Annotated in this window: 49 protein-coding genes and 3 pseudogenes (1 of these 52 only partly in view); 37 read left to right on the forward strand and 15 right to left on the reverse strand. The window is 72.2% G+C overall.

What is annotated here, in order from left to right:
* Positions 1-112, reverse strand: the 5' portion of a protein-coding gene (locus tag ACFWBB_RS11405; protein ID WP_385269558.1) for a LacI family DNA-binding transcriptional regulator. 905 nt of this gene lie to the left of the window's left edge; the window shows 112 of its 1,017 coding nt (coding positions 1-112); the start codon lies at positions 110-112; its stop codon lies beyond the left edge, outside the window.
* 120 nt (positions 113-232) lie between these two features.
* Between ACFWBB_RS11405 and ACFWBB_RS11410 the strand changes: the two genes are divergently transcribed.
* From ACFWBB_RS11410 to ACFWBB_RS11465, 12 genes and pseudogenes are all read left to right on the forward strand, one after another.
* The gene (locus tag ACFWBB_RS11410; protein ID WP_385269560.1) at positions 233-1,492 is read left to right on the forward strand and encodes an MFS transporter; all 1,260 of its coding nucleotides are present in this window, start codon (positions 233-235) and stop codon (positions 1,490-1,492) included.
* A gap of 9 nt (positions 1,493-1,501) precedes the next feature.
* Positions 1,502-2,863, forward strand: a complete 1,362-nt coding sequence (gene pafA, locus ACFWBB_RS11415; protein ID WP_385269562.1) for a Pup--protein ligase — start codon at positions 1,502-1,504, stop codon at positions 2,861-2,863.
* Positions 2,864-3,000: 137 nt separating this feature from the next.
* Positions 3,001-4,005 carry an FKBP-type peptidyl-prolyl cis-trans isomerase gene (locus ACFWBB_RS11420; RefSeq protein WP_385269564.1) on the forward strand — a complete coding sequence of 335 codons (1,005 nt, stop codon included), beginning with the start codon at positions 3,001-3,003 and terminating at the stop codon, positions 4,003-4,005.
* 65 nt (positions 4,006-4,070) lie between these two features.
* On the forward strand, positions 4,071-4,442 hold the full coding sequence (locus tag ACFWBB_RS11425) for an FKBP-type peptidyl-prolyl cis-trans isomerase (protein WP_385269566.1): 372 nt from the start codon (positions 4,071-4,073) through the stop codon (positions 4,440-4,442).
* Positions 4,443-4,572: 130 nt separating this feature from the next.
* Entirely contained in the window at positions 4,573-5,550 is a 978-nt protein-coding gene (locus ACFWBB_RS11430) for a helix-turn-helix transcriptional regulator (RefSeq protein WP_385269568.1), read from the forward strand.
* An 18-nt stretch (positions 5,551-5,568) separates the two neighbouring features.
* Positions 5,569-6,648: a helix-turn-helix transcriptional regulator gene (locus ACFWBB_RS11435; protein WP_385269570.1), complete on the forward strand. Its 1,080-nt coding sequence runs from the start codon at positions 5,569-5,571 to the stop codon at positions 6,646-6,648.
* Positions 6,645-6,935: a hypothetical protein gene (locus ACFWBB_RS11440; RefSeq protein WP_385269572.1), complete on the forward strand. Its 291-nt coding sequence runs from the start codon at positions 6,645-6,647 to the stop codon at positions 6,933-6,935. Before ACFWBB_RS11435 ends, ACFWBB_RS11440 begins: the two co-directional genes overlap by 4 nt.
* Before the next feature lie 19 nt (positions 6,936-6,954).
* On the forward strand, positions 6,955-7,149 hold the full coding sequence (locus ACFWBB_RS11445; protein WP_385269574.1) for a hypothetical protein: 195 nt from the start codon (positions 6,955-6,957) through the stop codon (positions 7,147-7,149).
* 283 nt (positions 7,150-7,432) lie between these two features.
* Positions 7,433-7,720 carry a Sec-independent protein translocase subunit TatA gene (gene tatA / locus ACFWBB_RS11450; RefSeq protein ID WP_385269576.1) on the forward strand — a complete coding sequence of 96 codons (288 nt, stop codon included), beginning with the start codon at positions 7,433-7,435 and terminating at the stop codon, positions 7,718-7,720.
* 48 nt (positions 7,721-7,768) lie between these two features.
* The gene (tatC, locus tag ACFWBB_RS11455; protein WP_385269578.1) at positions 7,769-8,728 is read left to right on the forward strand and encodes a twin-arginine translocase subunit TatC; all 960 of its coding nucleotides are present in this window, start codon (positions 7,769-7,771) and stop codon (positions 8,726-8,728) included.
* Between the two features lie 31 nt (positions 8,729-8,759).
* A pseudogene (locus tag ACFWBB_RS11460) lies at positions 8,760-8,998 on the forward strand (sphingosine kinase); the annotation flags it as partial.
* Positions 8,999-9,154: 156 nt separating this feature from the next.
* Positions 9,155-12,013, forward strand: a complete 2,859-nt coding sequence (locus ACFWBB_RS11465; RefSeq protein ID WP_385269580.1) for a DEAD/DEAH box helicase — start codon at positions 9,155-9,157, stop codon at positions 12,011-12,013.
* Between the two features lie 92 nt (positions 12,014-12,105).
* Here ACFWBB_RS11465 and atzF read toward each other — a convergent pair whose 3' ends face one another.
* The 4 genes from atzF to ACFWBB_RS11485 are packed head-to-tail and all read right to left on the reverse strand — an operon-like array spanning position 12,106 to position 18,824.
* Entirely contained in the window at positions 12,106-13,761 is a 1,656-nt protein-coding gene (atzF, locus tag ACFWBB_RS11470) for an allophanate hydrolase (protein ID WP_385269582.1), read from the reverse strand.
* 55 nt (positions 13,762-13,816) lie between these two features.
* On the reverse strand, positions 13,817-17,344 hold the full coding sequence (locus ACFWBB_RS11475; RefSeq protein WP_385269584.1) for a 5-oxoprolinase/urea amidolyase family protein: 3,528 nt from the start codon (positions 17,342-17,344) through the stop codon (positions 13,817-13,819).
* Positions 17,341-18,000, reverse strand: a complete 660-nt coding sequence (locus tag ACFWBB_RS11480) for an urea amidolyase associated protein UAAP2 (RefSeq protein WP_385269586.1) — start codon at positions 17,998-18,000, stop codon at positions 17,341-17,343. The genes ACFWBB_RS11475 and ACFWBB_RS11480 overlap by 4 nt, the downstream gene beginning before the upstream one ends.
* The gene (locus ACFWBB_RS11485; protein WP_385269588.1) at positions 17,997-18,824 is read right to left on the reverse strand and encodes an urea amidolyase associated protein UAAP1; all 828 of its coding nucleotides are present in this window, start codon (positions 18,822-18,824) and stop codon (positions 17,997-17,999) included. Before ACFWBB_RS11485 ends, ACFWBB_RS11480 begins: the two co-directional genes overlap by 4 nt.
* A gap of 170 nt (positions 18,825-18,994) precedes the next feature.
* On the opposite strand from ACFWBB_RS11485, the gene ACFWBB_RS11490 reads away from it, so the two are divergent.
* From ACFWBB_RS11490 to ACFWBB_RS11515, 6 genes are all read left to right on the forward strand, one after another.
* A complete protein-coding gene (locus tag ACFWBB_RS11490; protein WP_385269590.1) occupies positions 18,995-19,621 on the forward strand; it encodes a TetR/AcrR family transcriptional regulator in 627 nt (208 codons plus the stop codon).
* A gap of 302 nt (positions 19,622-19,923) precedes the next feature.
* Entirely contained in the window at positions 19,924-21,552 is a 1,629-nt protein-coding gene (locus ACFWBB_RS11495) for a sensor histidine kinase (RefSeq protein WP_385269592.1), read from the forward strand.
* Positions 21,549-21,956, forward strand: a complete 408-nt coding sequence (locus ACFWBB_RS11500) for a roadblock/LC7 domain-containing protein (RefSeq protein WP_020128346.1) — start codon at positions 21,549-21,551, stop codon at positions 21,954-21,956. The genes ACFWBB_RS11495 and ACFWBB_RS11500 overlap by 4 nt, the downstream gene beginning before the upstream one ends.
* A complete protein-coding gene (locus ACFWBB_RS11505) occupies positions 21,953-22,375 on the forward strand; it encodes a DUF742 domain-containing protein (RefSeq protein WP_385269594.1) in 423 nt (140 codons plus the stop codon). The genes ACFWBB_RS11500 and ACFWBB_RS11505 overlap by 4 nt, the downstream gene beginning before the upstream one ends.
* A complete protein-coding gene (locus ACFWBB_RS11510) occupies positions 22,356-22,976 on the forward strand; it encodes an ATP/GTP-binding protein (RefSeq protein ID WP_385269596.1) in 621 nt (206 codons plus the stop codon). Before ACFWBB_RS11505 ends, ACFWBB_RS11510 begins: the two co-directional genes overlap by 20 nt.
* A 54-nt stretch (positions 22,977-23,030) precedes the next feature.
* A complete protein-coding gene (locus ACFWBB_RS11515) occupies positions 23,031-24,548 on the forward strand; it encodes a cytochrome P450 (protein WP_385269599.1) in 1,518 nt (505 codons plus the stop codon).
* On the opposite strand, the gene ACFWBB_RS11520 is transcribed toward ACFWBB_RS11515, so the two are convergent.
* A complete protein-coding gene (locus ACFWBB_RS11520) occupies positions 24,542-25,513 on the reverse strand; it encodes an RluA family pseudouridine synthase (RefSeq protein WP_385269601.1) in 972 nt (323 codons plus the stop codon). The genes ACFWBB_RS11515 and ACFWBB_RS11520 overlap by 7 nt on opposite strands.
* A 68-nt stretch (positions 25,514-25,581) precedes the next feature.
* On the opposite strand from ACFWBB_RS11520, the gene ACFWBB_RS11525 reads away from it, so the two are divergent.
* A complete protein-coding gene (locus ACFWBB_RS11525) occupies positions 25,582-26,163 on the forward strand; it encodes a GNAT family N-acetyltransferase (protein WP_385269603.1) in 582 nt (193 codons plus the stop codon).
* A gap of 43 nt (positions 26,164-26,206) precedes the next feature.
* On the opposite strand, the gene ACFWBB_RS11530 is transcribed toward ACFWBB_RS11525, so the two are convergent.
* The 3 genes from ACFWBB_RS11530 to ACFWBB_RS11540 all read right to left on the reverse strand — a co-directional run bounded on the left by ACFWBB_RS11530 (position 26,207) and on the right by ACFWBB_RS11540 (position 30,061).
* Entirely contained in the window at positions 26,207-27,763 is a 1,557-nt protein-coding gene (locus ACFWBB_RS11530) for an amino acid permease (RefSeq protein ID WP_385269605.1), read from the reverse strand.
* A 339-nt stretch (positions 27,764-28,102) separates the two neighbouring features.
* The gene (locus ACFWBB_RS11535; protein WP_385269607.1) at positions 28,103-28,948 is read right to left on the reverse strand and encodes a siderophore-interacting protein; all 846 of its coding nucleotides are present in this window, start codon (positions 28,946-28,948) and stop codon (positions 28,103-28,105) included.
* A gap of 174 nt (positions 28,949-29,122) precedes the next feature.
* A complete protein-coding gene (locus ACFWBB_RS11540) occupies positions 29,123-30,061 on the reverse strand; it encodes a 5'-3' exonuclease H3TH domain-containing protein (protein ID WP_385269649.1) in 939 nt (312 codons plus the stop codon).
* Positions 30,062-30,281: 220 nt separating this feature from the next.
* Between ACFWBB_RS11540 and ACFWBB_RS11545 the strand changes: the two are divergent.
* The 4 genes and pseudogenes from ACFWBB_RS11545 to ACFWBB_RS11560 all read left to right on the forward strand — a co-directional run.
* Positions 30,282-30,440 (forward strand): annotated as a pseudogene (locus tag ACFWBB_RS11545) (glycine/betaine ABC transporter ATP-binding protein); the annotation flags it as partial.
* Between the two features lie 2 nt (positions 30,441-30,442).
* Positions 30,443-30,949 (forward strand): annotated as a pseudogene (locus tag ACFWBB_RS11550) (glycine betaine ABC transporter substrate-binding protein); the annotation flags it as partial.
* Between the two features lie 525 nt (positions 30,950-31,474).
* Positions 31,475-32,059, forward strand: a complete 585-nt coding sequence (locus tag ACFWBB_RS11555; protein ID WP_385269609.1) for a helix-turn-helix domain-containing protein — start codon at positions 31,475-31,477, stop codon at positions 32,057-32,059.
* The gene (locus ACFWBB_RS11560) at positions 32,059-32,778 is read left to right on the forward strand and encodes a helical backbone metal receptor (RefSeq protein WP_385269611.1); all 720 of its coding nucleotides are present in this window, start codon (positions 32,059-32,061) and stop codon (positions 32,776-32,778) included. The genes ACFWBB_RS11555 and ACFWBB_RS11560 overlap by 1 nt, the downstream gene beginning before the upstream one ends.
* On the opposite strand, the gene ACFWBB_RS11565 is transcribed toward ACFWBB_RS11560, so the two are convergent.
* Positions 32,690-33,856: a TDT family transporter gene (locus ACFWBB_RS11565; protein WP_385269613.1), complete on the reverse strand. Its 1,167-nt coding sequence runs from the start codon at positions 33,854-33,856 to the stop codon at positions 32,690-32,692. The genes ACFWBB_RS11560 and ACFWBB_RS11565 overlap by 89 nt on opposite strands.
* Before the next feature lie 70 nt (positions 33,857-33,926).
* Here ACFWBB_RS11565 and ACFWBB_RS11570 point away from each other — a divergent pair, with 70 nt between their 5' ends.
* Positions 33,927-34,856 carry a LysR family transcriptional regulator gene (locus ACFWBB_RS11570; RefSeq protein WP_385269615.1) on the forward strand — a complete coding sequence of 310 codons (930 nt, stop codon included), beginning with the start codon at positions 33,927-33,929 and terminating at the stop codon, positions 34,854-34,856.
* A gap of 83 nt (positions 34,857-34,939) precedes the next feature.
* Here ACFWBB_RS11570 and ACFWBB_RS11575 read toward each other — a convergent pair whose 3' ends face one another.
* Together ACFWBB_RS11575 and ACFWBB_RS11580 are read right to left on the reverse strand one after the other, a co-directional pair.
* Positions 34,940-35,665: a gamma-glutamyl-gamma-aminobutyrate hydrolase family protein gene (locus ACFWBB_RS11575; protein ID WP_385269617.1), complete on the reverse strand. Its 726-nt coding sequence runs from the start codon at positions 35,663-35,665 to the stop codon at positions 34,940-34,942.
* 40 nt (positions 35,666-35,705) lie between these two features.
* A complete protein-coding gene (locus ACFWBB_RS11580) occupies positions 35,706-36,440 on the reverse strand; it encodes a FadR/GntR family transcriptional regulator (protein WP_385269619.1) in 735 nt (244 codons plus the stop codon).
* Positions 36,441-36,545: 105 nt separating this feature from the next.
* On the opposite strand from ACFWBB_RS11580, the gene ACFWBB_RS11585 reads away from it, so the two are divergent.
* Genes ACFWBB_RS11585 through ACFWBB_RS11595 form a run of 3 tightly spaced genes read left to right on the forward strand, consistent with a single transcriptional unit; the run spans position 36,546 to position 40,164 of the window.
* Complete coding sequence (locus ACFWBB_RS11585; RefSeq protein WP_385269621.1) at positions 36,546-37,928, forward strand: glutamine synthetase family protein; 1,383 nt, start codon at positions 36,546-36,548, stop codon at positions 37,926-37,928.
* A gap of 53 nt (positions 37,929-37,981) precedes the next feature.
* Positions 37,982-39,376: an aldehyde dehydrogenase family protein gene (locus ACFWBB_RS11590; protein WP_385269623.1), complete on the forward strand. Its 1,395-nt coding sequence runs from the start codon at positions 37,982-37,984 to the stop codon at positions 39,374-39,376.
* Positions 39,373-40,164 carry a 3-oxoacyl-ACP reductase gene (locus tag ACFWBB_RS11595; protein ID WP_351762399.1) on the forward strand — a complete coding sequence of 264 codons (792 nt, stop codon included), beginning with the start codon at positions 39,373-39,375 and terminating at the stop codon, positions 40,162-40,164. Before ACFWBB_RS11590 ends, ACFWBB_RS11595 begins: the two co-directional genes overlap by 4 nt.
* A gap of 33 nt (positions 40,165-40,197) precedes the next feature.
* Here the strand turns inward: ACFWBB_RS11595 and ACFWBB_RS11600 are convergent, their stop codons facing one another.
* Positions 40,198-41,400 (reverse strand): amino acid deaminase/aldolase, encoded by a 1,203-nt coding sequence (locus ACFWBB_RS11600; RefSeq protein WP_385269625.1) that lies wholly within the window; start codon positions 41,398-41,400, stop codon positions 40,198-40,200.
* Between the two features lie 736 nt (positions 41,401-42,136).
* On the opposite strand from ACFWBB_RS11600, the gene ACFWBB_RS11605 reads away from it, so the two are divergent.
* Entirely contained in the window at positions 42,137-43,801 is a 1,665-nt protein-coding gene (locus ACFWBB_RS11605; RefSeq protein WP_385269627.1) for a hypothetical protein, read from the forward strand.
* The gene (gene mycP / locus ACFWBB_RS11610) at positions 43,798-45,009 is read left to right on the forward strand and encodes a type VII secretion-associated serine protease mycosin (protein ID WP_385269629.1); all 1,212 of its coding nucleotides are present in this window, start codon (positions 43,798-43,800) and stop codon (positions 45,007-45,009) included. The genes ACFWBB_RS11605 and mycP overlap by 4 nt, the downstream gene beginning before the upstream one ends.
* Before the next feature lie 34 nt (positions 45,010-45,043).
* Here mycP and ACFWBB_RS11615 read toward each other — a convergent pair whose 3' ends face one another.
* The gene (locus ACFWBB_RS11615; RefSeq protein WP_385269631.1) at positions 45,044-46,072 is read right to left on the reverse strand and encodes a serine hydrolase; all 1,029 of its coding nucleotides are present in this window, start codon (positions 46,070-46,072) and stop codon (positions 45,044-45,046) included.
* A 151-nt stretch (positions 46,073-46,223) separates the two neighbouring features.
* On the opposite strand from ACFWBB_RS11615, the gene ACFWBB_RS11620 reads away from it, so the two are divergent.
* The gene (locus ACFWBB_RS11620; protein ID WP_385269633.1) at positions 46,224-46,955 is read left to right on the forward strand and encodes an SseB family protein; all 732 of its coding nucleotides are present in this window, start codon (positions 46,224-46,226) and stop codon (positions 46,953-46,955) included.
* Positions 46,956-46,989: 34 nt separating this feature from the next.
* Here the strand turns inward: ACFWBB_RS11620 and ACFWBB_RS11625 are convergent, their stop codons facing one another.
* Positions 46,990-47,367, reverse strand: a complete 378-nt coding sequence (locus ACFWBB_RS11625) for a DUF1844 domain-containing protein (protein ID WP_385269635.1) — start codon at positions 47,365-47,367, stop codon at positions 46,990-46,992.
* Positions 47,368-47,740: 373 nt separating this feature from the next.
* Between ACFWBB_RS11625 and infC the strand changes: the two genes are divergently transcribed.
* The 7 genes from infC (at position 47,741) to pheT (ending at position 55,339) form a co-directional block, all read left to right on the forward strand.
* Positions 47,741-48,490, forward strand: a complete 750-nt coding sequence (gene infC / locus ACFWBB_RS11630; protein ID WP_385269651.1) for a translation initiation factor IF-3 — start codon at positions 47,741-47,743, stop codon at positions 48,488-48,490.
* Between the two features lie 107 nt (positions 48,491-48,597).
* Complete coding sequence (gene rpmI / locus ACFWBB_RS11635; RefSeq protein ID WP_006607578.1) at positions 48,598-48,792, forward strand: 50S ribosomal protein L35; 195 nt, start codon at positions 48,598-48,600, stop codon at positions 48,790-48,792.
* A gap of 96 nt (positions 48,793-48,888) precedes the next feature.
* Complete coding sequence (gene rplT, locus ACFWBB_RS11640; RefSeq protein ID WP_319094073.1) at positions 48,889-49,272, forward strand: 50S ribosomal protein L20; 384 nt, start codon at positions 48,889-48,891, stop codon at positions 49,270-49,272.
* Between the two features lie 227 nt (positions 49,273-49,499).
* A complete protein-coding gene (locus ACFWBB_RS11645; RefSeq protein WP_385269638.1) occupies positions 49,500-50,360 on the forward strand; it encodes a TrmH family RNA methyltransferase in 861 nt (286 codons plus the stop codon).
* A gap of 53 nt (positions 50,361-50,413) precedes the next feature.
* Positions 50,414-51,553 (forward strand): ATP-binding protein, encoded by a 1,140-nt coding sequence (locus ACFWBB_RS11650; RefSeq protein WP_385269640.1) that lies wholly within the window; start codon positions 50,414-50,416, stop codon positions 51,551-51,553.
* A 151-nt stretch (positions 51,554-51,704) separates the two neighbouring features.
* Positions 51,705-52,826: a phenylalanine--tRNA ligase subunit alpha gene (gene pheS / locus ACFWBB_RS11655; protein ID WP_356254873.1), complete on the forward strand. Its 1,122-nt coding sequence runs from the start codon at positions 51,705-51,707 to the stop codon at positions 52,824-52,826.
* On the forward strand, positions 52,826-55,339 hold the full coding sequence (gene pheT, locus ACFWBB_RS11660; protein WP_385269643.1) for a phenylalanine--tRNA ligase subunit beta: 2,514 nt from the start codon (positions 52,826-52,828) through the stop codon (positions 55,337-55,339). Before pheS ends, pheT begins: the two co-directional genes overlap by 1 nt.
* Positions 55,340-55,365: the final 26 nt, after the last annotated feature.

Raw genomic sequence — 55,365 nt, forward strand, 5'->3', positions numbered from 1 at the left:
CGGAGACGCGGCCGCGCCATTTGTCGCCGAGGACGAGGGAGACGGCGGCCTGGGAGACCCCGGCGGCCTGGGCGACGTCCCGGCTCGTCGGGCGCGTGCTGGCTCGTGCCACCGTGGGCCTGCTCCTTCGTCTGGACTGGCGAACAGCGCACATGGTACGTATGACAAGAGACGTTATACGTAAAACCTCGGGGTGGCTCACTGCCTCGGGCGAGCCGACGGAGGCGGGACATTGGCCGCGGGGTACCTGGAGATCCTCAGGGCGAGGCACGCCGCCCGGCTGCTCACCGGCACGCTCGTCGGACGGTTGCCCAACGCCACGGCCGCCATCGCGATCGTGCTGTTCGTCCGCGCGCAGGGCGGCACGTACAGCCTCGCGGGCGCGCTGGCCGCCGTGTACGGCGTCGCCAACGCCGTCGGACAGCCCCTGCTGGGGCGGCTGGTCGACGCGCACGGGCAGCCGCGGGTGCAGTTGCCGGCGGCGCTCGCCTCGGCGCTCGCCATGGCGGCCTTCGCCTTCGTGGGCACGGATCCGCTGCCGCTCGCGTATGTCGCCGTGTCGGCCGCCGGGCTCTTCACGCCGCCCCTGGAAGGAGGCCTGCGGGCGCTGTGGCCCGCGGTGCTGCGGCGCGAGGACCAGGTGCACACGGCGTACGCGATGGACGCGGTGGCGCAGGAGGTGATGTTCACCGTCGGGCCGCTGCTGGTGACGCTGTGCGTGTCGGTGTGGTCGGAGCAGGGGGCCCTGCTGGTGCTGAACGTGGTCGGGGTGCTGGGCGCGCTGTCGGTGGTCGTGTCGCCGCCCTCGCGCGCGTGGCGCTCGGCCCCGCGCGAGGCGCACTGGCTGGGCGCGCTGCGGTCGCCCGGCCTGCTGGCGCTCCTCGGGGCGTTCCTGTTCGTCGGTGTCGCGCTCGGTTCCATCACGGTGGCGTCCGTCCCGTATGCCGACGACCACGGCGGTGACGCGGTGTACGGCTGGCTGATGGCGGCGCTGGGGCTCGGCGCGCTGGCCGGTGGTCTGGCGTACGGGGCGCGGCGGTGGGCGGGGACGCCGGAGCGGCGACTGCGGGGCCTGGTGATGCTTCTGGCGGTGTGTTACCTGCCGCTGATGCTGATGCCGGGCGCCGTGGCCATGGTGGCGCTGACGGCGCTCGCGGGCGTGTTCCTGGCGCCCGCCCTCGCGTGCGCGTTCGTCATCGTGGACCGGCACGCGCCGCGTGGGACGGTGACGGAGGCGTTCTCCTGGCTGGTGACGACCTTCACGGTCGGGGCGTCGGTCGGAACGGGCCTGGCGGGTCCGGTCGTGGAGGCCGGCGGCGCGCTGTGGGGGTTCGCGGTGCCGGCATTCGCGGGCGCCGTGTCGGTGGTGGTTTTGCTGGCCACGGGGCGGGTAATGGCGGTTCCCGCCGGAAGCGGGGTCGTTGCGACTTCATCGGAAAATGATCCGAACCGTGCTGCCGAACCCCGTTTCAGTTCAGGTGATCGGGCGTAATGTTCACTCATGGACCGCCGCATTTTCGGGCTGGAGAACGAGTACGGCGTCACATGTACGTTCAGGGGACAGCGTCGGCTGTCTCCCGACGAGGTGGCGCGGTACCTCTTCCGCCGTGTCGTGTCATGGGGCCGAAGCAGCAATGTCTTTCTGCGAAACGGCGCCCGCCTCTATCTCGACGTGGGATCGCATCCGGAATACGCGACACCGGAATGTGACAACGTGACCGAGTTGGTCACCCACGACAAGGCCGGCGAGCGCATTCTCGAAGGACTCCTGGTGGACGCGGAACGACGCCTGCACGAGGAAGGAATCGCGGGCGACGTCTACCTCTTCAAGAACAACACGGACTCGGCGGGCAACTCCTACGGTTGCCACGAGAACTACCTGGTGGCCCGGCACGGGGAGTTCTCCCGGCTCGCGGACATCCTGATCCCGTTCCTGGTGACCCGCCAGCTGCTGTGCGGCGCGGGCAAGGTGCTGCAGACGCCCCGTGGAGCGGTCTACTGCGTCAGTCAGCGGGCCGAGCACATCTGGGAGGGCGTCTCCTCCGCGACGACCCGCTCGCGGCCCATCATCAACACGCGCGACGAGCCGCACGCGGACGCCGAGCGTTACCGCCGGCTGCATGTCATCGTCGGCGACTCGAACATGTCCGAGACGACCATGCTGCTGAAGGTCGGCGCGACCGACCTGGTGCTGCGCATGATCGAGGCGGGCACGGTGATGCGGGATCTGACGCTGGAGAACCCGATCCGGGCGATCCGCGAGGTCAGTCACGACATCACGGGCCGGCGCAAGGTGCGTCTGGCCAGCGGCCGTGAGGCCTCCGCGCTGGAGGTGCAGCGGGAGTACTACGAGAAGGCCGTGGACTTCGTCGAGCGCCGGGGTGTCCGCACCGGCAACGTCGATCAGGTCCTGGAACTGTGGGGTCGCACGCTGGACGCGATCGAGGCGGAGGACCTCGACCGGATCGGCACCGAGATCGACTGGGTGATGAAGTACAAGCTCATCGAGCGGTACCGGGCCAAGCACAACATGACCATGTCCCACCCGAGGGTCGCGCAGATAGACCTCGCATACCACGACATCCACCGTCGTCGTGGTCTGTACTACCTGCTGGAGCGCAAGGGGCAAGCGGCGCGGATCTGCAACGACTTGAAGATCTTCGAGGGCAAGTCGGTGCCGCCGCAGACCACCAGGGCGCGGTTGCGCGGCGACTTCATCCGCCGTGCGCAGGAGCAGCGCAGGGACTTCACGGTGGACTGGGTGCACCTGAAGCTCAACGACCAGGCGCAGCGCACCGTGTTGTGCAAGGACCCGTTCCGTTCGGTGGACGACCGGGTGGAGAAGCTGATCGCAGGCATGTGAGCCAGGCGTTCCGCGCGTGCCTCGCGCGCGGAACGGAACGCAACACGGGCACCGTACGTTTCCCGTACGGTGCCCGTCTCACGTCGTAGAGTTGCGCGCACGCCATCAGAAGATCGACCGATTACGAGGCTTTCATCGTGCGCCGACGCTCACTCATCCTTGCCGCCGTACCCGCGGGACTGGTCACTCTCGCCGCGTGCGGCGACGACAAGTCCGACACGAGCAAGGCGAAAGACGGCGCGTCGCCCTCCGCGGGGGCCACGTCCGCGGCTCCGCCGCCGAAGATCGTCGACGGTCCGCTGCCGGCCATCACGGCGGGGGTGAAGTTCGACGAGAAGCCGACGATCGCCAAGGGCACCGGTGAGCCCTCGGACCAGCTGGCGGTGAAGACGGTGATCGCGGGCAGCGGCCGGACCGTCGCGGAGAAGGACTACATCCAGGCCAACTGTCTCGGCCAGATCTGGGACAGCGGGAAGGTCCTCCTCAACACCTACGACACCAAGAAGCCGCTGTTCACCCAGCTCGCGCAGGGCGGCACCATCGATGGCTGGCGCTACGCGCTGACGGGCAAGAAGGTCGGCAGCCGGGTGCTGTTCTCCGTGCCCCCGACCTGGGCCTTCGGCAAGGACGGCGACGCGCAGACGGGCATCAAGGGCACCGACACGCTGGTGTTCGTGTTCGACATCCAGGACACGTTCAACGCGAAGAGTTCGGCCAAGGGCAAGGACGTGCCGCAGGACGACGCCGCGGTGCCGAAGGTCGGTACGAACACCGACGGCAAGGCACCCTCGATCGAGATCCCCAAGAGGAAGGCGCCGACCAAACTGGTCAGCAACTACGTGATCGAAGGAGACGGCGCCGCGCTCGCGGCGGACGACACGGTGCTGGTGCAGTACAAGGGCGTCATCTGGGACACGGGCAAGGAGTTCGACTCGACGTACGGCCGCGGTGCGCTGACGTCGTTCTCGCTCCAGCAGGTGGTGAAGGGCTGGGCGCAGGGTCTGACCGGCAAGAAGGTGGGCAGCCGCGTCGTCATCGTCGTTCCGCCGTCGCTGGGTTACGGCGACAACCCGCCGAGCGGCAGCGGCATCAAGAAGGACTCCACGATGGTGTTCACGGTGGACATCCTCGCAAAGGCATGAGGCCGCCCAAGGTGTAAGACTGTCCGTGTTGTTGCCTTTCCGTGAGACATGCAGGAGCCAGTGACGTGAGCATTGACAAGCCCGAGATCGACTTCCCCGAGGGCCAGCCCCCGGCAGACCTCGAGATCAAGGACATCTGGGAGGGCGACGGCGAGGTTGCGCAGGCCGGCCACACCGTCAGCGTCCACTACGTCGGTGTCGCCTTCAGCACCGGTGAGGAGTTCGACGCCAGCTGGAACCGCGGGACGCCGTTCCGCTTCCCGCTCGGCGGCGGACGGGTCATCAAGGGCTGGGACCAGGGCGTGCAGGGCATGAAGGTCGGCGGCCGTCGCCAGCTGACCATCCCGGCGCACCTCGCCTACGGCAACCAGAGCCCGACCCCGGCGATCAAGCCCGGCGAGACGCTGATCTTCGTGGTGGACCTGCTCGGGGTCTGACCGTCGTACGACCAGCGTTGATCATCTGGGGCCCATGCCTGCCCGGGCATGGGCCCTCGGCTTTTGTCCGGGGACCACGGAGCGGTACGGTCGTCGATCGTAAGCACCATAGGGGAGGCGAAGGGCGTCGATGGCCATTGCCAAGGCCGAGCGACTGATGAACCTGGCGCTGTGTCTGCTGGGGACGCGGCGGCCGCTCAGCAAGCGCGAGCTGCGCGACTCCATCGAGGCGTACGTCGAGACCTTCCGGTCCGGGAACGGGACGGCGGCGTCGGACGACTCCTTCAACCGGATGTTCGAGCGGGACAAGGACGATCTGCGCGAGCTCGGCCTGGTCATCGAGACCGTGGAGAGCCTGGACGGCGAGATCGGTTACCTCGCCCGCAGGGACAGCAACCGGCTGCCTGCCATCACCCTCGACGCCGAGGAGGCCGCGGCGCTCGGCCTGGCCGCCAAGGTGTGGCAGCAGGCCCGGCTGGCGGGGGCCGCGAGCGGCGCCCTGCAGAAGCTGCGCGCGGCGGGCCTCCCCGAGGACGTCGACCCGTACGAGGCACACGGCGCCCTGGAGCCCCGGATCCCGGTGCACGAGGCCGCGTTCGAGCCGCTGATGCTGGCCTGCCGCGACCGCCGGCCCGTCATGTTCGACTACCGCAAGGCCACCGCCGCGCACCCGGAGCCCCGCCATGTCGAGCCGTGGGCGCTGGAGTGCTGGCGCGGTCACTGGTACCTGGCGGGCTTCGACCGCGACCGGGGCGCCGAGCGCGTCTTCCGGCTGTCGCGGATCACCGGCAGGGTGCGCTCGCGCGGGACGAGTTTCACCGTACCGGTCCCCGATGTCGTCACGGTCCGTGAGACGGTCGCCAGCTGGGCGGGGGAGACCGCCGATCGCAGCGCGCTGATCCGGCTGCGGACGGGTTCCGGGTACCCCTTGCGGGCGAAGGCCACCTCGGTGCGGGAACTCGGGGACGGCTGGGACGAGTTGGAGATTCCGTACGGGCACGGGCTGGACGCCTGGCTGGTGGAGTTCGGGCCGGACGTGGTGGTCCTGGACCCCGCCGAGCTGCGTGCGGACGTCGTGGACCGGCTACGGGCCGTGGCGAAGGGCTGAGGGGGAGCGAGCAACACAGTGGCAGGCAAACCGGTCAGGCCGGCGAACGCGATCGACCAGACCCGGCGGATGCTCTCCCTGGTGACGTATCTCAGGGAGCGCCCGGGCGCACGGATCGAGGACGTGGCGCGCGCCTTCGGGATCACCGAGGACGAACTGGTCTCGGACCTCGACGTGCTGCCCATGTGCGGCACCAGCTTCCGTGGCGGGGACCTCCTCGACATCGACACCGACGGTGAGCGCATCTGGTGGCACAACCCGGCCGCCCTCGGCGCGGAGGCCGCCGAGCCGCTACGGCTGGCCGCCGACGAGGCGACCGCGCTGCTGGTGGCGGCCCGGGCGGTGTCCACGCTGCCCGGCCTGCGCGAGGGCGACCGGCAGGCGCTGCTGCGGGCGACGGCCAAGGTGGAGGCCGCGGCGGGGGAGGCGGCGGGCGCGAGCGCGCGGCTGTCGGTGACGTTCGAGTCGGAGGGCGGGGTCTTCGCCGACGTCGACCGGGCGATCTCCGAGCGGCGCCGGCTGTGGATCCGCTACTACTCGCCGGCCCGGGACGAGGTGACCGAGCGCGAGATCGACCCCATCCGTCTGGTCAGCGTCGGACACACGTACGTGGAGGCGTGGTGTCGCCGGTCGGAGGCTCGCCGTACCTTCCGGCTGGACCGGGTCGCCGAGATCAGGATCCTGGACGAGCCGTCCGCACCGCCCGAGATCGAGCTGCGGGACCTGTCGGAGGGGCTGGTGCAGCCGGCCGCCGAGGACCCGGAGGTCGTCGTCGAGGTCGGCCCGGGCGGCCGCTGGGTCGCCGAGTACTACCCGCACGACAGCGCCGATGAGCTTCCCGACGGCGGGCTGCGTATTACTCTGCGCACGCCCGAACCCGCCTCGCTCAGGCGTCTGGCGCTGAGGCTCGGCCGCGACGGCCGGATCGTCTCGCCGCCGGAGCTCGCCGACAGCGCCCGCCGGGCCGCCGGTGAGGCGCTGGCCGCGTACGACGGGATCGAGGCGCAGGGCGCGGCCGACGGGCCGCACGCGGTCGACGGCGAGCGGCCGGGGCCGCGGGACGAGGATCAGTACGACGGGCGGGAGCAGGGGCTTTGAGCGAGTCGACGGCGTCTGGTGTGCGGGCCGTCTCGGTGGCCTCCGCGTTCGCGGGCATGCGGAGCGTGGGCCCGGTGCGGTTCAGGGCCGGCTGCCCCGACTGCCGGGGCGCCTTCGAGCTGGCCGCGAGTGCCCTGCGCCTGGCGATCGGCGCGTCCAGCCGCACCACCTTCTACTCCTTCACCTGCCCCGACTGCGGTGCGGCCGTGCGCAAGCCGGCCGGTGAGCAGATCGTCGAACTCCTCACCGGCGGCGGGGTCAGGACCCTGCGGCTGCACACCCCTTAGGACGGTCTAGGCTCGCCCCATGTTCTGGCCGATGTTCGCGGTTGCCATGGGTTTTGCGGGTCTCGCCGTCCTCGCGGTGTTCGCCGTGCGGGTCTTCACGGAGGCGCGGCGTCTGGGCCGGCAGGTCACGGAGTCCGCGCGCCGTATCGACCGGGCGGCCCAGGATCTGGAGCGGGCCGCCGTGAGCGCGGCCCGCGCTGTGGACCCTCTGTGACGACTGCTGTGGTGACCCTCGCGGACCGCTGTGGCCGTCCTGTGAGTCCTGAGGGCAATGCGCTTTGGGCCACTTCGCCCTCCCGTCGCGGCGGGAGGGGCAGGTACGCTGCTGGTCGCGGCTCGGAGAACGAGGCCCGGACCGCTGACCGGGAGTACGCACAGGGATTGCCTCACGTTTACCCCTGAGCGTTACGATCGCTGTCAACACGATCGTTCGGACAGGCGTCCGACCGATCGGACGGCAACCCGCCCCCGCAGCCTCGGTGAGAAGGTAAAGACTTATGTTCGGAAGGCTCGGCGCCCCCGAGATCATTCTCATCCTCGTGGTCGTCATCCTGCTGTTCGGCGCCAAGAAGCTTCCCGACATGGCGCGCTCGCTCGGCAAGTCGGCTCGCATCCTCAAGAGCGAGGCGAAGGCGATGAAGGAAGAGGGCAGCAGCACGGCCACCCCGGCCGGTCCGCCCAACGACGGCGAGCAGCCCCCGGTTCAGCGCACCATCCAGGCCGCCCCCGGCGACGTGACCAGCTCGCGTCCGGTCAGCGAGCCGACGGACACGACCAAGCGCTGACGCGGGGCCGGTGACCTCCGGCCCGCCCGCACGAGATGGGAACGTGGGTTGCTGAAGCCTGCCCGCAAACAGGAGAAGGACCCCGAGGGGCGGATGCCCCTCGCGGATCACCTTCGCGAGCTCCGCAACCGGCTCGCCAAGGCGATGCTGGCCATCGTCCTCGTGACGGTCGTGGCCGCCTTCTTCTACAACGACATCATCAACTTCCTCACCAAGCCGATCCTCGACTCGGTCGGCTGCGGGAAGACTTTCGAGGAGATCGCGGGCCAGCTCAGGTCGGGCGACTCCACCAACAAGTGCGCGAGCATCACGATCAACGGCCTGCTCGCGCCCTTCACGCTGGCCCTCCAGGTCTCCCTGATGGCCGGAGTCGTGTTCGCCTCGCCGGTGTGGCTCTACCAGCTGTGGGCCTTCATCGCCCCCGGTCTGCACAATCACGAGCGCAAGTACGCGTACGCGTTCGTCGGCATGGGCGCCCCGCTGTTCATGGGCGGCGGCTACTTCGCCTACCGGGTGCTGCCGACCACCGCGAAGGTGCTGATCGACTTCACCCCCGGCGGCGTCAGCAACCTGCTGCCACTGGACGACCTGCTCCAGCTGGTCACGCGCATGGTCGTCGTCTTCGGCCTCTCGTTCGAGCTGCCGCTGCTGCTGATCTTCCTCAACCTCACGGGAATGGTCACCGGCAAGCGCATGCTCGGCTGGTGGCGAGGCATGATCATCGGCATCACGGTGTTCGCCGCCGTGGCCACGCCCAGCACCGACCCCATCTCGATGCTGGCGCTCGCCGGACCGATCTGGATCCTGTACTTCGGCGCGACCGCCTTCTCCCTGCTCAACGACCGACGCAGGCGCCGCCGCGACGCCCTGGGCCCGGCCGACGACGAGGCCTCCGAGCTGGACCTCAGCCCCGAGGACATCGGCGAGGTCGAGTCGGTGAGCGCGAGCCGCGCACTGCCGGAGCAGGCGAGCACGGACCGGGTCAACGGTTATGACGACGTGACCTGACGAACCTCGAAGAGCTCGAGCGGCCATCCCCCTGACCAGCGAGATCACTCTCTTCGCCAATCCCGCGGCGGGCCGCGGCCGGGGCGCTCACGCAGCGCGGCCGGCCGCCTCCGCGTTGCGGGCGGTCGGTCGAACGGCGCGCACTGTCCTCGGGTCGGACGCCGAGGACGCCTTTGCACGCGCGCGTGCCGCCGCGCCGCAGAAAGCGGCACCGGCGCCCTGACCGCCGTCGTTACCGGCAACGACTTCCCCAGAGCGCCGGGTCTTCCCGGAGGTGCGGATACGCGGACGGGGAGCGGCCCATGAAGGTGCCGCTCACCGGGCGGTGCGTACCGGGTGCGGTGCGGGTCTTCAGGCCCCTCGAGCCGCCTGCCCGTGCGCCCGTGAGCTGGGCGTACGAAGGTTTGGAGGCACCGGATCCGGATAATGATCGTCCTGTTGTCAGTGCGGCCCGGTACGCTCGAAAGCACGATGACAGAGGATCTCTCACCGGCCGAGCGGTACGCGGCAGCACGTAAGCGCGCCGTCGAGCAGGCCACCGCGCTCGCGTCCTTCCGCGAGATGTACGACTTCGGTCTCGACCCCTTCCAGATCGAGGCCTGCCAGGCGCTCGAGGCGGGCAAGGGCGTCCTGGTGGCCGCCCCGACCGGCTCGGGGAAGACGATCGTGGGTGAGTTCGCCGTCCATCTCGCCCTCCAGCAGGGCAAGAAGTGCTTCTACACGACCCCCATCAAGGCGCTGTCGAACCAGAAGTTCTCCGATCTGTGCCGGCGCTACGGCAGCGACAAGGTCGGCCTGCTCACCGGCGACAACAGCGTCAACTCCGACGCCCCGGTGGTCGTGATGACCACCGAGGTGCTGCGGAACATGCTGTACGCCGGTTCGCAGACCCTCCTCGGCCTCGGGTACGTGGTGATGGACGAGGTGCACTACCTCTCCGACCGCTTCCGGGGCGCCGTGTGGGAGGAGGTGATCATCCATCTCCCCGAGTCGGTCACCCTGGTCTCGCTGTCGGCGACCGTGTCCAACGCGGAGGAGTTCGGCGACTGGCTGGACACCGTGCGCGGGGACACCGAGGTGATCGTCTCCGAGCACCGGCCCGTGCCGCTGTTCCAGCACGTGCTCGCCGGGCGGCGGATGTACGACCTGTTCGAGGAGGGTGAGGGCCAGCGCAGGGCCGTCAACCCCGACCTCGCCCGGCTGGCCCGCATGGAGGCGACCCGGCCCTCGTACCAGGACCGCAGACGTGGCCGCAACATGCGTGAGGCCGACCGTGAGCGGGAGCGCAGGCAGCGCTCGCGGGTGTGGACTCCGGGGCGGCCCGAGGTCATCGAGCGTCTCGACGCGGCGGGGCTGCTGCCCGCCATCACGTTCATCTTCAGCCGTGCCGCCTGTGAGGCCGCCGTCCAGCAGTGCCTGTACGCCGGGCTGCGGCTGAACGACGAGGACGCACGCGCCGAGGTCCGCGCCCTGGTCGAGGAGCGCACCGCCGCCATTCCCCACGAGGACCTGCACGTCCTCGGCTACTACGAGTGGCTGGAGGGCCTGGAGCGCGGCATCGCCGCCCACCACGCGGGCATGCTGCCGACCTTCAAGGAGGTCGTCGAGGAGCTGTTCGTGCGCGGCCTGGTCAAGGCCGTCTTCGCGACCGAGACGCTCGCCCTCGGCATCAACATGCCCGCCCGCTCGGTGGTGCTGGAGAAGCTCGTCAAGTGGAACGGCGAGCAGCACGCCGACATCACACCCGGCGAGTACACACAGCTCACCGGGCGCGCGGGCCGACGGGGCATCGACGTCGAGGGGCACGCTGTCGTGCTGTGGCAGCGCGCGATGAGCCCCGAGCACCTGGCCGGGCTCGCGGGCACCCGCACCTACCCGCTGCGCTCCAGTTTCAAGCCGTCGTACAACATGGCGGTCAACCTGGTCGAGCAGTTCGGGCGGCACCGCTCGCGCGAGCTGCTGGAGACCTCGTTCGCACAGTTCCAGGCCGACCGGTCGGTGGTCGGGATCTCCCGGCAGGTGCAGCGCAACGAGGAGGGTCTCGAGGGTTACAAGACCTCCATGACCTGCCACCTCGGTGACTTCGACGAGTACGCACGGCTGCGCCGCGACCTCAAGGACCGTGAGACGGAACTGGCCAGGCAGGGGGCGAACCAGCGCCGCACCGAGGCCGCCGTGGCGCTGGAGAAGCTCAAGCCGGGGGATGTCATCCACGTGCCCACCGGCAAGTACGCCGGGCTGGCGCTGGTGCTCGATCCGGGTCTGCCCGCCGGCCGGGCCAACGGCCACCGGGGCTTCGACCACCAGGACGGGCCGCGCCCGCTGGTCCTCACCGCCGAGCGGCAGGTCAAGCGGCTGGCCTCGATGGACTTCCCGGTGCCGGTCGAGGCACTGGACCGGATGCGGATCCCGAAGTCCTTCAACCCGCGCTCGCCGCAGTCCCGCCGCGATCTCGCCTCCGCGCTGCGCACCAAGGCCGGGCACATCCCGCCGGAGCGGGCCCGCAAGCAGCGCTCCCAGGCCGCCGACGACCGTGAGATCGCCCGGCTGCGCACCGAGATCCGCGCGCACCCCTGTCACGGCTGCTCCGACCGGGAGGACCACGCCCGCTGGGCCGAGCGCTACCACCGGCTGCTGCGGGACACCTCGCAGCTGGAGCGCCGGATCGAGGGACGCACCAACACGATCGCCCGTACGTTCGACCGGATCGTGGCGCTGCTGACCGAACTCGACTATCTGCGGGGCAACGAGGTCACCGAGCACGGCAAGCGGCTCGCCCGGCTCTACGGCGAGCTCGACCTGCTCGCCAGCGAATGCCTGCGCGCCGGTGTGTGGGAGGGGCTGGCCCCCGCCGAACTGGCCGCCTGTGTGTCGGCGTTGGTCTACGAGTCGCGGGCCGGGGACGACGCCATGGCGCCGAAGCTGCCCTCGGGGAAGGCGAAGGCCGCGCTCAGTGAGATGGTCCGTATCTGGGGCCGGCTGGACGCCCTGGAAGAGGACTTCCGGATCAGTCAGACCGAGGGCGTGGGGCAGCGCGAGCCCGATCTCGGCTTCGCCTGGTCGGCCTATATGTGGGCCTCGGGCAAGGGCCTCGACGAGGTGCTGCGCGAGGCGGAGATGCCCGCCGGTGACTTCGTGCGCTGGTGCAAGCAGGTCATCGACGTGCTGGGGCAGATCTCCGCGGCGGCTCCCGGCTCCGCCGGGGGTTCGACGGTGGCGAAGAACGCCCGCAAGGCGGTCGACGAGCTGCTGCGGGGGGTTGTCGCCTATTCGTCGGTGGGGTGACGCCGTCCGCCGGGGCGCGGATCGTGCGTGGCTGGTCGCGCCACGGGGCGGGGCCGCACATCGGTGCGGCCCGCGTCTTCCAGCAGCTCGACTCAGCGCTTGTCGAGATACGCCCGCCAGCCTCCGTACGCGGTGATGTCCTCCGCGTCGGTGAGGGCGGACGGCTCGCAGAGGAAGCCGGGGACCTGGCTGCCGTCGGCGAGTTCCACACTGCCGAGGGCCATCGGGCGGGGGAGCGCGGCGAGCAGGCGGCCCGCGCCCTCCGCCGGGAGGCGCCAGATCTCCACCTCGATCGCGGCGCCCCCCTCGCCCACATGCTCCAGACCCGGCTTGGGCGGGGCGGTGCGAAGGGCGTGCAGGCGGTAGACCGGGGCGGTCGTGGTCGTACGGTCCAGCACCGCGCCCAGCGACAGCAGTTGGGGGTTCAGGGGCTGGCCGGTCAGATGGGCGCCCACCACGGCGACGTATGCCCGGGGTCGCAGCAGGCTCGCGATCCGCGCCAGCCGCTCGTCCGTGAAGGGCGGGCCGGCCAGCATCACGCCGAAGGGGAGGCCGTTCACCTCGCCGGCCGGGACGGCCGCCGCCGCCAGGTCGAAGAGGTTCGTCGAGTTGGTGAAGCGGCCCAGGCGGGCGTTGGCGCCCAGCGGGTCCGCGGCGACCTCGGCGAGGGTGGGGTGACCGGGTGTGGTGGGCAGCAACAGGGCGTCCGAGTCGGCCAGTTCCGCGAGGGCGCGGGTGCGCAGGACCGCCAGGCGTTCGGCGTCCGAGTAGAGCCGGTGGGCCGGGATGTCCCGGGCCCGGGTGATGATGCCCGCCACCGTCGGGTCCAGGCCCTCGCCGCCCTCCGCGATCAACTTGTCGACAAAGGTGCCCACGGCGGTGTAGCGCTCGGCGACGAACGCGCCCTCGTAGAGCATCGCGGCGGCCTCGGTGAACGGCGTGAGGTCGATGCCGTGGATCTCGGCGCCGGCCGCCTCCAGCTGCCGCACCGCCGCCTCGTACGCCTCCGCCCAGCCCCGGTCCAGCTCGCCCAGCTGGTCGAGGGGCGGGACCGCGACGCGCCAGGGGCCGGGTTTCCGGGCCGGGATCGCGGGAAGATCGCGGCCGGCCGGTGACGCCATGTGGGCCAGGGCCTGTTCGGCCTCGGGAAGCGTGCGGGCGAACACCGTCACGCAGTCGATCGAGGCGCAGGCCGGGACGACGCCCTCCGTGGGGACCAGCCCCCGGGTGGGCTTCAGACCGACGATGCCGTTGAAGGCGGCCGGGACCCGCCCCGAACCGGCCGTGTCCGTGCCCAGGGCGAGGTCGGCGATGCCGAGGGCCACCGCGACGGCCGAACCGGAGCTCGAGCCGCCGCTCACCCGCGCGGGGTCCACGGCGCTCCGGACCGCACCGTGCGGGGAGCGGGTGCCCACCAGGCCGGTCGCGAACTGGTCCAGGTTCGTGGTGCCGAGCACCAGCGCGCCGGCCGCGCGGAGGCGGGCGACGGCCGGGGAGTCGGCGGCGGGCTCGTAGGCGTACGCCGGGCAGCCCGCGGTGGTGGGCAGTCCGGCCACGTCGATGTTTCCCTTGACGGCGAGCAGCCGGCCGGCGAGCGGGAGGCGTTCGCCCCGCGCCAGCCGCTCGTCGAGCGTGCGGGCCTCCGCCTCGACGTCCGCGCGCGGCCGCAGGTCGATCCAGATCTCCGGGCGGTCCGCGGCCTCGATACGGGCGTAGGCGGCACGGACGCGGGACACGGTCGTGGACATGGGTGCTCCTGGCATGGGGTCGGCTCGGTGTATGAGGTTGGCTCGGTGCATGGGGTCAGCTCGCGGCCGGGGCGAGGACGAGCAGTGCCGTGCCCGCCTCGACCTGGTCGCCGGGTCGGGCCAGGACCCGTGAAACCACGCCGTCGACCGGCGCGTGCACCCTGGACTCCATCTTCATCGCCTCCAGGGCGAGCAGTGGCTGCCCCGCCGTCACCTCGTCCCCGGGCGACACGTTCAACTGCCACACGGAGGCCGCGAACTCGGCCTCGACCAGCCGGCCGCCGGGCGGCACCGCCACCTCGGCCGGCGGCGCGGCCGGCGCGGTGGCGGCCGCCGCCCGGGTGAACTCGCCCGCCGCCTCCCAGGCGTCCCGCTCCGCCGCGAACGCGGTCTGCTGACGGGACCTGAACTCCGCTATGGGTTGGGCGTGTTCGGCGAGGAAGGCCTGGTGACCGGCGAGCGAGAAGGTGCCCTCCTCGATGCGCGGCACGAAACGGCCCGAGGCGATGTCCGCCCGCAGCTCCAGGAGTTCGTCCGCGTCGACCGGATACCAGCGGATCCGGTCGAAGAACCGCAGCAGCCAGGGCGAGCCGGGTTCGAACGCGCCGCGCTGCTGCCAGGGCGACCACACCTGGGTCGTCCGGCCCACGAACTGGTACCCGCCGGGTCCCTCCATGCCGTAGACGCAGAGGTACGCCCCGCCGATGCCCACCGAGTTCTCGGCCGTCCAGGTGCGCGCGGGGTTGTACTTCGTCGTCACCAGACGGTGGCGCGGGTCCAGGGGGGTGGCGACCGGGGCGCCGAGGTAGACGTCTCCCAGGCCCAGGACCAGGTACTCCGCGGCGAACACCGTGTCGTAGACGTCGGCCACGGTGTCCAGGCCGTTGATCCGGCGGATGAACTCGATGTTCCAGGGGCACCAGGGGGCGTCGTCGCGGACGCCCGCCATGTAGCGGGCGATGGCCTCGCGGGTCGCCGGGTCGTCCCAGGACAGCGGTAGATGCACGGTGCGGGAGGGCACGACCAGTTCGTCCGTGGGCGGCAGAGCCGCGGTCATCTCCCGCACGAGCGCGAGGAGTTCGTGCTGCGGGAGACGGTTGGGGTCCGTCTGGATCTGGAGCGAGCGGATGCCCGGGGTGAGGTCGGTGACGCCCGCCAGGTCCGCCGCGGCCACCGCCTCCATCAGCGCGTGGACCCGCATGCGCAGCGCCAGGTCCAGCTGGAGCGGACCGAACTCGACCAGCAGGTTGTCGTCGCCGCTGCGCCGGTAGGTCACGTCGGCGTCGCGGGCCAGCACGCCCCCGTCGACGATCCCGGGGCGCGGCGCGCCGTCCACGCCCACCGGCGCGAAGCGGACCGTGTCGCCCGGGCGCAGCTGGCCCAGCTTCCAGCGCTCGGAGCTGAGGACCGTCGCCGGGCACACGAACCCGCCGAGCGAGGGGCCGTCGGGGCCGAGCAGCACCGGCATGTCGCCCGTGTAGTCGACGGCGCCGACGGAGTAGGGCGTGTCGTGGATGTTGGACGGGTGCAGCCCCGCCTCGCCGCCGTCGGTGCGTGCCCAGCGCGGCTTGGGACCGACCAGACGCACACCGGTGCGGGCCGAGTTGAAGTGGACCTTCCAGTCGGCGGCGTAGAAGCCGTGGATGTCGTCCTCGGTGAAGAACTCCGGTGCCGCGTGCGGGCCTTCGGCCGCGCCGATGTGCCAGACCGGGGCGAACTCCGGGCGGTCGAACTCCGGACGGTCCGGGACGGGCGCGGCGGCGCCCTCCGCGATCGTCCCGCCGTGCAGGACGTCCCCCGGCCGCAGCGCCCGTCCGCCGTGGCCGCCGAACCGGCCCAGCGTGAACGTGCTCGCGCTGCCGAGGAACGCGGGGACGTCCAGGCCGCCCGCGAACAGGACGTACGTGCGCAGACCGTGCTCGCCGGGCGCGCCGATCTCCAGCAGCGCTCCGGCCGGCACGGTCACCGGCTCCCACTGCGGCACCGCCGTACCGTCGACGGTGACCGGCGCGGGCGCGCCTGTCACACACACCGTCGTGGCGTGGGTGAAGCGCAGGGCAGGGCCCTGGAGGGTGCACTCCAGCCCCGCGGTGCCCTCGGGGTTGCCGAGCGCCCGGTTGCCGAGGCGGAACGAGCGGTCGTCCATCGGCCCGGAAGGCGGCACGCCGACCTGCCAGTGGCCGGTGCGGCCGGGCCAGTCCTGCACGGTGGTGAGCGTGCCGCCGGAGACGACCTCGACGCGGGGGGTCGGGTCGGTGACGCCGGCGAGGGTCGCCGTCGAATGGGTCGCCGTCACGAAGCGGGAGTCCGCCAGCGCGGCCCGGACCAGCCCGAGGTTCGTCTCGATGCCGTCGACGCGGGTGCGGGCCAGTGCCTCGTCGAGGCGGCGCAGCGCGTGCTCCCGGTCCGGGCCGTACGCGATCACCTTCGCGAGCATCGGGTCGTACGACGTCGTGACCTCGGTGCCGGTCTCCACCCAGCCGTCGACCCGCACCCCGTCCGGGAACTCCACCCGCGTCAACAGGCCCGCGCTGGGGCGGTGTTCGCGGCTCGGGTCCTCCGCGTAGAGACGGGCCTCCACGGCGTGGCCGCGCGGCCGCCCCGGGTCGCGTACGACGTCCCGCTCGCCGCGTGCCAGGCGCAGCATCCAGGCGACGAGATCGACGCCGTAGATCTCCTCGGTGACCGGATGCTCCACCTGGAGGCGGGTGTTGACCTCCAGGAAGCAGGCCTCCTCGCGGGCGGCGTCGTAGACGAACTCGACGGTCCCGGCGGAGCGGTAGCCGACGGAGGCGCACAAGTCATGTGCGCTGAGCGCGAGTTGCTTGCGAATGTGCGCGGGCAGGCCGGGGGCCGGGGCCTCCTCCACGACCTTCTGGTTGCGGCGCTGGAGAGAGCAGTCGCGGTCGCCGAAGGTGACGACCCGGCCCGCGCCGTCGCCGAAGACCTGCACCTCGACATGGCGGGCGTGCTCCACGAGCCGTTCCAGGAAGACGCCTGCGGAGGAGAAGGAGGCGGCGGCGACGCGCTGGACTCGCTCCCAGGAGTCGGTCAGTTCGGCGGCCGAACGGCAGGCCGACATGCCGATCCCGCCGCCACCGCCGGTGGCCTTGAGCATGACCGGGTAACCGATACGCCGGGCCTCCTCCAGCGCCTCGGGCAGATCCGCCAGGAGTCCCGAGCCGGGGGCCAGTGGCACCCCCGCCGCCTCCGCCGCCGCCCGGGCCGTGTGCTTGGCGCCGAACAGCTCGAGCTGCTCCGGGGTCGGACCGACGAAGACGATCCCCGCGTCGGCGCAGCGGCGCGCGAAGGCCGCGTCCTCGGAGAGGAAGCCGTAACCCGGGTGGATCGCGCCGGCGCCGGTGTCCTTGGCCGCCTTCAGCACCAGGTCGGCGTCGAGGTACGACTCCTTCGCCGGGGCCGGGCCGAGCCGTACGGCTTCGTCGGCGAGCCGGACGTGGGGCGCCGAGCGGTCGGGGTCGGAGTGGACCGCGACCGTGCGCAGGCCCATGGCGCGCGCCGTGCGGATGACCCGGACGGCTATCTCGCCCCGGTTGGCGATCAGCAGCTTGTCGAAGGTCATACCGCGTCCCCGTCCCGTGCCTCGGCCGTGTCGTCCGTGTCGTTCATGTCGTCCGTGGCGGATCCGGTGATCGTCATCTCCACCGCCGTCGGCTCGAAGCCGTTGCAGGGGTTGTTGATCTGGGGGCAGTTGGAGACCAGGACGAGGACGTCGCGTTCCGCGCGCAGGGTGAGCGAGAGGCCCGGCGCGGAGAGGCCGTCGACGATGCCGAGGGTGCCGTCCTTCTCGACCGGCACGTTCATGTACCAGTTGATGTTGGAGACCAGGTCCCGCTTGCCGAGGCCGTGCCGGGCGCCCTCGGCGAGGAAGTTGTCCACACACGCGTGCTGCGCGAAGGTGTGGTGGCCGTATCGCAGGGTGTTGGACTCCTTGGAGCAGGCGCCGCCGACGGTGTCGTGGCGGCCCACGGCGTCAGCGGTCACCGTCATCAGCGGAGTGTGCTCGTTGGACATCAGCACACTGCCCGTGGTGAGGAAGATGCCGCCCTGGGCGTGGATGGTGTCGGGCGCGCTGTAGCGCACGGACGTGTCGTGGGCGTCGTACACGAGGAAGTCGACGGCCTGGTTCCCGTGCAGGTCGGTGATGGTCAGCGTCTCGCCCTCGCGGACGACCGAGGACCAGGCGGCGCGCGCCGCGACCACTGAACTGGTGCTCATGCGAGCCCCCTCGCGGTGAGGAATTCGACGGTGTTGAGGAAGGCGCGGCGGCCCTCGGGGGTGGCGTCCCACAGCGGGTCGCCCGGCCGGGTGGGCGCCGCCCGCCAGGCGAGGACCTCCAGCGGGGTACTGACGTACCGCGGCCGGTCGTCGGCCGGGTGCGGCACGTTGGCGATCAGCACGGTCACGTCCTGTTCGGCGCGCAGGGTGACGCTGCCGCCCGGGCCCGCCGATCCGGTGAAGTCCAGGATGCCGTCGTCCCGCACCTCCACCCCCTGGAAGAAGGAGAGCGAGGGCGGCAGGTCGCGGGGCTCCAGGCCGTTCTTGGCGGCGGCCAGCTTGAACAGCTCCCGGCCGGCCGGGGAGGCGGACTGCGGGCTGCCCGCGCCGTAGCGCTCGGTGTTGCGTACGAGGGTGGAGGTGCCGCACAGGGCGTCGTGCCGGCCGGAGGTGTCGGCGACGACCGAGGCCAGCACGCGGCCCTGGTCGGACAGGAGCAGCACCCCCTCGCCCAGGTAGGCGTTCCACTGGACCTTGACCGTGTCGGCGACGTTCAGCCGCTCCCAGGGCCGGCCGTCCACGTGGAGGAGCAGATGGGCGCAGGCGTCACCGTGCGGGTCGGTCAGGCGCAGCTCGGTGCCGCGCGCGAGGACCCGGTGGGTGTAGTTGCCGCCCGCGACCGTCTCGGCCCACACCAGATGGCCCGCCTCGCAGGGCGGGTTCGGCCAGTCCCGGGCCGGGACGACCGGCATGGCCTCGGCCCGGGCGCCCTCCTGCGCCCGGGCATGGGCGCGTGCTCCGTACGTGGTCGCTGTCGCCGCCATTGCGGACCTCCGCAGCTCGGTACCGCCCCTGTCGCGGTATTTCTGTCGCCCGACAGAAATTAGGTCCGGGCCGGGTCGCCGCCGTTGCCCCCGGGTTGCGGACCGGTTACCGACACCTCACCGGACCGCCGCAAGATCGCCGGCGGGGGCCGTGTGCGAGGATCGAACGCATGGGGACGAGCAGCGGACGCCGAGTGGGCCGCCCACGGGCCGCGCAGCGCCCGGACAGCGGACTCACGCCGCGCGCCGAACTTCTCGTGGCCGCTGCGGAGTTGTTCACCGCGCGGGGCTATGCCGCCACCACGACCCGGGCCGTCGCCGAACGCGCGGGGATGCGCCAGGCCTCCATGTACCACTACGTCTCCGGCAAGGAGGAGCTGCTCGCCGCGCTGCTGGAGTCGACGGTCACGCCCTCGCTGACCTGCGCCCGTGAGCTGCTCGCGGACGACTCACGGACGGCCGAGGACCGGCTCCGGGAGCTGTGCCGCACGGACGTCGAGCTGCTGTGCGGCGGTTCGCACAACCTCGGCGGCCTCTACCTGCTGCCCGAGGTGCGCACCGAGCGGTTCGCCGGCTTCCATGCCGTGCGCGCCGAACTCAAGGACGCCTACCGCCAGTTGATCGCCGCCACGGCGGCGGGCGGCGCGCTCACGAAGAGCGGGCTGGATCTGCGCACCGACCTCGTCTTCGGCCTCATCGAGGGCGTCATCCTCGTTCACCGCTCGGATCCCGACCGCTCCGTCTCGGAGTTCGCCCGCGCCACCGCCGACGCGGCGCTGCGTATCGCGGGGAACTGAGCGCCGCCTCACGCCACTTGCGGGTGCTCGTCGGCGCGTGCGGCTGCTCGTCTCATCCGTCCCGGTGAAGTGTTTCGCACACCCGTCCACCGTTACGCACAGTGTTCGAGCGAATGCCCAGCGTGCAAATGCCCTGAGGTTACTCCACGTACGGAAGTGGTTTCAGGCGGTCGCCGAATATGACACGGCGATGATCCGGTCGGACTAAGCTCGCCCGCGGCGCACCGAGTTGAGGCGTATTCGTGCGCTTGTTCCCCAAAATTCCCGAAGATGCCGACAGATCCCCTACAGAGGGTGCCCACATGGTGAGTGTTCAGTCCCCACCCGGTCGCCGAGAACTTCCCTACGCGCGCGTGCTGTTGCTGCCGGCGATACTGATGGCCGCGGCGACCGGAGCCGCCGTCGCCCTGGTGGCGACGCAGGCCCGGCTCGCCGTCGGCGTCTGCGGAGCCGTCGCCACCCTTCTGGTGATCGCGGCGGGAGCCGAATCGGTGCGCCGTGGGCGGCGCCTGCGGGAGCTGCGCGCGGAGCGGGACCAGCGCGTCGCGTACCTGGAACGGCGCGTGGCCGGCCACGCGGAGGAGAACCGCCGCCTCGCCGAGGAGTTCGTGCCCGACGCGGTGGCGTGGCTGCGCGCCGGAAATTCCCCCAGGGAGGTGATGCGCGACCTCAGCGAGGGTGATCCCGACTTCCGCGAACTCGACGACGCACAGCGCGCCGTGATCAGGAAGATCCTCGACATCGTCGACCACGAGGAATCCCTGCGCGACTCCGCCCAGCGCTCCTTCGTCAGCATCGCCCGCCGGGTCCAGGCAATCGTCCACCAACAGGCCGCCGAACTGCGGGAGATGGAGGAGGACCACGGCCGCAACCCCGAGGTCTTCGACGACCTGCTGCGCATCGACCACGGCACCGCGCTGATCGGCCGCCTCGCCGACTCCATCGGCGTGCTCGGCGGCGGCCGGCCCAGCCGCAACTGGCCCCAGCCGGTCCCGTTGTACAGCGTGCTGCGCGGCGCGATGTCCCGGATCCTGGAGTACCGCCGGATCCAGCTGGACTCCATCGCCAAGGTGAACATCCGCGGCCTCTCCGTCGAGCCGCTCATCCACGCGCTCGCGGAACTCCTCGACAACGCCACCCGCTACTCGCCCCCGCAGAGCAAGGTGCACGTCAACGCCGTCGAGGTGCAGACCGGGATCGCCATCGAGATCGAGGACGCCGGGGTCAGCCTCAGCGAAGAGGCCCGTGCCAAGGCCGAACGCATGCTGGAACTGGCCATGGCGGGCGTCGACATCCAGGACGTCGGCGGCACCCCGCGCCTGGGCCTCGCGGTCGTCGGCCGGTTGTGCACGTCGTTCAACCTCCAGGTCTCGCTGCGCACCTCGGCCTACGGCGGCGTCCGGGCCGTCCTCATCGTGCCGAGCGAGATGCAGACCTCCGATCCGGCCCCCGGCTTCGCGCACGGCATCGGCGCCACCGCCGTACCGCAGATCGACCTGAGCACGATCGGCGAGGGGCCCAAGCGCCCGCCCAAGAAGCGCCGCCCCACCAACGCGCGCATCCCGGCCGGGATCTCCCTGACCGACGACGAGGTGCCCGAGGTCACCGAGTGGACCGATCAGGGCCTGCCGCAGCGCCGCAGCAAGACCACCATCCCGATCACCCAGCGCTACGCCGAGGCGTACGCCGCCCAGGAGGCCGAGCGCCTGGGCAAGCCCGACCCGTTCGCGCAGCGCCGGCCGGAGCCCGAGCCCGAGCCCCAGAAGAAGCGGGAGCCCGGCCTGGCGTTCGAGGCCTTCTGGGAGGGCCTGGTCAAAGCGGCCCCGCCCGGCGTGCACCCCACCGACTTCACCCGCAATCCCACCGCATACCTGCACCTGCTCGAAGACAAGGCCAAGACCGAGGCCGACGATGAAGGGGACCTCACGTGATCCAGCAGCGCCAAAACTTCGACTGGCTGCTCAAGGAGCTCTACGACGGGGTTCCGGGCATCGAGATGATCGTGGTCCTCTCGGCCGACGGACTGCGCATCGCCCGCTACGCAGGAGACCCCGACGCGGCCGACCGGGTCGCCGCCGCCTGCGCGGGCCTCCAGAGCCTGGCCGCCGCTGTCGGCCAGGAGATCCACTCCAGCACCGGTGAGATGGACATGGTCGTCATCGACCTGAGCGGCGGCTACTTCTACATGATGTCGGCCGGCGCCAACGCCTACCTCGCCGTCCTCGCCGACGTGCGCTGCGAGGCCAGTCGGATGAGCGGCATGATGCGTGACCTCGTGGTCCGCATCGGCGCCCATCTCACCAGTCCGCCCCGGCGCAACGGGCACAGCGTATGACGCCTCCGCAACGCCGTCGGCGACAACCCCTGCCGCAGCCGCCCCCACCGCCCCCGAAGGAGGACCAGGAGGGGAAGGAGGGGAAGGAGGGGGAGGGCAAGAACCCGGAGCGGCTGTACATCATCACCGGCGCGGACGGTGAACGCGCGCCCGTCGACCTCGTCACGTTGGTCGTGGCGCGTGCCGAACCGCCCTCGTCGGCCACCCCGGAACAGACGGCGGTGCTGCGGATGTGCGCCGCCCCGCTGTCGGTGGCCGAGATCTCGGCCTATCTGGGCCTGCCGTTCAGCGTGGTGACGGTCCTGCTCACCGAGATGCTGGCGGCCGAGCTCGTCCAGGCGCGCGCCCCCATCGTCCGGCAGCAGCTCCCCGACCGTTCCCTTCTCGAAGCGGTGATGCATGGACTTCAACGGCTCTGACACGGTCCCCGGCCCACGGGCCGAGGACCGTCTGCCGCACACCACCACGGCCGCGGCGAAGATCGTCATCGTGGGCGGCTTCGGCGTCGGCAAGACCACCATGGTCGGCTCCGTCAGCGAGATCAGGCCGCTGACCACCGAGGAGACCATGACCCAGGCGGGCATCGGAGTCGACGACAACTACGGCTCCGAGACCAAGACCGCCACCACCGTGGCCATGGACTTCGGCCGGATCCGCATCACCGAGCAGGTCGTGCTCTACCTCTTCGGCACGCCCGGCCAGGAACGCTTCTGGTTCCTGTGGAACGGCCTGTTCGAGGGCGCGCTCGGCGCGGTCGTCCTGGTCGACACCCGCCGCCTCGAGGTCAGCTTCGAGGTCATGGGCCGGCTCGAGGAGGGCGGCGTGCCCTTCGTCGTCGCCGTCAACACCTTCCCGGACGGGCCCCGTTACCCCATGGACGACCTGCGGGCCGCCCTCGACCTGCCGCCCGAGATCCCGATCGTGGAGTGCGACGTCCGCCGCCGCGCCTCCAGCCGCGACGTCCTGATGACCCTGATGCGCTTCCTGCACACCCTGGCCCTCACCCGCAGCCTCACCTGACCCGCACGGCACCACCACCGACACCGGACCCAGCAGAGTTTCGGAGCGACCCCTGTGACTCCCGAACACCCCACCCCGACCGGTCCGCGCGACCTCGCCCTCGACGCGCCGCCCGGCTGCCCCGCACACGTCCGTGGCCCCGGCGGACTCGCCCGCCTCTACGGCCCCGGCGCGGAGGACCTGAACGAACTGTACGAGCGGCTGCGCGAGGAACACGGTCCCGTGGCGCCGGTCCTGCTCCACGACGACCTGCCGATGTGGATGGTCCTCGGACACGCCGAGAACCTGCGCATGGTGCGCACGCCCTCGCATTTCACCAAGGACAGCCGCATCTGGTCGCAGCTGCTGGACGGCAGGGTCAGGCCCGACCACCCGCTCATGCCGCACATCGCCTGGCAGCCCATCTGCGCCCACGCCGAGGGCGACGAGCACAAACGGCTGCGGGGCGCGGTCACCGCGGCCATGGCGACCATCGACGACCGCAGCGTGCGCCGCTACATCAACCGCTCCAGCCAGCGCCTGGTCAACCGCTTCTGCGAGGAGGGCAGGGCCGACCTGGTCGGCGACTTCGCCGAGCACCTCCCGATGGCCGTGATGTGCCATGTCCTCGGGATGCCCGACGAGTACAACGACAAGATGGTGCACGCCGCCCGCGACGCGCTCAAGGGCAGCGAGACCGCGGTCGCCAGCCACGAATACGTGGTGGGGGCGCTCGGCCGGCTCACCACCCGCCGCCGTGCCAAGCCCGAGGAAGACTTCACCAGTCACCTCATCAGCCACCCGGCGGGACTCACCGACGACGAGGTCAGGGAGCATCTGCGCCTCGTGCTCTTCGCCGCCTACGAGGCCACCGTCAACCTGCTCTCCAACGCGCTGCGCATGGTCCTCACCGACCCGCGCTTCCTCGCCCAGCTCAACGGCGGCCAGATGACGGTGGCGGAGGCGGTCGAGCAGTCCCTGTGGGACGAGCCCCCGTTCAGCACCATCTTCGGCTACTTCGCCAAGCAGGACACGGAGCTGGGCGGTCAGCGCATCCGCCGGGGCGACGGTCTCTTCTTCGCGCCCGCGCCCGGCAACGTGGACCCCCGGGTGCGCCCCGACCTGTCCGCCCACATGCAGGGCAACCGCTCCCACCTCGCCTTCGGCAGCGGCCCGCACGAGTGCCCCGGCCAGGACATCGGCCGCGCCATCGCCGATGTCGGCGTCGACGCGCTGCTGATGCGGCTGCCGGACGTGCAACTCGACTGCGACGAGGACGAGTTGCGGTGGACGATGTCGATCGCCTCGCGGCACCTGGTGGAGCTGCCGGTCCGGTTCGAGCCCAAGGACCAGCAGGACGTCAAGCACAAGCCGAGCCATGCCCCGGTCCCGCCGCAGCGTCCGACGCGCCCGGTGAGCACGCGGCCGCGGTCCGCGCCGGCGCCCGCCCCCGCCCCCGCACCCGCCCCCGCGCCCGCCCCCGAGCGGGTGGCCGCGCCGGCGTCGGCGCCGCAGCCCGCCCCGGAGCCGGCGGGACCGGCCCGCAGGCCGAACGCCTGGCGGCGCTTCCTGGCCTGGTGGCGCGGCTACTGAGCGGCGCCCGCTGACGGAGAGGCCGCCCAGCCGTCGTACGACGTCCAGGCCTCGAGCACCCGGCCACTGCGCAGCCGGTGCTCCGTCCCCGTGACCGGATCGGTGAACTCGAGCTCCCGCGCCAGCAGTTGCAGCGGGCGCCGGAAGTCGCCGGCCGGCACGGGGGCGGTCACCTCGGGGTAGAGCGGATCGCCGAGGATGGGCACGCCGAGGGTGTTCATGTGGACGCGCAGCTGATGGGTCTGGCCGGTGGCGGGCAGCAGCCGGTACCGGCCGAGTCCCGGCGCGCGGTGCTCGACGAGCTCGACGCGGCTGACGGCGTTCGGCTCGCCCGCCACCTCGTAGGCGGCCAGGACCCCGCGTTCCTTGACGATCCGGCTGCGTACGGTCCGGGGCAGGACGAGCTCCGGGTCGTACGGCGCGACGGCCTCGTACACCTTGCGCACCTGCCGGTCGCGGAACAGCGACTGGTACGCGCCGCGCTCCTCGGGGCGCACGGTGAACAGCACGAGCCCGGCGGTGAGCCGGTCCAGCCGGTGCGCGGCGCCGAGCGCGGGGATGTCCAGCTCCCGCCGCAGCCGGGCCAGCGCGCTCTCGGTGACATGGCTGCCGCGCGGGGTGGTGGCCATGAAGTGCGGCTTGTCGACGACGACGAGGTGCTCGTCGCGGTGGACGATCTCCAGCGGGAACGGCACGGGCACCTCGGGCGGCAGCTCGCGGTGGTACCAGACGAACATCCCCGGCACATAGGCCGCGTCCGGCGTCACCGCCCGCCCGTCGGCGCCGACGATCTGCCCGGCCGCCAGCATCCCGTCCACGACCCCGGCACGTGCCGCGCCGAGCCGCTCCACCAGGTGCTCGCGCACGGTGGCCCAGGTGACCTCGCCGGGCAGCCGTACCCGGACCGGGTCGATCCCGTCGCGCTGCGGCAGCGGGGAGGGCGGGGGAGGCGTACGGCGTCTCATCGTGGCCAAGCCTACGGGGACCGGAAAACCCGTTGGCCGGACCGGGGTCCGTTGGCAGGATGCGAATCATGCCCTTCACCGCCGACGTCGTCCTGCCCGCCGGAACCCTCTCAGGGGTACCGCAGCCCGTGCTGCGCACCGGTGACGGGCTGCTCCTGCGCCCGTGGCGGGCCGAGGACGCCCCCGCCGTGTACGCAGCCTTCCAGGACCCCGCCATGCACCAGTGGCACATAAGGTCCGCCGACTCCGAGGCGGAGGTCGCCGGCTGGATCGAGGAGTGGCGCACGAGCTGGGCGGAGGAGCGCAACGCCCAGTGGGCCGTCGCCGACACGGACACCGGTGAACTGCTCGGGCGGGTGGCGCTGCGCGGCATCCTGCTCGCCGAGGGCGTGGCCGAGGTCGCCTACTGGACGACCAGGGCGGCCCGTGGCCGGGGAGTCGCACCCCGGGCCACGACCGCCCTGACCCGCTGGGCCTTCGACGAGATCGGCTTCCACCGCCTGGAGCTGATGCACGCCACCGCCAACGAGGCCTCCTGCCGGGTCGCCGCCAAGGCCGGCTTCACCCTGGAGGGCACCCGGCGCAGCGCCGCCCTCCATCAGGACGGCTGGCACGACATGCACCTCCACGCCCGCTTACAGACCGACTGACCGAGTCCCGTCCACCGCCCGGCGGTTCGGCGCCGCTGCGGCGCTACGCGGTTGCCGTTTCCGGTAGGGCCGTTGCCGGGGCCGGTGCTCGCCTGCGGTACGCGCGGAAGGTCACGCCGGTCGCGAGGGTCGCGGCGAGGAACAGGACGGTGAACCACCGGAAGTACCAGTGGCCGCCCGCCGGGTCGTACACCGCCGCGCGCGGCCAGGCCAGGTTGACCGTCATCAGCAGGCCGTAGAGGAGGGCGAGGGCGTTCACCGGGACGCCCCAGCGGCCCAGGGAGAACAGGCGGGCGCCCGTCTCGTCCGTGCCGGCCGAGGAGAACCCGCCGCGCAGCCGGCGCATCAGCAGCGGTCCGGTGACCATCGCGTACGCCAGGTAGAGCATCACGATGCAGGTGGTGCCGATGGCCAGGAAGGCGTCCGGCGACGCGAAGTTCAGCAGCAGCAGGGCGGCGGCGAGGACGCCGACGACCAGCGCGGGGGCGCTCGGCATGCCGGTGCGCGGGTTCACGCGCGCGAGGCGGCCGGAGAACGGCAGTTGTCCGTCGCGGGCCATGGAGAACAGCATGCGGCAGGCCGCCGTCTGGATGGCGAGCGTGGCCACCGCGATCGCGACCACCACGTCCGCCAGCAGCACCTTGCCGACCCCGTCGCCGAGGCTGCTGGTGAGGACGTAGCTGAGTCCGTCGACCCCGAGGCGTCCGTCGGTCAGGCTGGGCGCGGTCAGTAGTCCGCCCAGCACGATCAGCCCGCCGAGCAGACCGGCCGCGCCGAGCGCGGTGAGGATCGTGCGGGGCGCGGTGCGCCGCGGGTGGTGGGTCTCCTCGCTCATCTCGCCCGCGCTGTCGAAGCCGATCATCACGTACGCGGCCGTGAACGAGCCGACGAGCAGCGCGCCGAACAGGCCGTTCCGCGCGGCTCCTTCGGTGTGGAAGGTGATGCCCGGGGTGCGCTCGGAGTGGGTGAGCAGCAGGACGACGATGAGGACCGCGCCGATGATCTCGGCGGTCACGCCGACCCGGTTGATCACCGACATCACGCGGTTGTCCAGGACGTTCACGAATGTCGTCAGCGCCAGCAGGATCAGGCCGAGCAGCGCCGCGTTGGCCGCGCCGTCCGGTGAGGTGGGCGCCGGGTCGGTACCGACCATCTGGAAGCCCGACCAGATCGCCGGCAGCACCGTCTGCAGCGCCAGCGCGGCCGCGGCGACCACGACGATCTGCCCGATCACCATGATCCAGCCGGCGAACCAGCCGAACGAGGGCGTCGAGAGCCGCGAGGACCACTGGTAGACGGCGCCCGAGATCGGGTAGCGCGCCGCCAGCTCCGCGAAGCACGCGGCGACCAGCAACTGGCCGACCAGCACGGCCGGCCAGGCCCAGAAGAACACCGGGCCGCCGAAGGCGTATCCGAAGGCGAAGAACTGGAAGACGGTCGTCAGGACGGAGATGAAGGAGAACCCGGCGGCGAACGAGGCGTACCGGCCGAGGGTGCGGTGCAGCTCCTGGCGGTAGCCGAACTCGGCGAGGGAGCCGTCACCCGCGTCGGGGGCGTGCGGCGGGTCGGGGCGTACGTCGGAGGAGGTCGTTGTCGTCACGGCGAAACCTGCCTTGGTCCCAGGGTGAACGTAATTCCTGTCGGGCGACAGAAATTAGGGACGGGCTGTTTCGTACGCGTCACGCCGCCGTGTCCGGGGCGGGCCCAAGTCCTCACGTCACCGCGGTCCGCGATCCATCGCGTTGTATCGCGTCTCGCGGCAGGGGTTCACGAGGGGTCTGGGATTTTGATCGCCGTGAAGGCTGCCGAGGGCTCCTGAAGGCGTCGGAGAGCGCCGGTCGGAGGGTGACAGAGGCCGCATGGCGGCGCCCGGGGGCGTGCGAGAGCGTCTGTGTCTGTGGGGGCGGCCCGCTCCAGGAGTGCGGGCCGCCCCGCCGGGTCACACGGCCGGTGCCGCGCCTTCCTGCTCCGCCTCCACGCGCGCGTTCCAGTCCCGCTTCGAGGCCTGCCAGCCGTCCTCGTTGTGGCCGAGCCGCCAGTAGCCGGAGATCGACAGGTCCTCGCGCGGGATCCGCAGCTCGACGCGCAGGAGTTTGCGCAGCTCCTTCACGCAGGCGGCCTCGCCGTGCACGAACGCGTGCGGACGGCCCTCGGGGAACTCCAGCGCACGTACGGTCTCGACGAGCTTCTCGCCGACGGGCCGGTCGCCGCGGTGCAGCCAGACGACCTCCACCTCGGAGTCGAACTTCTGCTCCTCCTCGGGGCCCGCCACCTCGATGAAGGCGTGGACGACACTGCCGGCGGGCAGCGACTCCAGGGCGGTCGCGATGGCGGGCAGGGCGCTCTCGTCGCCGGCCAGCAGGTGCCAGTCGGCGGCCGTGTCGGGCGTGTAGGCGCCGCCGGGACCCATGAAGCGGACGGTCTCGCCCGGCTGGACGCGGGCCGCCCACGGCCCGGCCAGGCCCTCGTCGCCGTGGATCACGAAGTCCAGGGTCAGCTCGCGGAGTTCGGCGTCCCAGTTGCGCACGGTGTACGTCCGGGTCACGGGCCACTGCTCACGGGGGAACTCGGCGCGGATGCGTTCCAGGTCGAAGGGGTCCGGGTAGGTCACGCCCTCGGGGCCGAAGAGCAGTTTGACGTAGTGGTCGGTGCAGGTGCCCGCCGTGAACTCGGCCAGACCCTCCCCGCCGAGTACGACACGCTGCATGTGGGGGGTGAGCCGTTCGGTGCGGACGACCTGCGCGGAGTGGGGCTTCCGCGGCTTCCGTGCCGGACGTTCTGCCATGACGGCCTCCCATGTGTAATGGTTAGGTTAGCCTAAGTTAGCATCTCCCCCCAGTGATGCCCTCCCCCTCCAGGAGATCGGCCGACCCTCTTACCGAGATCTCATCCGGATCCCGGCGGGAGGATGCCTCCCGCCGGGATCCGGCGAAGTCGTTCCCCCGCGCGAGGAAATTGATCACGCGGGCGGTGCGCCCAGCGTCGTCAGCAGCCGCTGCAGTGAACCACCGAGTCCCCAGCGGTGCGCCAGTGCCTCCAGTGTCGCTCCGTCCCGCGGCGCCCGGGGCAGCACGGTGTCCACGTCCGGCAGCGGCACGTCGCCGGCGACCTTGACCACCGTCGGCGCCACGGCGAGGTAGGGCCGGGCCTCGTCCAGTCGCCGCCGCTGCGAAGGGGTCAGTTTCGCCTTCGGGTCATCGACCGCCGCCACGATCCCGGCCAGGTCGCCGAACTCGGCCAGCAGCTTGGCCGCGGTCTTCTCCCCGATGCCCGGCACGCCCGGCAGGCCGTCGCTCGGGTCGCCGCGCAGCGTCGCCAGATCGGCGTACCCCCGCCCGTCGACGCCGTACTTCTCGCGCAGCCATGCCTCGTCCGTCAGCTGCAGCGTGCCGACGCCCTTCAGGGGGTACAGCACCCGAACCCCGCGCGCGTCGTCCACCAGCTGGTAGAGGTCGCGGTCGCCGGTGACGATGTCGACCGGGCCCCTCGCCCGCCCGGTGAACGTGCCGATCACGTCGTCCGCCTCGTACTCGGCGACGCCCACGCGCGCGATGCCGAGCGCGTCCAGGACCGCTTCGATGACCGGCACCTGCGGCGAGAGCGTGTCCGGCACCTCCTCCTCGTCCGGTCCGCTCGCACGCGCCTCGGCGACGCGGTGCGCCTTGTAGGAGGGGATCAGGTCGACCCGCCACCGGGGGCGCCAGTCGGCGTCCATGCAGGCGACCAGCTCGTCCGGCCGGTGGTCCTTCACCAGCCGGTCGATGAAGTCCAGCAGCCCGCGCACGGCGTTCACCGGCGTGCCGTCCGGCGCCCTCACGGAGTCCGGGACGCCGAAGTAGGCGCGGAAGTAGAGCGAGGCGGTGTCGAGGAGCATCAGTCGTCCGGTCACGCCTCGCATCATGCCGCACGCGTGCCGGGGTGACCGGCGTGTGTTCACTCCCGTGGCACTCGTGAACCTCCTGTGAATCCTCCTGTGAACTGGACCACTCCTACGTTGCCCCCATCGGTCCAGGGCAGGGGCCGCCTCGGAGCCGGGCCGGTTGCGCTTTCAACCGTTTGCTGTTGCGAGTGCCGCTGTTGCCGAGTGCTCCGATTCCTGTTCCCGACGAGAGGTACGCGTGTCCTCCAGGCTTGAGGCCGAGCATCTGTACAAGGTGTTCGGCAGTCGACCGCAGCAGGCAGTCGAGCGGCTCCGGGAGGGAGCCGAATGGGAGGAGTTGCCTGCCGACGGCACCACGGCCGCCGTCATCGACGCGTCCTTCGCCGTGCAACCGGGCGACTGGAGGAACGCGGCTTCCAGGTCGACACCACCCAGTACGCCGCCGGCCCCCTCTACACCGGCGTCGCCACCGGGCAGATCGACTTCCAGACCGACGCCTGGCTGCCCACCACCCACGGCGAGTACTGGAAGAAGTACGGCGACCGGCTCGACGACCTGGGCTCCTGGTACGGCCCCACCTCCCTGGAACTCGCCGTCCCCTCGTACGTGAAGGACGTCGGCTCCCTGGCGGATCTGAAGAGCCACGCCGCCGAGTTCGACGGCAAGATCACCGGCATCGAGCCAAGCGCCGGGATGATGGGCCTGCTCAAGGACAAGGTCCTGGGTCAGTACGGCCTCGACGGCTCCTACACCGTCGTCGACGGCTCCACCCCGGCGATGCTCGCCGAACTCAAGCGCGCCTACGCCGCCAAGAAGCCGGTCGTCGTCACGCTCTGGTCGCCGCACTGGGCGTACAGCGACTACGACCTGAAGAAGCTCGAGGACCCCAAGGGCGCCTGGGCGAGAAGTGGGTACCGGTGGCCGATCCTGGGCAGAAGAGCCGGGCGGCCCGGTGACCTGACAGCACCGGGACCGCCCTACGCGGGGCGGGCACCGACGTACGGCCCTCCGGGGCCTGCGACGGGGCCCGCCCTTCGTGTGCCGTCCGTGCTTTCGTGGCCGCTTCTCCCCGGCCACGAACGCCCCCCACTTCCCGGTCCGCACCCGCCTTCGCACGGCAAGGATCCGGCCAAGTACGGAGAGCTATGCCCATCCCCTGGCCGTGGTCCCGGGCGGCCGGGGACGAGCGGGAACATGCGCGGCCGTTCGCGCATTGAACGGGAAAGCCGGAAGACGGAGGCGTGCCCGGCGTGTCCGGGGGCCGATCGGCTGGCGCGAACTGTGGGGTCCGGCATCACACCGTGTGTCCTCGATGTGACGGGCGCATGAAACGGTTTGCCGAACATGCGTAGGGTGCAGACAACTCCTCGGAGGAAGCAGCGGAACAGCGGGACTTGACGGCATCGACGAGCGAAGGAGGGAGCCGGAGCGATGGGCGACCACAAAGAACAGCCCCTGCGGGTGGGCGCGGCCGTGCGGCGCCGACGCCGTTCCCTTGAGCTCACCCTCGCCGTCGTGGCCGAGCGCAGCGGTCTGTCGGTGCCGTTCCTGAGCCAGATCGAGAACGACCGCGCGCGGCCCAGCACCAGCTCCCTGGAGAAGGTGGCCGACGCCCTGCGCACCACGGCCGTCGAGCTTCTCGCGGCCGCCGACCCGGCGTGCAGCGTGGACGTCGTGCGCGCCGAGGTGACCGAGCCGGCCCCGGGTCCGGAGCCGCGCTCCCGTTCCCTGGTGCGCGGCCACCACCAGATGCACGCCTCGGAGTTCACCGGCGACCACGACGCGGGCCGTGAGTTCCAGTACCGCAACGACCAGTTGATGTACGTGGCCGACGGCGCCGTGGAGATCGAGGCGGAGGGCCGCGCCTACCGCCTCGGCCGCGGCGACACCCTGTACCTCACCGGCGGGGTCCGCCACCGCTGGCGGGCGACCGTGCCGGACACCCGGGTGGTCGTCGTCGCCGTGGCGGAGCACATCGAGGCGGTGCGGGACCGGGACCGGGGCCGGAAGCGGTAGTGCGGATCGTCTCGCTGGTGCCCTCGCTCACGGAAGCCGTGGCTTCCTCCGTGCCCGGCGCCCTGGTCGGCGCCACCGACTGGTGCAGCCACCCGGCGGACCTCGACGTCGTCCGCGTCGGCGGAACCAAGAACCCCCGGGTCGACCGGATCGTGGGCCTCGCCCCCGATCTGGTGATCGCCAACGAGGAGGAGAACCGGGAACCGGACCTGGCCGCCCTGCGCGCGGCCGGCCTCGACGTCCTGGTGACCGTGGTCCGGGACGTCCCGCAGGCCTTCCGGGAGCTGGCACGGGTGCTACGGGCCTGCGGGGCAGCGTCGCGACCGGGGTGGCTGGCGGAGGCGGAGGAGGCGTGGGCGGTGCCACGGCCGCCCGGGGGCCGCCGGACGGCTGTCGTACCGGTCTGGCGCCGGCCGTGGACGGTGCTGGGCCGCGACACCTTCGCCGGGGACGTGCTGGCCCGTCTGGGCGTCGACCAGCTGTACGCCGGGCACGCCGAACGCTATCCGCGGATCCCCGTCGGGGAACTGCTCGCCGCCGCACCGGACCTGGTCGTGCTGCCGGACGAGCCCTACCGCTTCACCGCCGACGACGGCCCGGAGGCCTTCCCCGGTCTGCCCCGCGCGCTCGTCAGCGGACGGCATCTGACGTGGTACGGCCCGTCGCTCGCCGAGGCGCCGAAGGTGCTGGGCGAGGCGCTGCGAGCAGCTCACCGCTGAGCAGCCCGAGGACGGTGTGCGTGGCGGCGACGGCCCACGCGGCGACGAGGACGGCGTACAGCGCGCAGGCGAGCACGTCGTAGACGACCAGCCCGGTGTGCCGGGCCAGCGCCGCCGCTCCGGTCACACAGGTGCCGACCGGGAAGGTGAACGCCCACCAGGTCATCGCGAAGCCCATCCCGTGCCGCCCGGCCCGCACCACGTGCGCCGTGGCCAGACACAGCCAGAGCAGCGCGAACCCCATGACGGGCACCCCGTACAGCACGGCGAGCACGGCGAAGCCCCGGCTGTCCGGGCCGGACAGTACCCCCGGAGCGACCTCCGCGAACTTCCCGACGGCGGTGGTGGACTGGCCGAGCGGACCCAGGACCAGGAACAGGGTCGGGGTGAGGGCGAGAGGCAGCGGCCCACCGGTCACCAGCCGCGCGAACACGACCGGCAGCATGACGAACGTGGCGAGCAGGCTCAGCCCGAACAGCGCGAAGCACACCAGGAGCAGGGTCTGCCGGGGCTGCCCGGCAGGCAGATACGGCACCAGCAGCGGCCCGAGCGCCGCGGACACCATGGGTGCGACCAGCGGCAGCAGCCACACGGGCGTGGCCTGGGACGCCGTCACCCGATGGCGTACGGCCATCAGGTACGGGACGGCGACGGCGGCCGTCAGGGCGACGGCCGTCCCGACGGTGAACAGCACGGCGTCGAGGACGACGGCGGTCCGGGTGCCCAGCAGGTCCCGGCCGACGGTGAGGGCGCCACCCCCGACGGCGAGCAGCGCCATCGCCAGGCAGCCGTAGAAGGGTGCCGCCGCCGGGTCCAGCAGATGGGCGCGGGCCCGGTCGCGGTGATGGCGCCAGTGCAGGGCGCGGGCGCCGAGCAGGATCAGCAGGAGGACGAGGGCGAGGACCCAGCAGGCGGTGAGGAGCGGCCGCAGCCCCGGCGGGCGGACGGGGAGCGCGGCTCCCGCCGTGGCGAGGATCGCGGTGCCCATGACCGTGGCGTACCAGTTGGGTCCGAGGTGACGGACGGCGCCGGCGCGCTCACGGGGAAGGGCGTACAGGGGCTGGGCGGCGGTGACCATGGCTCCACGGTCGCGTGACCACTCGCCCACGACCAGGGAGGATGGCTCTATGGGGGCATAAGCTGGGCTTATGGGGAGTGTCGAGGAGCAGCCCGCGGACACCGCGACGGGTTCGATCGCGCACCGCGTCCCGGACCTGGGCGCGCTGGAGCTGCTGCTCGCGGTGGCCCGGTTGGGCAGCCTGGGCGCGGCCGCGCGGGAGCTCGGCATCACGCAGCCGGCCGCGAGCAGCCGGATCCGTTCCATGGAACGCCAGCTGGGCGTGGCCCTGGTGGACCGTTCGCCGCGCGGCTCCCGGCTCACCGACGCCGGTGCGCTGGTGACGGACTGGGCGGGGCGGATCGTCGAGGCGGCGCGGGCGTTCGACGCGGGGGCGCAGGCGCTGCGGGTCCGCCGTGACTCACGGCTGCGGGTGGCGGCGAGCATGACGATCGCCGAGTATCTGCTCCCCGGCTGGCTGCTCGCGCTGCGCGCCGGGCGGCCGGACACGGCGGTGTCGCTGCTCGCGGGCAATTCGACGGCCGTCGCCGAACGGCTGCTCGCCGGGGAGGCGGACCTCGGCTTCGTGGAGGGGCTGACGGTGCCGCCCGGGCTGGACTCCGCCGTGATAGCCCACGACCACCTGATCGTCGTCGTCGCACCCGGCCACCCGTGGGCTCGTCGGCGGCGGCCAGTGCCCGCGTCCGAGCTGGCCTCCACGCCGCTGATCCTGCGGGAGAAGGGCTCGGGGACCCGGCAGGTCCTCGACACCGCACTGGGCGGGCTGGCCCGGCCGCTCATCGAGCTGTCCTCGACGACGGCGGTCAAGGCGGCGGTGGTCAGCGGGGCCGGGCCCGCGGTGCTGAGTGAGCTGGCGGTCGGTGAGGAGCTGGGGTCGCGGCGGTTGGTCGAGGTGCCGGTGGAGGGGGTTGCGCTGGCGCGTGATCTGCGGGCGGTGTGGCCCACGGGGCATCGGCCCGCGGGGCCGGCGCGGGAGCTGCTTTCGCTTACGCGGGGGTAGGTATTCCGCCCCGCCGCCCCTACCCTTCCCGACCCTGGGGGCGGTGCCCCCAGACCCCCCCTTCGGCCTGAACGGCCTCGTCCTCAAACTCCCCCAGAGGGGGCACCCCCGGACGGGCTGGGTTGCGCCGCGCTTACCAAGGCGTGCATGACCCGTGCGTCCTCGTCCATCTCCGGGTGCCACTGGACGCCCAGCACCCAGTTCGCCGACGGCAGTTCGACCGCCTCCACCGTGCCGTCCGTCGCGTACGCCGACGGGATCAGGCCTGTGCCGAGACGGTCCACCGCCTGGTGGTGGTAGGCCGGTACGGAGGTCTCCTCCCCGACTGCCGCGGCGTACCGCGTGCCGGGGACCGGTTTGACCGGGTGCCGGCCGAAGGCGCCGACGACCTCGGCGTGCCCGTCGATGTGCTGGGTCAGGGTGCCGCCGAGCGCGACGTTCAGCAGTTGCATGCCCCGGCAGATGCCCAGCAGCGGAACGTCCGCCGCCAGCGCCGCCTCGATCAGGGCCAGCTCCCAGGTGTCGCGTTCCCGGGCCGGCGGCCCGGTGCGGGGGTCCGGCTCGGCGCCGTAGCGGACCGGCTCGACGTCGGGGCCGCCCGCGATCACCAGGCCGTCGAGGCGGGCCACGGTCGCCGCCGCGTGCTCGGGGGCGTCCGGCGGGAGCATCGCGGCCAGCCCGCCGGCCCGCTGCACCAGCCTCGGGTACCCGACGGGCAGCAGCGCCGCGTCGAGCTCCCAGACGTTCCAGCGCGCCCGGGACTCCAGATACGTGGTGACGCCGATCAGCGGCCGCGCTCCGTCCGTCATGTGCCCTCCCGCTTCCGCAATGGATCGTGTGCGTACCATTTCACGTCAGGAAGCCCCTGAGCAGGGCCGCCGTCCCCGCGCAGTGCTCCCGCATCATCTCCCGCGCGCCGTCCGCGTCCCCGTCCAGCACCGCCTCCACCAGGGCGGTGTGCTGGCGCTGCGAGTGCTCCAGGTTGCGCACCAGGAGCGGGATGCAGTCGAGCAGGTCGTTCACCGTGGCCCGGACCGCCGCGTAGCGCGCGGTCAGCGAGGGTGAGCCGCACAGCTCGGCCAGGGTGAGGTGGAGCATGGTGTCCAGGCGGCGGTAGTCGGCCAGCGGGGCGTCCGCCGTGCGGGCCAGGGCCTCGCGCAGACGCCGCGCCTGTTCGTCCGTCAGGCCGTGCGCGGCGCACAGGCCCGCCGCGCCCACCTCGAGCACCTCGCGGAAGCGCAGCACGTCCTCGACGTCGGTCTCCGCGATCCGCCGCCGCAGCTCGTCCTCGCCGCCGGCGTCCGTACGCGGCAGCACGAACGTTCCGCCGTACCGGCCCCGGCGGGACTCGACCAGCCCCTGGTCCTGGAGGACCTTCAGCACCTCGCGCAGTGTCACCCGGCTGATCCCGAGCCGCTCGGCCAGATCCCGCTCGGCGGGAAGCCGTTCGCCGCCGGGCACCAGACCCAGTCGCACCACCTGGAGGATCTGCTCCAGTGCCTCCTCGAAGCCGTTCCCGGCCCGCACCGGCCGCAGTACCGGCGTCAGCCGGTCGTCCGGTTCGCCGTCAGTGTCCACCGGCATCTGGTCGTGCCCCCTTCCCAAGCAATGGTTCTCCGCAATACCTTATGGCTCCCGGCCCGCCCGAAGAAGACGAGGGAGCCGGGGAAGCCGAAGGAGGCCCTTCCCGTGGCAGACCGCACACCCCCGCTCAGCGTCGACGAGCTGCACGCCCATGTCGCGAGCGGTGAGATCGACACTGTCGTCCTGGCCTTCCCCGACATGCAAGGGCGTCTCCAGGGCAAGCGGTTCGCCGCGGGCTTCTTCCTCGACGAGGTCCTCCAGCACGGCACCGAGGGCTGCAACTATCTCCTCGCCGTCGACACCGAGATGAACACGGTCGACGGATACGCCATGTCCTCCTGGGAACGCGGCTACGGCGACTTCGCCATGCGCCCCGACCTGTCCACCCTGCGCCGGGTGCCCTGGAACGCCGGTACCGCCATGCTCATCGCCGACCTGGCCTGGAACGACGGCTCACCCGTGGTCGCCGCCCCTCGCCAGATCCTGCGCCGCCAGCTGGAGCGCCTCGCCGGGCACGGCTTCACCGCCCAGGTCGGCACCGAGCTGGAGTTCATCGTCTTCAAGGACAGCTACGAGGCCGCCTGGGACGCGAACTACCGCGGCCTCACCCCAGTCAACCAGTACAACGTCGACTACTCGGTGCTCGGCACCGGCCGGGTCGAGCCGCTGCTGCGCCGCATCCGCAACGAGATGGCCGGCGCCGGACTCACCGTCGAGTCCGCCAAGGGCGAGTGCAACCCCGGCCAGCACGAGATCGCCTTCCGCTACGACGAGGCCCTGGTCACCTGCGACCAGCACGCGATCTACAAGACGGGCGCAAAGGAGATCGCCGCCCAGGAGGGCGTCTCGCTGACCTTCATGGCCAAGTACAACGAGCGCGAGGGCAACTCCTGCCACATCCACCTCTCGCTCACCGACGCCGACGGCACCAACGTCATGGCCGGTGACGCTGGGCACGGGGGTGGGCACGACGGGGGGATGTCCGACGTGATGCGGTACTTCCTCGCCGGACAGCTCGCCGCCCTGCGTGACTTCTCCCTCCTCTACGCCCCCAACATCAACTCCTACAAGCGGTTCCAGCCGGGTTCCTTCGCCCCGACCGCCGTCGCCTGGGGACACGACAACCGCACCTGCTCGCTCCGCGTCGTCGGCCACGGCCGCTCGATGCGCTTCGAGAACCGGCTGCCCGGCGGCGACGTCAACCCCCACCTCGCGGTCGCGGGCCTGGTCGCGGCCGGGCTGTACGGCATCGAACAGAAGCTGGAGCTGCCCGAGGCCTGTCCCGGCAACGCCTACACCGCCGAGTACGCGCACGTCCCGACCACCCTCCGCGAGGCCGCCGAGCTCTGGGCCGACAGCCCGATCGCGCTGGCCGCGTTCGGCGAGGAGGTCGTCGCGCACTACGGCAACATGGCCCGCGTCGAGCTGGAGGCCTTCGACGCCGCGGTCACCGACTGGGAGCTGCGCCGCTCCTTCGAACGTCTCTGACGCAACCCGCGATGCACCCGCCCGTGAAAGGCACTCCCTTGTCCGGTCCCACTTTGTCCGGCCCTTCCGCGCCCGACCCGCATCCGCATGAACTGACCGTTCTCAACCCGGCGACCGAGGAGGTCGTGGCCGTCGTCCCGGCCGCCGACGCGGCCGACGTGGACCGCGCGGTCGGCCGCGCGGGCGCCGCCCACACGGCCTGGGCGGCCGCCGCCCCGGCCGACCGGGCCCGGTTGCTGCGCCGCTTCGCCGACGTCGTCGACGCGCACCTCGAGGAACTGGCGCTCCTGGAGGTCCGCGAGGCCGGCCACCTCCTCGGCAACGCCCGCTGGGAGGCCGGGAACGCCCGCGACCTGCTGCTCTACGCCGCCGGTGGAGTGGAGCGGCTCCTGGGACGGCAGATCCCCGTACCCGGCGGCTGGAACATCACCTTCCACGAGCCGCTCGGCGTGGTCGGCGTGATCGCCCCCTGGAACTTCCCGATGCCGACCGCCGCCTGGGGATCCTTCCCGGCCCTCGCGGCAGGCAACGCCGTCGTCCTCAAGCCCGCCGAGACCACCCCGCTCACCGCCCTGCGCCTGGCCGAACTGGCCCTGGAGGCGGGCCTGCCGGAGCACCTCTTCCAGGTCCTGCCCGGCCACGGCGCCGTCGCGGGCCGTGCGCTCGTCGACCACCCGGACGTGGCGAAGATCGTGTTCACGGGCTCCACCCGCATTGGCCGCGAGGTCATGGAGCGCTGCGCCCGGCAGGTCAAGCCCGTCACCCTGGAACTCGGCGGCAAGAGCCCCAACATCGTCTTCGCGGACGCCGAGCTCAAGACGGCCGTCGACCCGTTCTCCTTCCTCGACAACTCCGGGCAGGACTGCTGCGCCCGCACCCGCATCCTCGTCCAGGAATCCGTGTACGACGAGGTGGCCGACCACCTGGCACGGGAGCTGGCCGCCGTGACGGTCGGCGACCCGGCCGACGAATCGACCCGGATGGGGCCGCTGATCTCCCGTCAGCAGGTCGACCGCGTACGGTCGTTCGTGCCGGACGGCGCCCGGGCGCTGCGCGGGACCGCCCCGGAAGGGCCCGGCTTCTGGTTCCCGCCGACCGTCCTCACCGGGGAGCGGCCCGACTCCGCCGCGGCCCGCGAGGAGATCTTCGGACCCGTAGCCGTACTGCTCCCCTTCACCGACGAGGCGGACGCGATCCGGCTCGCCAACGACACGCCGTACGGCCTCTCCGGCTCCGTCTGGACCCGGGACGTCGGCCGGGCGCTGCGCGTCTCCCAGGCCGTCCGCGCCGGGAACCTGTCCGTCAACTCCCACTCCAGCGTCCGCTACTGGACCCCCTTCGGCGGCTACAAGCAGTCCGGCGTCGGCCGTGAACTGGGTCCGGACGCCCTGACCGCCTTCACCGAAACCAAGAACGTCTTCATCAGCACGGAGGGCCCCGCACAGTGACCGCATCGCCTGACGAGATCATCTGCCGCCGTCTGGTCGGCCGCACCGCCGTCATCACCGGAGCCGGCAGCGGCATCGGCCTCGCCACCGCGCGCCGGCTCGCCTCCGAGGGCGCGCACGTCGTCTGCGGCGATGTCGACGAGACCCGCGGCAAGGCCGCCGCCGAGGAGGTCGGCGGTACCTTCGTGAAGGTCGACGTCACCGACCCCGAGCAGGTCGAGGCACTGTTCAGGACCGCCTACGACACCTACGGCAGCGTCGACATCGCCTTCAACAACGCCGGTATCTCACCGCCCGACGACGACTCCATCCTGGAGACCGGTCTGGAGGCCTGGAAGCGCGTCCAGGAGGTCAACCTGACCTCCGTCTACCTGTGCTGCAAGGCCGCGATCCCCTACATGCGGCGCCAGGGCAGGGGCTCCATCATCAACACGGCGTCGTTCGTGGCCCGAATGGGCGCGGCGACCTCCCAGATCTCGTACACGGCGTCCAAGGGCGGTGTCCTCGCCATGTCCCGCGAACTGGGCGTGCAGTTCGCGCGGGAGGGCATCCGCGTGAACGCCCTCTGCCCCGGGCCGGTCAACACCCCGCTGCTCCAGGAGCTGTTCGCCAAGGACCCGGAGCGGGCCGCCCGCCGGCTGGTCCACATCCCCGTCGGCCGGTTCGCCGAGGCCGAGGAGATCGCCGCCGCCGTCGCCTTCCTGGCCAGCGACGACTCCTCGTTCGTCAACGCCAGCGACTTCCTGGTGGACGGCGGGATCTCCGGGGCCTACGTCACCCCGCTGTAGGACGCCTGACGCCCGGCGCCTCGCACCGCCGGCCTACAGGAAGGTCTGCCCCTCACCCCGGTAGGTCGGCACGGTCGCCGTCACCACGTCCCCCTCGACGAGGTGCAGCACGTCGAACCGCTCGCACAGCTCACCGGCCTTCGCGTGCCGGAACCACACCTTGTCGCCGATCAGCAGATCGTCGGCCGGGGAGCCGAGCAGCGGCGTCTGCACCTCGCCGGGCCCCTCCTGGGGGTCGTACCGCAGCCCTTCCGGCAGGTAGGGCACCGGAAGCCGGTCGGGCCCCGCGGCACCGGACGCCGGATACCCGCCGCCGAGGACGGTCACGATCCCCACCCCGGGCCGGCGGACGACGGGCTGGGCGAACAGGGCGGCCGGACGCCCGCTGAAGGACGTGTAGTTGTCGAACAGACGCGGCACGTACAGTCCCGACCCGGCCGCGATCTCCGTGACCGCGTCCTCGGCCGCGGTGTGCTGCACACTTCCGGTGCCGCCGCCGTTGACGTACTCCAGATCCGGTACGACGGCCCGCACCGCGCGCACGACCGCGGCGCGGCGCTCGGCGAGTTCGCGCCGGGCGGTGGCCTGCATCAGCCGGATGGCCCGGGACCGGAAGGGCCGTCCGGCGACGGCGTCGCCGACCCCGGCGATGTGCCCCTCGTAGGCCATGATCCCCACGAGCTTGAAACCGGGCCGCCGGGACACCGCCCGCGCCACGTCGGCGACCTGGGCGGGGGAGTGCAGCGGCGAGCGCAGGGCACCGACCCTGACCCGGCCGCCGAGGAGCTTCAGGGCGGTGTCCAACTCCAGGCAGACCCGGATGACTTCGCTCCCTTCGCCGCGCGCCCCGTCGATGAGGTCCAGCTGGGCGACGTCGTCGACCATGACGGTGACGGCGGCGGCGAGCTTGGGATCGGCGGCCAGCTCGGCGAAGGCGGTGCGGTCGGCGGACGGGTAGGCGAGCAGGATGTCCTCGAACCCCGACCGGGCCAGCCACAGGGACTCGGCGAGGGTGAAGGACATGATCCCGGCGAAGCCGTCCTTCGCCAGGACGCGCTCCAGCAGCGTCCGGCAGCGTACGGACTTGCTGGCGACGCGGATCGGCTTGCCGCCGGCCCGGCGGACCAGGTCGTCGGCGTTGGCGTCGAAGGCGTCCAGGTCCACGAGGGCGAGAGGGGCGTCGAGATGGGCGGTGGCCCGGTCGTAACGGGCCCGGTCGGCGGCGCGCGCAGTCATGAACGCAGCCTGCCAGACTGGATTACCGCAGGGTAGGGGGACGTTCCGGGCAGATGCCCCGGGCGTCGCCGACTGGTTCCCGTTTGCCCGGCGACAAGCCGTAGAGTGACGCGCACGCATGGCGGAACGGCTCCGGCCGGGCACCCCCGTCGGGATGCCGGTCCGCCCGTGCGGGTATGCGTGCCCGGACGGACCACCGAGTCCGCGCCGGGCCGCCCGGGCAGAAGACCGACCGCCCGCTACCAGAACGACGGCCCGGGGACGAGGAAACGGGGGGTGCATGAGCACGGAAGCACGCCGCGCCTCGGTCCCTCCGCGCCCGGACGTGCCGCCCCACCCCGGCGTCCCCCCACGCCCCACCGCCCCGCCCCGCCCGCCCGAGCCCCCGACGGACCCGGAGCCCGCCCGCCGGACCCCCACGGACCCGCCGCATCCGCAGGCCCCGCGCGGCACGGACTCGCGGGAGTTCGCTCCTCGGACGACCACCGCCCCGGCCCCGCGGGAGGCCGCACCCCGGACACCCGCCGGTCCGCCGCACCCGGAGGCCCCCCGTGGGGTGGGTCCCCGCTCTGCTGAGCCGCGCGGCGGGCGTCGGGTTTCCGGCGGTCCGGCGGGAGCGTCCGCCGACCGGGGTGAGGGCGCAGCCCGGGACGGTTTCCCCTCCTCGGACACGGTTCCCCCCATTTCCCGCACCGCCCCCCGCTTCACCGATCTGCGGGCTCAGCACACGGACGCCATGACCCCGCCCCCGCCGCCCGCGTCGGCCCGCTTCCCGGACACCCCGCCGCAGCCGGCCCGCCCCGGCTCGGCCCCACGACGTGACGACGCCGGAACGCCCGCGCGCGCCGAGGAACGCCCGGCCACCCCGCATGTCCCGCGCCCCGCCCCGCCCCACGACTTCCGCCGCGCCCCGCGCCCCACCACGTCGAACGCGCGCTCCACGGCCTCGGACGGCTCCCGCCCCGCAGGCTCCGGCGGCGCGGCCCCCGGGGCCGGCACGGCTGCTTCCCGTCCCGCCGAGGGCGACGCCTCCCGCGCCGCGGGCTCCGGCGGCGCGGCATCCCGCGCCACCCCCTCGGACGTCTCCCGCCCCGCCGCCCCGGGCGGGGCCGCCTCCCGCGCCGGTACGCCCGCACCCCGTCCCGTCGAGGGCGACGGCTCCTCACGCCCCGCCGGTTCCGACGGCTCGGGGGTTTTCTCCCGTCCCGTGGGCCCGGCGGGGGCCGCCTCGCCCGAGTCCGGCAGTGTCTGGTCGCCGTTGCCCCGCAGTTGGGTGCCCGCGCCCGGGCGGAGCCTGCAGGAGACGGAGGCCGGGGCGGAGGCGGAAGGTGCCGGGGGCGGCGGGTGGCGCAGCCGCTCCCAGACGGTCCCGGCTGCGGCGGACGACGGGCCGGCCTGGAGCCCAGGGGCGGCCGTGCGGCAGCCCGAGTTCGCCGTGCCGCTCGCGCCGCCGATGCCGCCCATGGCCCCCTCGGCCCCCGCGCCGGAGGTTCCACGGCGGCCCGACGCTGCCCCGGACGGGGCGCGCGGCCCCGATCCGGCCCTCTCCTGGAGCGCTCCCCTGAGTCCGGGCGGCACCCCCGGTGCCACCCGGCCCGTTGTGACGTTCGCCCGGCCCGAGAGGTACCGGGACACTCCCCGTACGTTCGGCAGGCGGGGACACGTCGCCGTGGCCGCCGCCTGTGTCGTCCTCGGGATGGGACTCATCGGCGGTGCGGTCACCGGCAGTTGGCTGGTCGGAGACTCGGCGGACGCCACCGAGCGCAGCACCTACGCCACCGCGGGCGACCTGTGGCACAACGTGCCGGTCGATCAGCTGTTCCCGCCCACGGTCGACGGACAGGGCGCGGGCCCAGGCGGCGCCGACCGCACCTGGACGCGGATAGCCGTCGCCCCGGACACCGGCTGCGCCGCCGCCTTCGACCCTCTGCTCCTCAAGGCCCTCGCCCCGGTCGGCTGCCGGCGGCTCCTGCGCGCCACCTACACCGACGCCACCCAGAGCTACGTGACCACCGTCGGCCTGCTGTTCACCACGGCCGACGCGGCCACCATGGGCGCGCTCGACACCCGCTTCACGAAGGAGGGGCTGGCCGGGCGGACCGACCTGATGCCCAGGCCGTACGCCGCGAAGGGCACCGTCGCCGCCGCCTTCGGCGACAAACAGCGTGCCGCGTGGACGGTCTCCGTCCTCACCGACGCGCCCGTCGTCGTCTACGCCGTCTCCGGCTGGGCCGACGGCCGCGTGGTCGACACCCCGCAGCCCGCCCCGGCGGCCACCGCGACCGGCGCCACCACGGCCCCCGCCCAGGCCGGCCTCGGCAACGAGGCCCAGGGCCTCGCCGACCGCATCGAGCGCGGCCTGCGCAAGACCGTCGTCACGCCCTCGGAGCAGCCCTCATGAGCACCCGTACGACCCGTACGACCCGCCGGGCCGGGATCGTGTGCTGTCTCCTCGCCGCCACCGTCGCCCTCGTGCCGCCCTCCACCGCGTACGCCGACGGCATCCGCGCCAAGCAGTGGGCCCTGGAGGCCCTGCACACCCAGGAGGCCTGGCAGAGCACCAAGGGCGCGGGCATCACCGTCGCCGTCCTGGACACCGGCGTCGAGGCCGATCATCCCGACCTCACCGGCAATGTGCTCACCGGCAAGGACATGGTCGGCTTCGGGGCCGGGCCCGGTGACCGCGCGTGGGCCCGCCACGGCACCGCGATGGCCGGCATCATCGCCGGTCACGGCCACGGCTACGGCAACGCGGACGGCGTGCTCGGCATCGCCCCGGAGGCGAAGATCCTGCCCGTCCGGGTGATCCTGGAGGACGGCGACCCGCAGCGCACCAAGGCCCGCAACACCCGTGGCAACGCCCTCGCCGAAGGCATCCGCTGGGCCGCCGACCAGGGCGCCGACATCATCAACCTCTCCCTCGGCGACGACTCCGCCTCAGCCCACCCCGAACCCGCCGAGGACGAGGCCGTCCAGTACGCGCTGAAGAAGGGCTCGGTCGTCGTCGCCTCGGCCGGCAACGGCGGGGAGAAGGGCGACCACATCTCCTACCCGGCCGCCTACCCGGGCGTCATCGCCGCGACCGCCGTCGACCGCTACGGCACCCGCGCCTCCTTCTCCACCCGCCGCTGGTACGCCACGGTCAGCGCGCCCGGCGTCGACGTCGTCATCGCCGACCCGGACCACAAGTACTACGAGGGATGGGGGACCAGCGCGGCTTCCGCCTTCGTCTCGGGCGCGGTGGCCCTCGTCAAGGGCGCCCACCCGGGCCTCACTCCGGCCCAGATCAAGAAGCTCCTGGAGGACACCGCCCGCAACGCCCCCACCGGCGGCCGTGACGACTCCCGGGGTTACGGCTTCATCGACCCGGCCGCCGCGATCAAGGCCGCCGCCGACCTCAGACCGGAGGGCCTGCAGTCGGCGGCCTACGGCGAGCGGTACTTCGGCTCGGGCCCGGACAGGCCGAAGGCGGACGACGGCACGTCGAGCGGGGCGGGCCTGCTCGCGGGCGGCGCCGGGGGAGTGCTGCTGGTGACGGCGGTCGTGCTGTGGCGCGGCCGCCGCGAGCGCGACCGGCACGAGACGCACGAGACCTACGAGACCCTCTGACACCCGCGCCGGGCCCCCGGGGGGACGCGGACGGCTATTCGTCGGCGGCCGACGAGGCGGACGCCGACGGAGATGACGACGCGGACGCGGATGACGACGCCGAAGCACCGTCGCCCCGGAACGCCGACACCGCCGCCTTTGCCACCTGCTCCACCAGCGAGATGCCGGCCGCCTGTGTCGCGTTGCCGTCGGACAGCACGGCCACCAGACAGTCGTGCCCGGCCACGGTCACCCGGCCGATGCTGTTGATGTCCCACAGCCCGGTCGTGCTGCGCGCCAGCCAGCCGTTCTTCAGCGCCCACGACGAGCCGTCGGCCGCCGCCGACACCCCCCAGCGCTGGTCGGCGGCTATCTGTCCCATCAGACCCTGGACGTACGTCCGTGCTGCCTCGCTCAGCTCGGATTCGTCGCCGAAGACCTGCCGGAGCAGGGTGAGCTGATCGGCGGCCGTGGTCTGCGTCAGGCCCCACAGCATGTCGTCGCCGCCCGAAGTGCCGGTCAGTCCGAACCGCTCGTTCGCGGCGTCGAGCCCCTTCGCCCCGCCGATGATCCGCCACAGCGCCGACGCCGAGTCGTTGTCACTGTTCTCGATCATCGCGGTGGCGTACGTCTTCTCCGCCGCCGTGAGATACCGGCCCGCGTCCTGCGCCTGGAGCAGCAGCGTCGCCAGGATGTCCACCTTGACGATGCTCGCCGTGTCGAAGGCCGCACCGCCGTACGCGGCGCCGGCGCCCGAGTCCAGGTCGAGAACGGCCGCGGCCACGGCCGCGTCGCCCGGCACGGCCACCGACCTCAGCGCCGACGCCAGCAGCGTGTCGTAGTCCTTCTCGGGCGCCGCCACCGACTCCACCGACACCTTCCCGTTCCCCGGACCGGACACCGACGCCGACGACGTCACGGAGGACGACGATACGGCTCCCGTGCCCGGGCCCGCCTGGGCCCTCACATAGACGGTCCCGCCCGCCGTGGCACCCAGGACGGCGACCGTCGTGAGCGCGGTGCGGAGGAGCGGACGGCGCCGGGGGATGCGAGCGCGGCTGCGACGTGCTCTGGAGGACTCCATGACCGTCGATGCTCGACCCGGCGACTGTGCAGGCCGTTAGACGGAGGTTAGAGGTACGTCAGGGATGTCTGAGAATCCCGTGAAAGGCGTCACCACGGTGTTTCGGGCCCCGCACAAGCCCGGCAGCATCCCCCCGATAGGGTCGACGACCGTGGCGAACAAGAACATTCCCGACTCCGGCTTCTCCGACGACGACGGCTCCGCCGACCCCCGGCTGAGCGCGGCGCTCGCATCCTGGGCCGAGGACCGCACGGCCGTGGGCCCGGTTCTGGCGGCCCTCAAGGGCGCCCGGCTGCTCGTTCCCGTGGTGGCCGTGCTGGGCGAGGTGGAGGAGGACGAGAAGGGCCTGCGCCGCGAGAAGACCAGCGACATGGCCGTCCCCACGCTGAAGGCGGGGGCCCGCACCGCGCTGCCCGCGTTCACCTCCACGGACGCTCTCGCCCGCTGGGACCCCGAGGCCCGTCCGGTCGCCGTACCCCTGCACCAGGCGCTGCAGGCCGCCGCCCACGAGAAGGCGGACACGGTCGTCCTCGACCTGGCCGGACCGGTGGCCTTCGAACTGACGGGACCGGCGCTGCTGGCGCTCGCCGAGGGCCGTACGTCGGCCGACCCGCTGGCCGACCCGGCCGTGGTCGCGGCGGTGCGGGCCGCGGTGGCCGCCGAGCCGGAGGTGCTCAGCGCACACCTCGGGCCGGGGCAGGCAGACGGCACCCTCGCCCTCGTCCTCGACCCGGCCGCCGTCCCCGCCGAGACCGCCCGGGCGGTGGCCCGGCGTCTCGCCGCCGACGAAACACTGAGGGCCCGCCTGGTGCGCGGCCTCGACCTGGCACTGCTGCCGGCCGGGACGACGCCTCCGGGCGAGCCCCTGTACGTGAAGAGCTGAGTCAGCCGGAGAGCTGAACAGCCGAAACCCCGGCTCAGCCGTAGATCGGGCCCGTGTACTTCTCGCCCGGGCCCTGGCCCGGCTCGTCCGGGACGAGGGACGCCTCGCGGAACGCCAGCTGGAGCGACTTCAGACCGTCGCGCAGCGGTGCCGCGTGGAAGGAACTGATCTCGGTCGCGCTGCCGTCCAGCAGGCCGGCCAGGGCGTGGATCAGCTTGCGGGCCTCGTCGAGGTCCTTGTACTTCTCGCCCTCCTCGGTGAGCCCCAGCTTCACGGCGGCGGCGCTCATCAGGTTGACGGCGACCGTCACGATCACCTCGACGGCGGGGACCTCCGCGATGTCGCGGGTCATGTCGTCGAAGTCGGGGGTGCCGGGGGCCTCGGCGGAGCCGGCGGGGGAGGTCTCACTCATGCCCCACACGATAGGCGCAGGCCGGCCCGGACCTCGTACCGAGGCTCGATTGGCCGTTACTGGCGTCGGCTGGTAATCTCGTGTAACGACCGGTCGGACACGCGTGCCCCTCAGCAAGCGGATCCGGCCCACAAGTGGAGGCTCCGAACTCCCACCCGACCGTCCCCAGGGATGGCGGGTCACCCCGGTCAGGCGGCCACCATCGTTCCGTACGGACGATGGAGTCGCCCGGTAGTGCGCCCCGCGATCCTCGCGGCGGTGCTCCGGTAGTGCTTGGAGCCCCGCATGTGATCGTTCGGGGCATTTTTTGTGCTTCGGCGTGGTTGTCAAGACTACCGAACACAGACGTTACGCGGCCGTCCGCCAGACCGCCGTGTGGTGCTACCAAGGAGGATCCATCAGCACTGAGCCCCGCATCAACGACCGGATTCGCGTTCCCGAAGTGCGACTTGTCGGTCCCAGTGGCGAGCAGGTCGGCATCGTGCCGCTGGCCAAGGCCCTGGAGCTTGCGCAGGAGTACGACCTCGACCTGGTCGAGGTGGCGGCGAGCGCTCGCCCGCCGGTCTGCAAGCTCATGGACTACGGGAAGTTCAAGTACGAGTCGGCCATGAAGGCCCGTGAGGCGCGCAAGAACCAGGCGCACACGGTCATCAAGGAAATGAAGCTCCGGCCGAAGATCGACCCGCACGACTACGACACCAAAAAGGGTCACGTCGTCCGGTTCCTCAAGCAGGGCGACAAGGTCAAGATCACGATCATGTTCCGTGGTCGCGAGCAGTCCAGGCCGGAACTCGGCTACCGACTGCTGCAGCGTCTCGCGTCGGACGTCGAGGACCTCGGCTTCATCGAGTCGAACCCGAAGCAGGACGGCCGGAACATGATCATGGTTCTCGGCCCGCACAAGAAGAAGACCGAGGCCATGGCCGAGGCGCGCCAGGCGCAGGAAGCCCGCAAGGCCGAGGCGAAGGCCAATCCGGGCCGTTCGCAGAACGCCGCGGACGCCGACGCCGTGAACACCGAGGGTGACTTCGAGACCGAGGCCGAGGGCGAGGACGACCTCGAGGCCGACGTCGAGGTCGAGGCTGACGCCGAGGCCCCTGCCGAGGCTTCCGCCGAGGCGTGATCCGCGGGACGCGAGTCCCGAGGACGTAACCGATACCAGCGACGTTCCACCGTGCCCGGTTTCACGACCGGGCACCGGAACGCCACCGACGAGGAGATAACGGCGCTATGCCGAAGAACAAGACGCACAGCGGTGCCAGCAAGCGCTTCAAGATCACCGGCTCCGGCAAGGTGCTCCGTGAGCGCGCCGGCAAGCGCCACCTGCTCGAGCACAAGTCGTCCCGCGTGACGCGTCGCCTCACCGGCAACGCCGAGATGGCCCCGGGCGACGCCGCGAAGATCAAGAAGCTTCTCGGCAAGTGACGTCGGGCGCGTGAGGCGCGCCTGATCTCAGACCGGGACCCATCGATTCCGGGTCGTGTGAGTCCCACCACGGCCCCGCTACAAGGAGTTAAACAAGTGGCACGCGTCAAGCGGGCAGTCAACGCCCACAAGAAGCGCCGGGCGATCCTCGAGGCCGCCAAGGGTTACCGCGGTCAGCGTTCGCGCCTGTACCGCAAGGCCAAGGAGCAGGTCACCCACTCCCTGGTCTACAACTACAACGACCGCAAGAAGCGCAAGGGCGACTTCCGTCGACTGTGGATCCAGCGCATCAACGCCGCTGCCCGCGCCAACGGCATCACGTACAACCGCTTCATCCAGGGTCTGAACGCCGCGAACATCGAGGTCGACCGCAAGATCCTCGCCGAGCTGGCCGTGAACGACGCCACCGCGTTCGCCGCGCTGGTCGAGGTCGCGCAGAAGGCCCTCCCGGCGGACGTGAACGCGCCCAAGGCTGCGTGACGCCACGCCGGCGTCGAGCCGATGTGACTTGGAGGACCCGCAGGCTGCGGAAGCCTGCGGGTCCTTTGCTGCTGACGCCCATCGAGGCCGTCGTCAGGGTGCCGGCCGTCCGTGGCCGGTCGCGCCCGCGCGGCGGAGCCGCACATCGATACCGCCCCGCGCCCCTCGGGGGCTGTGGTCGCCCCCGCTGCCGAGCCGGCCGTACAGATACCGAAGGTGAACCAGACATGCCCCCCGCCAGCCCCGAGCCGATCTCCCCCCGTTCCCCCCGCGTCGCCGCCGCCCGGCGACTCGCCAGGCGGAACTTCCGGGGGAAGGACCGGCTGTTCCTCGCGGAGGGGCCGCAGGCCGTGCGGGAGGCGGCCGCTCACCGGGCCGGTGGCGAGGCGACCCTGGTGGAGCTGTTCGCCACCGTCGAGGCCGCGGAGCGGTACGCCGACATCATCGGCGAGGCCCGCGCCGCCGGTGCCCGGGTGCACCTCGCCGCCGAGCAGGTCATCGAGGAAGTCTCCACCACCGTCACCCCGCAGGGGCTCGTCGGGATCTGTCGGTTCCTCGACACGCCGTTCGAGGAGATCCTCGCCGCCCGGCCGAAGCTCGTCGCCGTCCTGGCCCATGTGCGCGACCCCGGCAACGCCGGCACCGTCCTGCGGTGCGCGGACGCCGCGGGCGCCGACGCCGTCGTACTGACCGACGCCTCCGTCGACCTCTACAACCCCAAGGCCGTCCGCGCCTCCGTCGGCTCCCTCTTCCACCTCCCCGTGGCGGTCGGGGTCCCCGTCGAGAGGGCCGTGGCCGGGCTGAAGGACGCCGGGGTGCGGATCCTCGCCGCCGACGGCGCGGGGGACGACGACCTCGACGACGAGCTGGACAACGCGACGATGGGCGGCCCCACGGCGTGGGTGTTCGGGAACGAGGCCTGGGGGCTCCCCGAGGAGACGCGGGACCTCGCGGACGCCGTCGTACGGGTCCCGATCCACGGGAAGGCCGAGAGCCTGAACCTCGCGACCGCCGCCGCCGTATGTCTCTATGCATCGGCCCGTGCACAGCGTGCCTCCGGAGGGTGCCGCTCCGTCACCGAGAGCTAGTAGGGTGACCAGCTCGGGGGCCCCTCAGTCGTCTGAGAGGTGGGGTACGGGGAATGAGCGTCGGCATCAGCGGTACACGGGACGCGCGGGTCGCGCCCGACGGCTCCGCGCCCCGGCCGGCCGGTGACCTCGCCGGCCTCGGCATCGACCCCGACGACCTGCCCGACGGGCTCGTGGTCGCCGACGAGCACGGACGCGTCGTGTGTTTCAACGCCGCCGCCCAGCGCATCACCGCCGTCCGCGCCCAGGACGCCCTGGGACAGCGGCTCGACAAAGCCCTGCCGCTGGAGGACCTCGAAGGCCGCCGCTGGTGGCAGCTGACCGACCCCTACGGCGGCCTCGCCATCCGGGTCGGCCAGCCCGAGCGCAACCTGCTGCTGCCGGGCGGGCGCGAGGTGCTCGTCTCGGTGCGGTACGTCCGTACCGAACCCACCGGGCCCGTCCGCCGGGTCGTCGTCTCGGTCCGCGACACCGAGGCCCGCCGCCGCACCGAACGCAGCCACGCCGAGCTGATCGCCGTCGTCGCCCACGAACTGCGCTCGCCCCTCACCTCGGTCAAGGGCTTCACCGCCACCCTGCTCGCCAAGTGGTCGCGGTTCACCGACGACCAGAAGCGGCTGATGCTGGAGACCGTCGACGCCGACGCGGACCGGGTCACCCGCCTCATCGCCGAGCTGCTCGACATCTCGCGCATCGACTCGGGACGGCTGGAGGTGCGCCGCCAGCCCGTCGACATGGGCGCGGCCGTGGGACGGCACATCCAGGCCTACGTCGCCGCCGGACAGCCCGCCGACCGGTTCCTGCTGCGCCTCGAACAGCCGCTGCCCGCCCTGTGGGCCGACCCCGACAAGGTCGACCAGGTCCTCAGCAACCTCCTCGAAAATGCGGTGCGCCACGGCGAGGGAACCGTCACCATTGACGTCACGCCCGCCGCTTCCCCCCGTGAGGGGGAGGAAACCGGCACATCGGTCACCGTGAGCGACGAGGGCGCAGGCATCCCGGAGGAGTCCATGAACCGCGTCTTCACCCGCTTCTGGCGGGGCAGCAAGCGCGGCGGCACGGGCCTCGGGCTGTACATCGTCAAGGGCATCGTCGAAGCCCACGGGGGCGTCATCACGGTCGGCCGCGCCCCCGGCGGCGGCGCCGAGTTCCGATTTACGTTGCCCGTGAGCCTCCCGGCCTATCTCACCTGAGAACCGGCCGGACGGCCCGCGGGCGCATGGGTACACCTCCACCCCGTTAGACTCGGCCTTTGGCACCCTTGTGTCCCATGGACGGCCCTCTGACCTCTGCGTGAGTCGGTGACGGGGACCTTCAGCCAGCCAACCGGAAGCACGGGAAGAGATGTCGGCACCGAATAAGTCGTACGACCCGGTAGAGGTCGAGGCCTTGAAACCGGAAGAGATCGAGCGCATGCGGGACGGGGCGCTCGCCGCCTTCGCCGCCGCGGACTCCCTCGACGCCCTCCAGGAGGCCAAGGTCGCCCACACCGGCGGCACCTCCCCGCTGGCCCTGGCCAACCGCGAGATCGGCGCGCTGCCCCCGCATGCCAAGGCGGCCGCCGGCAAGCTGGTCGGTCAGGCACGGGGCGCCGTGAACAAGGCACTCGCCGCCCGCCAGGAGGAGCTGGAGGCCGAGCGCGACCAGCGCGTGCTGGTCGAGGAGGCGGTGGACGTCACGCTGCCGTACGACCGCGTGCCGGCCGGCGCCCGCCACCCGCTCACCACGCTGTCGGAGCGCATCGAGGACGTCTTCGTGGCCATGGGCTACGAGGTCGCCGAGGGCCCGCAGGTCGAGGCCGAGTGGTTCAACTTCGACGCCCTCAACATCGGCCCGGACCACCCGGCCCGCGGCGAGGCCGACACGTTCTTCGTGCAGGGCCCCCAGGGCGGCACCGAGTCCGGGGTCGTGCTGCGCACCCACACCTCGCCGGTCCAGATCCGCTCGCTGCTCGGCCGTGAGCTCCCGGTGTACGTGATCTGCCCCGGCCGCGTGTACCGCACCGACGAGCTGGACGCGACGCACACCCCGGTCTTCCACCAGGTCGAGCTGCTCGCCGTGGACGAGGGCCTGACCATGGCCGACCTCAAGGGCACCCTGGACCACATGGTCCAGTCGCTGTTCGGCGAGGGCATGAAGACCCGGCTGCGGCCCAACTTCTTCCCCTTCACCGAGCCGTCCGCCGAGATGGACATGGTGTGCTACGTCTGCCGCGGCGAGTCCGTCGGCAACCCCGACCGCCCCTGCCGCACCTGCTCCAGCGAGGGCTGGATCGAGCTCGGCGGCTGCGGCATGGTCAACCCCAAGGTGCTGGCCGCCTGCGGCGTCGACCCGGAGAAGTACAGCGGGTTCGCCTTCGGGTTCGGCATCGAGCGGATGCTGATGTTCCGCCACAACGTCGAAGACATGCGAGACATGGTCGAGGGTGACGTCCGGTTCACCCGGCCGTTCGGGATGGAGATCTGATGCGGGTCCCGCTTTCCTGGCTGCGGGAGTACGTCGACCTGCCGGCCACCGAGACCGGCCGTGACGTGCAGGCCAAGCTCGTGTCGGCGGGCCTCGAGGTCGAGACCGTCGAGCACCTCGGAGCCGACCTCAAGGGCCCGCTCGTCGTGGGCCGGGTGCTCACCATCGAGGAGCTCGAGGGCTTCAAGAAGCCGATCCGCTTCTGCACGGTCGACGTCGGCACCGCCAACGGCACCGGTGAGCCCCAGGAGATCGTCTGCGGCGCCCGCAACTTCGCCGTCGGCGACAAGGTCGTCGTGGTCCTCCCGGGCGCGGTCCTGCCCGGCGGCTTCGCGATCGCCGCGCGCAAGACGTACGGCAAGACCTCCCACGGCATGATCTGCTCCGGCGACGAGCTGGGCATGGGCGACGACGGCACCAAGGGCATCATCGTGCTGCCGCCGGAGACCGAGGTCGGCAAGGACGCCATCGAGCTCCTCGAGCTGGTCGACGAGCTCCTCGACATCGCCGTCACCGCCAACCGCGGCGACTGCCTCTCCATCCGCGGTGTCGCCCGTGAGGCCGCCATCGCCTACGGGCTGGCGCTGCGCGACCCGGCGCTGATCGACGTACCGGCGCCCAACGCCTTCGGCTACCCGGTGCAGGTCTCCGAGCCGATGGGCTGCGACCGCTTCACCGCCCGCACCGTCACCGGTCTGAGCCCCGAGGCGCGCTCCCCGATCTGGCTGAAGCGCCGGCTCCAGAAGGTCGGCATGCGCCCGATCTCGCTCGCCGTCGACATCACCAACTACGTGATGATGGAGCTCGGCCAGCCGCTGCACGCCTACGACCGGTCGCTGGTCCAGGGCACCATCGGCGTACGCAGGGCCGGGGAGGGCGAGCGGATCGTCACCCTCGACGGGGTGACGCGCGAGCTGCACGCCGAGGACCTGGTGATCACCGACGATCGCGGCCCCATCGGCCTCGCCGGTGTCATGGGCGGCGCCAACACCGAGATCGCCGACCACGACGCCGCGGGAAGCCTGACGACCGACGTGGTCATCGAGGCCGCCCACTTCAACGCGGTGTCGATCGCGCGCACGGCCCGCCGGCACAAGCTGTCCTCCGAGGCGTCCAAGCGCTTCGAGCGGGGTGTCGACCCGCAGGCCGCGGCGGCCGCCGCGCAGCGCACGGTCGACCTGCTGGTGCTGCTCGCGGGCGGTACGGCCGACGCGGGCGTCACGGAGATCATCGCCCCGTCCGCCCCGCACTCGATCAGCGTCCCGGCGAACCACCCGGACAAGGTCGCGGGGGTGGAGTACGGCCGGGAGACCGTGGTCCGCCGCCTCCAGGAGATCGGCTGCGACGTGTACGGGCAGGACGAGCTGATCGTCACCGTCCCGTCCTGGCGGCCCGACCTCGCCGAGGTCAACGACCTCGCGGAGGAGGTCATCCGGCTGGAGGGCTACGAGAACCTGCCCTCCACGCTGCCCAAGCCGCCCTCCGGCCGCGGCCTCACCCACCGCCAGCGCCTGCACCGCCGCGTCGGCCGGGCACTGGCCGGTGCCGGCTATGTCGAGGCGCCGAACTACCCGTTCATCGGCGAGCAGGTCTTCGACCAGCTCGGCCTGGACGCCGACGACCCGGCCCGCCGTGTCGTGAAGCTCACCAACCCGCTCAACGACGAGGAGCCCGCGCTCCGTACGTCGCTGCTGCCGGGCCTGCTGGCCGCCCTGCGGCGCAACGACGGCCGGGGCTCGCACGATCTGGCGCTCTTCGAGACCGGACTGGTGTTCCTCCCGCAGGAGGAGCAGCGCGTCGCCGGGCACCTGCCCGTCGACCGCCGGCCCACGGACGAGGAGCTCGCGTCGCTGGACGCCGTGCTGCCCGCGCAGCCGCGCCATGTCGCCACCGTCCTCGCGGGCGCCCGCGAGCAGGCCGGCTGGTGGGGCAGGGGCCGTCCGGCGGACTGGGCCGACGCGGTCGAGGCGGCGCGTGCCGTCGCCCGCGAGGCCGGGGCCGAACTGGTCGTCCGCAGCGGCCAGTACGGGCCGTGGCATCCGGGCCGGTGCGCCGAGCTGGTGGTCGTCGTCGACGGCGCCGAGCGCGTCGTGGGCCACGCCGGCGAGCTGCATCCGCGGGTGCTGAAGGCACTGGGCCTGCCCTCGCGTACCTCCGCGATGGAGCTGGACCTGGACGTCCTGGAGCAGGTCGGCGACGACACGCCCCGGGCGCCGAGCATCTCGGCGTTCCCGGTGGCCACGCAGGACGTCGCCCTCGTCGTCGACACGTTCGTGCCGCACGCCGACGTCGAGGCCGCGCTGCGCGAGGGCGCCGGTGAACTGCTGGAGGGGATCCGGCTGTTCGACGTGTACGAGAACGCGGAGCAGCTCGGTGACGGGCGGAAGTCGCTCGCGTACGCGCTGCGCTTCCGCGCGGGTGACCGGACGCTGACCGTCGACGAGGCGTCGGCCGCGCGGGACGCGGCGGTCGCCCTGGCGGGCGAGCGCACGGGAGCGGTACTGCGCGGCTGACGCGGGGCGCCCCTTCCCCCGGGGGA

Origin of the sequence: Streptomyces sp. NPDC060000 (assembly GCF_042737375.1) — a bacterium.
Taxonomy (GTDB): Bacteria; Actinomycetota; Actinomycetes; order Streptomycetales; family Streptomycetaceae; genus Streptomyces.

Excerpts from the sequence above, each read along its gene's own strand:
- ACFWBB_RS11485 (WP_385269588.1), bottom strand. The coding sequence starts at position 18,824 with ATGGCGGCGACAGCGACCACGTACGGAGCACGCGCCCATGCCCGGGCG.
- ACFWBB_RS11565 (WP_385269613.1), bottom strand. The coding sequence starts at position 33,856 with ATGGTCACCGCCGCCCAGCCCCTGTACGCCCTTCCCCGTGAGCGCGCC.
- ACFWBB_RS11535 (WP_385269607.1), bottom strand. The coding sequence starts at position 28,948 with ATGGCAGAACGTCCGGCACGGAAGCCGCGGAAGCCCCACTCCGCGCAG.
- ACFWBB_RS11570 (WP_385269615.1), top strand. The coding sequence starts at position 33,927 with ATGGGGAGTGTCGAGGAGCAGCCCGCGGACACCGCGACGGGTTCGATC.
- ACFWBB_RS11575 (WP_385269617.1), bottom strand. The coding sequence starts at position 35,665 with ATGACGGACGGAGCGCGGCCGCTGATCGGCGTCACCACGTATCTGGAG.
- ACFWBB_RS11505 (WP_385269594.1), top strand. The coding sequence starts at position 21,953 with ATGACGCCTCCGCAACGCCGTCGGCGACAACCCCTGCCGCAGCCGCCC.
- tatA (WP_385269576.1), top strand. The coding sequence starts at position 7,433 with ATGTTCGGAAGGCTCGGCGCCCCCGAGATCATTCTCATCCTCGTGGTC.
- ACFWBB_RS11600 (WP_385269625.1), bottom strand. The coding sequence starts at position 41,400 with ATGACTGCGCGCGCCGCCGACCGGGCCCGTTACGACCGGGCCACCGCC.
- ACFWBB_RS11445 (WP_385269574.1), top strand. The coding sequence starts at position 6,955 with ATGTTCTGGCCGATGTTCGCGGTTGCCATGGGTTTTGCGGGTCTCGCC.
- mycP (WP_385269629.1), top strand. The coding sequence starts at position 43,798 with ATGAGCACCCGTACGACCCGTACGACCCGCCGGGCCGGGATCGTGTGC.
- ACFWBB_RS11525 (WP_385269603.1), top strand. The coding sequence starts at position 25,582 with ATGCCCTTCACCGCCGACGTCGTCCTGCCCGCCGGAACCCTCTCAGGG.
- ACFWBB_RS11495 (WP_385269592.1), top strand. The coding sequence starts at position 19,924 with ATGGTGAGTGTTCAGTCCCCACCCGGTCGCCGAGAACTTCCCTACGCG.
- ACFWBB_RS11490 (WP_385269590.1), top strand. The coding sequence starts at position 18,995 with ATGGGGACGAGCAGCGGACGCCGAGTGGGCCGCCCACGGGCCGCGCAG.
- ACFWBB_RS11615 (WP_385269631.1), bottom strand. The coding sequence starts at position 46,072 with ATGGAGTCCTCCAGAGCACGTCGCAGCCGCGCTCGCATCCCCCGGCGC.
- pheT (WP_385269643.1), top strand. The coding sequence starts at position 52,826 with ATGCGGGTCCCGCTTTCCTGGCTGCGGGAGTACGTCGACCTGCCGGCC.
- ACFWBB_RS11480 (WP_385269586.1), bottom strand. The coding sequence starts at position 18,000 with ATGAGCACCAGTTCAGTGGTCGCGGCGCGCGCCGCCTGGTCCTCGGTC.
- ACFWBB_RS11475 (WP_385269584.1), bottom strand. The coding sequence starts at position 17,344 with ATGACCTTCGACAAGCTGCTGATCGCCAACCGGGGCGAGATAGCCGTC.
- rpmI (WP_006607578.1), top strand. The coding sequence starts at position 48,598 with ATGCCGAAGAACAAGACGCACAGCGGTGCCAGCAAGCGCTTCAAGATC.
- atzF (WP_385269582.1), bottom strand. The coding sequence starts at position 13,761 with ATGTCCACGACCGTGTCCCGCGTCCGTGCCGCCTACGCCCGTATCGAG.
- ACFWBB_RS11605 (WP_385269627.1), top strand. The coding sequence starts at position 42,137 with ATGACCCCGCCCCCGCCGCCCGCGTCGGCCCGCTTCCCGGACACCCCG.
- ACFWBB_RS11510 (WP_385269596.1), top strand. The coding sequence starts at position 22,356 with ATGGACTTCAACGGCTCTGACACGGTCCCCGGCCCACGGGCCGAGGAC.
- pafA (WP_385269562.1), top strand. The coding sequence starts at position 1,502 with ATGGACCGCCGCATTTTCGGGCTGGAGAACGAGTACGGCGTCACATGT.
- pheS (WP_356254873.1), top strand. The coding sequence starts at position 51,705 with ATGTCGGCACCGAATAAGTCGTACGACCCGGTAGAGGTCGAGGCCTTG.
- ACFWBB_RS11520 (WP_385269601.1), bottom strand. The coding sequence starts at position 25,513 with ATGAGACGCCGTACGCCTCCCCCGCCCTCCCCGCTGCCGCAGCGCGAC.
- ACFWBB_RS11430 (WP_385269568.1), top strand. The coding sequence starts at position 4,573 with ATGGCCATTGCCAAGGCCGAGCGACTGATGAACCTGGCGCTGTGTCTG.
- ACFWBB_RS11540 (WP_385269649.1), bottom strand. The coding sequence starts at position 30,061 with ATGCGAGGCGTGACCGGACGACTGATGCTCCTCGACACCGCCTCGCTC.
- ACFWBB_RS11645 (WP_385269638.1), top strand. The coding sequence starts at position 49,500 with ATGCCCCCCGCCAGCCCCGAGCCGATCTCCCCCCGTTCCCCCCGCGTC.
- ACFWBB_RS11650 (WP_385269640.1), top strand. The coding sequence starts at position 50,414 with ATGAGCGTCGGCATCAGCGGTACACGGGACGCGCGGGTCGCGCCCGAC.
- ACFWBB_RS11465 (WP_385269580.1), top strand. The coding sequence starts at position 9,155 with ATGATCGTCCTGTTGTCAGTGCGGCCCGGTACGCTCGAAAGCACGATG.
- ACFWBB_RS11555 (WP_385269609.1), top strand. The coding sequence starts at position 31,475 with ATGGGCGACCACAAAGAACAGCCCCTGCGGGTGGGCGCGGCCGTGCGG.
- ACFWBB_RS11625 (WP_385269635.1), bottom strand. The coding sequence starts at position 47,367 with ATGAGTGAGACCTCCCCCGCCGGCTCCGCCGAGGCCCCCGGCACCCCC.
- ACFWBB_RS11580 (WP_385269619.1), bottom strand. The coding sequence starts at position 36,440 with ATGCCGGTGGACACTGACGGCGAACCGGACGACCGGCTGACGCCGGTA.